This window comes from Actinomadura sp. NPDC000929 (assembly GCF_040492065.1).
Taxonomy (GTDB): Bacteria; Actinomycetota; Actinomycetes; order Streptosporangiales; family Streptosporangiaceae; genus Spirillospora; species Spirillospora verrucosospora.
Genome location: NZ_JBEUPA010000064.1, coordinates 1 through 40,946, shown reverse-complemented (window position 1 = coordinate 40,946; position 40,946 = coordinate 1). Strand labels below are relative to the sequence as shown.

32 protein-coding genes and 1 pseudogene are annotated in these 40,946 nt (G+C 70.2%); 19 read left to right on the top strand and 14 right to left on the bottom strand.

Features of this window, described 5'->3' with window-relative positions; genetic code table 11:
- Positions 1 to 225 precede the first annotated feature (225 nt).
- The 3 genes from ABWI04_RS22350 to ABWI04_RS22340 all read right to left on the bottom strand — a co-directional run bounded on the left by ABWI04_RS22350 (position 226) and on the right by ABWI04_RS22340 (position 3,501).
- Positions 226 to 1,482 (bottom strand): ABC transporter substrate-binding protein, encoded by a 1,257-nt coding sequence (locus tag ABWI04_RS22350; RefSeq protein WP_353833657.1) that lies wholly within the window; start codon positions 1,480 to 1,482, stop codon positions 226 to 228.
- 493 nt (positions 1,483 to 1,975) lie between these two features.
- A complete protein-coding gene (locus ABWI04_RS22345; RefSeq protein WP_353833656.1) occupies positions 1,976 to 2,761 on the bottom strand; it encodes an amidohydrolase family protein in 786 nt (261 codons plus the stop codon).
- The gene (locus ABWI04_RS22340; RefSeq protein WP_353833655.1) at positions 2,758 to 3,501 is read right to left on the bottom strand and encodes an amidohydrolase family protein; all 744 of its coding nucleotides are present in this window, start codon (positions 3,499 to 3,501) and stop codon (positions 2,758 to 2,760) included. Before ABWI04_RS22340 ends, ABWI04_RS22345 begins: the two co-directional genes overlap by 4 nt.
- Before the next feature lie 157 nt (positions 3,502 to 3,658).
- Between ABWI04_RS22340 and ABWI04_RS22335 the strand changes: the two genes are divergently transcribed.
- Positions 3,659 to 5,668 (top strand): hypothetical protein, encoded by a 2,010-nt coding sequence (locus tag ABWI04_RS22335; protein ID WP_353833654.1) that lies wholly within the window; start codon positions 3,659 to 3,661, stop codon positions 5,666 to 5,668.
- Here the strand turns inward: ABWI04_RS22335 and ABWI04_RS22330 are convergent.
- Together ABWI04_RS22330 and ABWI04_RS22325 are read right to left on the bottom strand one after the other, a co-directional pair.
- Positions 5,658 to 7,601 (bottom strand): twin-arginine translocation signal domain-containing protein, encoded by a 1,944-nt coding sequence (locus tag ABWI04_RS22330; RefSeq protein WP_353833653.1) that lies wholly within the window; start codon positions 7,599 to 7,601, stop codon positions 5,658 to 5,660. The genes ABWI04_RS22335 and ABWI04_RS22330 overlap by 11 nt on opposite strands.
- Positions 7,602 to 7,855: 254 nt before the next feature.
- Complete coding sequence (locus ABWI04_RS22325) at positions 7,856 to 8,782, bottom strand: LysR family transcriptional regulator (protein WP_353833652.1); 927 nt, start codon at positions 8,780 to 8,782, stop codon at positions 7,856 to 7,858.
- Between the two features lie 84 nt (positions 8,783 to 8,866).
- Between ABWI04_RS22325 and ABWI04_RS22320 the strand changes: the two genes are divergently transcribed.
- Positions 8,867 to 9,421, top strand: coding sequence for a NuoB/complex I 20 kDa subunit family protein (locus tag ABWI04_RS22320; protein ID WP_353833650.1), 555 nt, complete (start codon positions 8,867 to 8,869; stop codon positions 9,419 to 9,421).
- Between the two features lie 231 nt (positions 9,422 to 9,652).
- On the opposite strand, the gene ABWI04_RS22315 is transcribed toward ABWI04_RS22320, so the two are convergent.
- Positions 9,653 to 11,098, bottom strand: coding sequence for an FUSC family protein (locus ABWI04_RS22315; protein ID WP_353833649.1), 1,446 nt, complete (start codon positions 11,096 to 11,098; stop codon positions 9,653 to 9,655).
- Between the two features lie 38 nt (positions 11,099 to 11,136).
- Here ABWI04_RS22315 and ABWI04_RS22310 point away from each other — a divergent pair, with 38 nt between their 5' ends.
- Positions 11,137 to 11,559: a MarR family winged helix-turn-helix transcriptional regulator gene (locus ABWI04_RS22310; RefSeq protein WP_353833648.1), complete on the top strand. Its 423-nt coding sequence runs from the start codon at positions 11,137 to 11,139 to the stop codon at positions 11,557 to 11,559.
- A gap of 136 nt (positions 11,560 to 11,695) precedes the next feature.
- Here the strand turns inward: ABWI04_RS22310 and ABWI04_RS22305 are convergent, their stop codons facing one another.
- From ABWI04_RS22305 to ABWI04_RS22285, 5 genes are read right to left on the bottom strand one after another with little or no spacing between them, the layout of a single operon-like run.
- Positions 11,696 to 12,541, bottom strand: coding sequence for a carbohydrate ABC transporter permease (locus ABWI04_RS22305; RefSeq protein WP_353833647.1), 846 nt, complete (start codon positions 12,539 to 12,541; stop codon positions 11,696 to 11,698).
- Complete coding sequence (locus tag ABWI04_RS22300) at positions 12,531 to 13,496, bottom strand: carbohydrate ABC transporter permease (RefSeq protein ID WP_353833660.1); 966 nt, start codon at positions 13,494 to 13,496, stop codon at positions 12,531 to 12,533. Before ABWI04_RS22300 ends, ABWI04_RS22305 begins: the two co-directional genes overlap by 11 nt.
- Before the next feature lie 2 nt (positions 13,497 to 13,498).
- Positions 13,499 to 14,770 carry an ABC transporter substrate-binding protein gene (locus ABWI04_RS22295; protein ID WP_353833646.1) on the bottom strand — a complete coding sequence of 424 codons (1,272 nt, stop codon included), beginning with the start codon at positions 14,768 to 14,770 and terminating at the stop codon, positions 13,499 to 13,501.
- 48 nt (positions 14,771 to 14,818) lie between these two features.
- The gene (locus ABWI04_RS22290; RefSeq protein WP_353833645.1) at positions 14,819 to 16,417 is read right to left on the bottom strand and encodes an FAD-dependent oxidoreductase; all 1,599 of its coding nucleotides are present in this window, start codon (positions 16,415 to 16,417) and stop codon (positions 14,819 to 14,821) included.
- Positions 16,414 to 17,682: a LacI family DNA-binding transcriptional regulator gene (locus tag ABWI04_RS22285; protein WP_353833644.1), complete on the bottom strand. Its 1,269-nt coding sequence runs from the start codon at positions 17,680 to 17,682 to the stop codon at positions 16,414 to 16,416. The genes ABWI04_RS22290 and ABWI04_RS22285 overlap by 4 nt, the downstream gene beginning before the upstream one ends.
- Between ABWI04_RS22285 and ABWI04_RS22280 the strand changes: the two genes are divergently transcribed.
- Together ABWI04_RS22280 and ABWI04_RS22275 are read left to right on the top strand one after the other, a co-directional pair.
- The gene (locus ABWI04_RS22280; protein ID WP_353833643.1) at positions 17,654 to 19,996 is read left to right on the top strand and encodes a hypothetical protein; all 2,343 of its coding nucleotides are present in this window, start codon (positions 17,654 to 17,656) and stop codon (positions 19,994 to 19,996) included. The genes ABWI04_RS22285 and ABWI04_RS22280 overlap by 29 nt on opposite strands.
- Positions 19,997 to 20,017: 21 nt before the next feature.
- The gene (locus ABWI04_RS22275; protein WP_353833642.1) at positions 20,018 to 21,667 is read left to right on the top strand and encodes a glycoside hydrolase family 13 protein; all 1,650 of its coding nucleotides are present in this window, start codon (positions 20,018 to 20,020) and stop codon (positions 21,665 to 21,667) included.
- Positions 21,668 to 21,828: 161 nt separating this feature from the next.
- Here ABWI04_RS22275 and ABWI04_RS22270 read toward each other — a convergent pair whose 3' ends face one another.
- Positions 21,829 to 22,986, bottom strand: a complete 1,158-nt coding sequence (locus ABWI04_RS22270; RefSeq protein ID WP_345174073.1) for a serine/threonine-protein kinase — start codon at positions 22,984 to 22,986, stop codon at positions 21,829 to 21,831.
- A 724-nt stretch (positions 22,987 to 23,710) separates the two neighbouring features.
- Here ABWI04_RS22270 and ABWI04_RS22265 point away from each other — a divergent pair.
- On the top strand, positions 23,711 to 24,235 hold the full coding sequence (locus ABWI04_RS22265; protein WP_353833641.1) for a hypothetical protein: 525 nt from the start codon (positions 23,711 to 23,713) through the stop codon (positions 24,233 to 24,235).
- A 323-nt stretch (positions 24,236 to 24,558) separates the two neighbouring features.
- Here ABWI04_RS22265 and ABWI04_RS22260 read toward each other — a convergent pair whose 3' ends face one another.
- Positions 24,559 to 24,951 (bottom strand): tautomerase family protein, encoded by a 393-nt coding sequence (locus ABWI04_RS22260; protein ID WP_353833640.1) that lies wholly within the window; start codon positions 24,949 to 24,951, stop codon positions 24,559 to 24,561.
- 95 nt (positions 24,952 to 25,046) lie between these two features.
- Here ABWI04_RS22260 and ABWI04_RS22255 point away from each other — a divergent pair, with 95 nt between their 5' ends.
- Together ABWI04_RS22255 and ABWI04_RS22250 are read left to right on the top strand one after the other, a co-directional pair.
- Complete coding sequence (locus ABWI04_RS22255) at positions 25,047 to 25,919, top strand: LysR family transcriptional regulator (RefSeq protein ID WP_345174068.1); 873 nt, start codon at positions 25,047 to 25,049, stop codon at positions 25,917 to 25,919.
- A 265-nt stretch (positions 25,920 to 26,184) separates the two neighbouring features.
- Complete coding sequence (locus tag ABWI04_RS22250) at positions 26,185 to 27,546, top strand: hypothetical protein (protein WP_353833639.1); 1,362 nt, start codon at positions 26,185 to 26,187, stop codon at positions 27,544 to 27,546.
- A gap of 369 nt (positions 27,547 to 27,915) precedes the next feature.
- On the opposite strand, the gene ABWI04_RS22245 is transcribed toward ABWI04_RS22250, so the two are convergent.
- Positions 27,916 to 29,427: an aminotransferase-like domain-containing protein gene (locus ABWI04_RS22245; RefSeq protein ID WP_353833658.1), complete on the bottom strand. Its 1,512-nt coding sequence runs from the start codon at positions 29,425 to 29,427 to the stop codon at positions 27,916 to 27,918.
- Positions 29,428 to 29,784: 357 nt separating this feature from the next.
- Here ABWI04_RS22245 and ABWI04_RS22240 point away from each other — a divergent pair, with 357 nt between their 5' ends.
- The 11 genes and pseudogenes from ABWI04_RS22240 to ABWI04_RS22190 form a co-directional block, all read left to right on the top strand.
- A complete protein-coding gene (locus ABWI04_RS22240; RefSeq protein ID WP_353833638.1) occupies positions 29,785 to 30,843 on the top strand; it encodes a CapA family protein in 1,059 nt (352 codons plus the stop codon).
- A gap of 212 nt (positions 30,844 to 31,055) precedes the next feature.
- Positions 31,056 to 32,087 (top strand): BMP family ABC transporter substrate-binding protein, encoded by a 1,032-nt coding sequence (locus ABWI04_RS22235; RefSeq protein WP_353833637.1) that lies wholly within the window; start codon positions 31,056 to 31,058, stop codon positions 32,085 to 32,087.
- Positions 32,088 to 32,094: 7 nt separating this feature from the next.
- Positions 32,095 to 33,660, top strand: coding sequence for an ATP-binding cassette domain-containing protein (locus tag ABWI04_RS22230; RefSeq protein ID WP_353833636.1), 1,566 nt, complete (start codon positions 32,095 to 32,097; stop codon positions 33,658 to 33,660).
- On the top strand, positions 33,657 to 34,760 hold the full coding sequence (locus tag ABWI04_RS22225; protein ID WP_345174060.1) for an ABC transporter permease: 1,104 nt from the start codon (positions 33,657 to 33,659) through the stop codon (positions 34,758 to 34,760). Before ABWI04_RS22230 ends, ABWI04_RS22225 begins: the two co-directional genes overlap by 4 nt.
- Positions 34,753 to 35,649 carry an ABC transporter permease gene (locus ABWI04_RS22220; protein WP_353833635.1) on the top strand — a complete coding sequence of 299 codons (897 nt, stop codon included), beginning with the start codon at positions 34,753 to 34,755 and terminating at the stop codon, positions 35,647 to 35,649. The genes ABWI04_RS22225 and ABWI04_RS22220 overlap by 8 nt, the downstream gene beginning before the upstream one ends.
- Positions 35,646 to 36,780 (top strand): annotated as a pseudogene (locus tag ABWI04_RS22215) (Tm-1-like ATP-binding domain-containing protein); the annotation flags it as partial. The gene ABWI04_RS22220 and the pseudogene ABWI04_RS22215, both read left to right, overlap by 4 nt.
- A gap of 172 nt (positions 36,781 to 36,952) precedes the next feature.
- Positions 36,953 to 38,551 (top strand): GMC family oxidoreductase, encoded by a 1,599-nt coding sequence (locus ABWI04_RS22210; protein ID WP_353833634.1) that lies wholly within the window; start codon positions 36,953 to 36,955, stop codon positions 38,549 to 38,551.
- The gene (locus ABWI04_RS22205) at positions 38,548 to 39,021 is read left to right on the top strand and encodes a hypothetical protein (protein WP_353833633.1); all 474 of its coding nucleotides are present in this window, start codon (positions 38,548 to 38,550) and stop codon (positions 39,019 to 39,021) included. Before ABWI04_RS22210 ends, ABWI04_RS22205 begins: the two co-directional genes overlap by 4 nt.
- Positions 39,022 to 39,068: 47 nt before the next feature.
- Positions 39,069 to 39,932, top strand: coding sequence for a phosphoenolpyruvate hydrolase family protein (locus tag ABWI04_RS22200; RefSeq protein WP_345174052.1), 864 nt, complete (start codon positions 39,069 to 39,071; stop codon positions 39,930 to 39,932).
- Complete coding sequence (locus tag ABWI04_RS22195; protein ID WP_345174050.1) at positions 39,929 to 40,297, top strand: cupin domain-containing protein; 369 nt, start codon at positions 39,929 to 39,931, stop codon at positions 40,295 to 40,297. The genes ABWI04_RS22200 and ABWI04_RS22195 overlap by 4 nt, the downstream gene beginning before the upstream one ends.
- On the top strand, positions 40,294 to 40,946 hold a 653-nt coding region (locus ABWI04_RS22190; RefSeq protein WP_353833632.1), incomplete at its 3' end, for an MmgE/PrpD family protein. The genes ABWI04_RS22195 and ABWI04_RS22190, both read left to right, overlap by 4 nt.

Here is a 40,946-nt window from a genome sequence, read left to right as displayed (position 1 = left end):
CGGGCATGGCTGGCCAAGGAGGCCGACCCGGCGGGCGCGGCGGCCCGCCCGGCTCCGCCCGGCGGCGACGTGCCGCTCGCCGCCGTGGCCCTCCCGGCGTCGCCGCCTCGGGGAGGGGCGACGGGAGCCGCGCTGGACATGGGCACAGACGCCTCCACGAGTCCGTGGTCCGGGCCGCCGCGGCCGCCCGGACCTGGCCGTTCGTTCGCGTTCATCTCCGGTCGGCTACCGCTGCCTCGCCAGCAGGTCGTCCGCCTGCTTCGCGGCGTCCTCCAGGGCCTGCTTCGGCGTCTTCTTGCCGGTGAGCGCGGCCTGGATCTCGGTGCGCAGCAGCGCCATGACCTGCCGGGCGGCCGGGTTGGCGTCCCCCGGGTAGGTGTACTGCAGGGCCTCGGCGAACTTGGCGGCGCGCGGGTTGGGCGGCGGGACCTTCACGTCGGTGCGCGGGGACAGGAAGCCCGACGCGGTGCCGAGGCTGGTGATCTGCTTCGGGTCGATCATGAACTTGAGGAACTTCTCGGCCGCCGCGGTGTGCTTGGACCTGGCGTTGACGGCCAGGCCGCCGGGGATGCCGAAGCCGACGCGCTTCCTGCCCTCCAGCGGCAGGCCGACGACGACGTTCTCCTGACCCCAGGTCTTCGCGGCGATCTCGGCGTCGGCCGGCACGTTCATCAGACCGGCGGCGACCTGCTGCCTGCCGAGCGCCTGGTCGGCGACCACGTTCTTGTTGGTGAGCGCGCTCTTCGGTATCGCGCCCTCCTTGTAGAGGTCGGTGAGGAACGTGAGCGCCTCCAGTCCCTCCGGGCTGTTGAAAGCGGCCTTCTCGCCGTCCGGGGTGAAGACGCTGCCGCCCGCCTGCCACAGCAGCGGGTAGAAGTTCATGTTGAGCGAGGCCTCGGAGGACGCCGAGTAGTCGAGGGTGGCGTAGCCCTTGGCCTTCAGCTTCGGCGCGGCCTCCCTGATCTCGTCCCACGTCTGCGGCGGCGAGGTGATGCCCGCCTTCGCCAGCAGCTTCTTGTTGAAGATCATGCTGGTCACGGTGTGGTAGATGGGGACGGCGTAGAGCTTGCCGTCCACGCTGAGCGCGCTGAGCGCGTTGGGCAGGAAGGCGCTCTTGGTGGCGGCCACCGCGTCGTCGACCGGCTTGAGCGTGCCGTTGGCGACGTACTGGGGGACCTGGTCGGGGCCGAGCAGGACGACGTCGGGGCCCTTGCCGCCGGACAGCGCGGTGGCGACCTTGGTGTCGCGCCCGTCCCACGGCTGGAGCTCGATCTTGAGGTCGGTGCCGGAGTGGGCGGCCTCGAAGTCCGTTTCGATCTTCTTCCAGTACGCGTTGTTCGCCTGGACGTCGGTGATGACCGGATACATCCAGAGGGTCAGCGACTTGTCGGAGCCTCCGGAGCCGCCGCAGGCGGCGGTGAGCCCGGTGGCCAGCGTGAGCAGGGTGATCGACGCGGTGAGGCGGCTGCGACTGATCTTCATCGAGACGGGACCCCTTAGTTCGAGGTGACGCGGGGGCAGGGGGCGAGCGAGGCAATAACGGTCTAGGCCGAAAGTAGCCGTGCAGGATTTCGGGTGTCAATGCCTGCGAGTGATCCGGAACATCTCCGCGCCGCCACCGGAATCCGGTGGTCCGCCGCCGCACGTCGGACACCGCGGTTCGGATGAGCCACCGGGCGCGCCGATCCGGGCGTGACCGGGGCGAGCTCGCAGATCTCGCCGCCGGCCAGGCGCGCGGACGCAACCGCGCGCGCGGGTGCGGCGATGCCGGGTGCCGGGGGGTCCTTCCGGCGTCCGGATCGAGGGCGTGCGGGCTCGTGTCGGCGACTTCACCGCTTTCGGTCAGGGCCGATGACGACCGAGCCGCTCGCGGCACCATGCCGCACATGCCCTTCAGGCGCCCGACGGTGCGCGGCGTGCCCGAGAGGGCGCGGCGGCATCCGGCACGGCGTTCATAGGGAGCCGCGGCGAAGCCCTAGGAGAGGCGTGGGGAAAGGTCTTCCGGATCGTCCAGGACGCCGTCCGCGTTCCGAGAGCGGGGTGACGGCAGGCCGAACAGCTCGGCGGCGTTGCGCCAGGCGACCCGTTCGGCCACCTCGTCGGAGAGGTCGGCGGCCGCGACCGCGCCGAACGCCGAGGCCGGGTCGATGAGAGTCGAGTCGGTGCCGAAGAGAAGCTGCCGGGGAGCGACGGCCGCCGCCACCTCGGCGAACCGCCCGGCCGGAGCCTGCGACCAGCACGGTTCGAGGTAGACCCGGTCGCAGCCGTTCGCCGCCTCGATCGCGTGGCGGTACCCGTCCGCGCCCATGTGGCCCGCGATCACCTTCAGGCCCGGGGTGTGCGCGCAGAGCGCGGCGAGGTCGAGCACCGACGTCCCCCACGTGTGCACGAGCGCCGGGCAGTCGAGCGAGGCGACCAGGGCGAGGGCGTCGCGCATCTGCGGCGAGGTCACCGGCGACCCGGTGTAGTCGGTGTGGATCTTCGCGCCGACGAACCGCCCGGTGGGCAGGTAGGCGGTGAGGTCCTTCTCGGCGTCGGCGAGCCGCCGCGGGTTGACCGTCACGTACCCGTAGAGCCGGTCGGTCGTCTCCAGCACCTCCGCCAGCGCGCGGTTGCCGCGCGGCGCGTCGTAGATGACGGCCTCGGTCGCCGACACGATCGCCATGTCGATGCCGTAGCGGTCCATGACCCGCAGGCTCAGGCCGGTCACGTCCATGGTGAAGAACCACGGGCCCCAGTGGGCGTGCACGTCGATGATCACGAGGCGGCTCCGGGGGCGAGTCCGAGGAGGCGGCGCGCGGTGCCGCCCGCGACGGCGGCGATTCCGGCGGCGTCGAGGCCGCCGGTCGCCAGGCGCAGCAGCGGCACGGTCGTCTCGGTGTGCGGCGTGCGCGAGCCGAACACCAGCCGGTCCGCGCCGAGGTGGGCGGCCACGGTCTCCAGTGCGTCGGGGGAGTTGAGGAGGCGGGTGGAGGTGTGGAAGCCGGGCTCGTCGGCCGCCGCCACCAGGAAGTCGCCCAGGTGGTAGAAGTGCGTGTCGAGGAAGACGACGGTGGCCCCGAGGCCGCCGAACGGCCGCCAGAACCGCCGCACGTCCCCGCCAGTGAGAATGACGAGCCCGTGCGCGGCGGCGCGCTCGGCGACGTGCCGGACGGACGGGAATCCGGCCTCGACGTTCTGCTCGTCGGGGAACAGCCGCACCGCCCGTACCGACAGGGCGGCCAGCCGGTCGATCTCCGCCGCGGCGCCGATCGGGTCGCGCAGGTCGAGGGCACCGACCGGCACCACCTCGGGACGCTCGGCCGCCAGGGCGAGGACCTCGTCGTTGCCCGAGGCCATGTCGAACAGCGCGGCGCGCAGGCTCGCCACCGCCGCGCCCGTGACCCGGTGCGCGGCCAGCGTGCCGAGGACCTCCTCGGGCGCGCCGGACGGGCCGTCCCGATCCGGATGGGCACCGACGAGGACGTCGAGATCGAGCGTGACGGTGAGCTCACCGATCAAGCGATCCGTCGAGAATGCCGTCATCGAACCACCAGCTTTCCGATATCGGTCATGACCCTAAGCGGGGGTCTTCCTGGGAGCAAGGGCGAGAAACCGTTGACGAGCATCGACACCTCTGTTTACGGTCCAGGCCATAAGTCTATTGAGGAGGTACGGCATGCCTTCCAGCCGTTCCCACCGCCGGGCCCGGGCCGTGATCGTCTCTGCCCTCCTGGCCGCAACCGCGATCCCCCCTGCCCCCGGGGCCCTCGCGGCGACCGCCTCGCCGGCGTCCTGCTCGGCGCCGGGCTACACGACGTTCGGCCCCGCGTCACTGACCGGCGCGATCGTCGGGGCCACGGTGCACGACGGCAGGGCGTACGTCGTCACCCGCGGCCTGAAGCCGCCGCTGCTCGCCGAGATCGACCTCGCCACCAGGAAGGTGATCCGCGAGGTCCGGCTGCCCGACGCGCCCGCCGCCGGGGAGGCCGAGGGGGCCTGGGCCACCACCGTGTCCGGCGGCAAGATCTACATCGGCACCTACCCGGTGCCCGACCTCTACAGCTTCGACCCGGCGACGGGCGAGGTGAAGCACCTGCGCTCGTTCGGCCGCAACGGCGGCTTCGTCTGGAGCCTGGCCACCGCGCCCGACGGCACGATCTACGCGGGCACCTACCCCGACGGCAGGGTCTGGGAGTACGCGCCCGCGACCGGCGCCGTGCGCGACTTCGGCGTGCTCGCCGCAGGCGAACGCTACGTCCGGGCCGTCACGGCGGACGCCGACAATGTCTACGCGGGGCTGCTCGACAAGGGCAAGCTCGTCGCCATTGGCCGCTCGGACGGCTCCGTGCGCGAGCTGGCGCAGGGCACCACCGGGATCGGCGCGGTGGCCGAGCACGGCGACCGCGTGCTCGCCGGGAGCGGCACGACGCTCCTCGACGTGCGCAAGGACGGTACCGATCCGCGCTCGGTCGACCTCGGCGGCGTCACCCTCGACACCATCGCCTTCGGCGCCGACGGCACGGCCTACCTGGCGTCCCGGCCCAACGGCACCGTCTACCGCTACCGCACCGGCGACGCCTCGCCGACCGAGCTCGGCACGCCGCGGCTCGGTGAGGAGACGCGCAGGCTGGTACCGGACGGCGACCGGCTCACCGGATTCGCCGGCAGCGGCGGCATGTGGACGATGGACCTGACCACGAAGGCCGTCACCTACACCGACCTCATCGAGGCCGGCCTGACGACCGGCTCGGAACGGCCCCAGTCGATCCTGCTCGACCCGGGCCGCCGTGAGCTCTACGTCGGCGGGCACTACTCGGTGACCGTACGCGACCTGCGCACGGGCGGGCAGCGGAGGCTGTGGGTGCCGGGCGAGCCGAAGGCGATGGTCCGGCGCGGCGGCAAGGTGTACGCCGCGATCTATCCGAGCGGGCAGATCATCGAACTGGACCCGGGAACCGGCCGGATCCGGAGCCTCGGCTACCTCGGGCAGGGGCAGCAGCGCCCGTGGGATCTGGAGTACGACCCCCGCACCGACAAGCTGCTCGTCGCGACGGCGCCGCTCGGCGCCAACCTCAAGGGCGCGCTGTCGGTGGTCGATCCGGACACCGGCGACAAGCAGGTGTACGTGGACGTCATCCCCGACCAGGCTCTGATGAGCCTCTCCCTCGACTCCGCCAACGGTGTCGTCTACCTGGGGGGCGACGTGCTCGGCGGGGGAGGAACGCCCCCTACCAGGACGTCCGCGTCGGTCGCCGCGTTCGACCTCGCCACCCGCAAGGTCCTCTGGCAGGTCGACCCCGTTCCCGGCTACCGGACGTTCCAGGACGTCAAGGTGCACGACGGCGTCCTGTACGGGGTCTACAAGCGCACCGCGAGCTGGTTCGCGATGGACCTCGCCACCCGGACGATCACGCACCGGGGCCCGCTGCCCGGGTACGGCGAGATCGAAGTGCATCGCGGACGGGTGTTCACCTCGACCTACTTCGGCGGGGGCAACGTCCACGTACTGGGCACCGAGGCCAAGCTCGTCGCGACCGGCCTCGGCGACGAGTGGTACACCGACCCGCAACTGGCCTTCGAGCCCGGCTCGTGGGACGCCTGGGCCCTGATCGGCCGCGACCTGGCCCGGATCAGGCTCGATCCCCGGTGCCCTGCACTGACGGTCCCCGCCAGGGTCACTCCGTGATCGCGATGCGGACCAGATCGCGGCCCTTCACCCCGTAGAGCGCGCGGCGCGAGGGGTCGAGTGCGAGCTTGGGCTCGCCGCCGAACCACTCGCCGGCCAGTCCGCCGGCGATGGCCCTGACGGTGAGGGCGGCCAGGTCGATCTTGTAGACGGCCTGGCCGTCCGTCGTGTACGCGCTGCGGCCCACGATGTGGAGGTCGGAACCCCGCGCGCCGACCTTCACCGTGCGGGTCACCTTCCTGCGGCGCAGGTCGAACTCGAAGAGCACCCCGGTGTCGGTGACGCCGTAGACGGCCCGGTCGGTGTGCGCGACACCGGGGACGACCTTCGCCCCGGGCACCGGCTCCACCTGCCACAGCAGCCTGCGGCGCCGCAGGTCGTACGCGGCGAGCCGCGCGGTCGTCGTCACGGGCGCCAGGCCGAGCCCCTCCTGGATGTTGGTGCCGATGTAGGCGACGCCCCGCCGGCACGTCACCGCGTAGAGGCTCTGCCGTTCGACCACCGGGCGGTGCGTCTCGAACCGTCCGGTGCGCGGCGAGTAGAGCGACAGCGCGCCGTTGACGTGCCCCGGCTCCGGCTGCGTCGTCATCGCGATCAGGCCCGTCGCCGGGTCGTACGCCAGATCGCGCGGCCGGTCCTGCTGGTTCCCCGTCTTGGCGAGCAGGGTCGCCTCGGCGTCGCCCGGCCGGTGCGAGTAGAGCAGCCCCTGGGTGTAGACACCGAGGTAGGTGCGGTCGCGCACGGTCAGCGCGGTCTTGGGCTCTCCGGGGATGCCGAGACGCGTGCGGGTGCCGGCGGTGAGGTCGTGGACGTCGGCACCGCCCTTGCCTCCCACATAGACGCGCCTGCCGTCGGAATGGACCGACATGGGCTGCTCCGGCGCGGCTCTGAACCCGCGCTGGACGAGGTTGACGTAGTCGAGCGCCTTGGTGGCCGGGTCGAACACCAGGACCGCGCCGTCCTGCACCCCGTACACCTTCCCCTCGTGCGCGAGCAGCCGGTGCGTGGCGGCCTCCGGTTGCGCGATGCCGAGCGCTTCCACCTCGCCGCCGTCGTGTGCGCAGCGGTAGAGCATGCCCGAGGGGCGTCCGGTGAAGTAGACGAAGCCGTCGTGGAGGAGCACCGACGGGACGTACTTCTCGGACGTGGTGATGATGCGGTGGTCGGCGGGGTCGCCCTTGGACATCACCAGGACCTCCCCGTTGGACGAGATGCCGCCCGCGATGTGCGTGCCGGAGACGTCGAGGCTTGCCACGAAGTCGCGTCCCGCGAGCGCGGCAGGGAGGATGTCGCGCTTGGCGCCGGTGGCGCGGTCGATCGTCACGAGGTGGGCGTGCGCGCCGACGCCCGCGTAGATCGTGGTCTCGTCGGCGGCGATGCTGCGAACGTACGCCTCGCCCTCGACCGTGACGCCGAGGTCGCGGCTCTCACCGCTGGCCGGGTCGTACTCCACCACGCGGCCCGGCTCGGAGATGGACAGGAAGACCTTGCCGTCGGGAGACGCGGCGAGGTTCCAGATGAAGTGGTAGGAGTACGCGCCCACCTTGGACGCCGATCCGGTCAGCGTGTCGAGGCGGTAGAGGTCGGACTGGCTGTGCGTGCCCACGTAGACGTCCGTGCCGACCTTGCACATGGCCCAGACGCCGATGCCGGTCGGGATGTCGACGTGGGCGGTGACGGAGTCCTCGGCCAGGTCGTACGCGCCGACGACGTTGGGGGACAGGCCGCGGGTGCCGGCGTACAGCACCCCGTTCACGAACTCGCCGTTGCCGAGCGGGGTGGTGACGCTGGCCGGGCCGAGGTCGGTGACGGTCCCCTCCACCTCGTTCGGGGGCCGTTCCGAGGCGCTTGCGAGCCGGGGGGACAAGAGGGGCGTACCGCCCGCGACGGCGGCCGTCGCGGCCGTCTGGAGGAACTGGCGACGCTGGATCACGAGAAGAACCTTTCGGTCAGGACCGGAAGTCTCTCTTCACACTAGCGCTCCCCTGTCTTTCGGTCAGGGCCCAAATTCCTGGAAGTGCCGGAGGATGGATCGCGGTGTTCCCCTGGATCTCGCCATCACCGTCTGGGAAGGCGCCGAGATGAGCGAACCCAGCGTTCCGCCAAGACAGGCTCACCCCGAGGGCGCAAATTTCCCGGCGCCCGCACCGCGATGGCCCGCCCGCCCACTGAAGTCGGCAGACGGGCTTACTCCGATCGAGCCGTGCGCCCTCGCGAGTTCGATCGGAGCCTGCTCGCCCCCGAGATCTGCGCGAAGTCGCGGACCATGGTGCTGTCGGTACCGGTCGGCCAGAAGGGCGCACAGATCATTGGTGGCATGCCCGACACCGGCACTGTGACGACGTGAGGGTTGTCCGGACGCACCCCACCTACCGTCAGGTGGATCACATCGCCCTTGGCGACCAGGACGATCGCCTCTTCGAGCGACCCGGACCTGTGCCGAGGTACCCGGCGCAGTGGGACACCGCCAGGAGTGGCGCGGGGGATCCACAGATCGGCGAGTTGCTGCCGCATGCCGCTCGGATACAGGATCTCGTGACCGGCCAGTTCCTCGGCGTCGATGACGGCGCGTCGCCCCAGCGGGTGCCCGGCCGGCACCAGCGCGGCCCGCTCTCGGAGGAGCCACGCCGGACCGACGGCGAGGCCCATGGCCTCCACTTCCGCGGTGTCGGCGGGCAGCCAGCCGACGAAGACGTCCACCGGCCAGTCCTTCCCCCAGCGCGACGGGTCGGTGTTGGGATGCGCGGAACGCACCACGGCGCAGTGCGGCCGGGCCCGTTCGAACGCCTGGATCGGCCCGTCGACCACGGCGCTGAGCAGGCTGGTCGCAACACCGACACGCAGTACCTGGGTACTCGTACTCTCTCGTGCCTCGTCCAGCGCCCGTTTCATCCGTTCGTACGCGGGCCGCAGTTCGGCGCTCAGACGTTCGCCCAGTGGCGTCAGCCGGACCTGCCGGCTCGTCCGCTCGAACAGCGGAGCGCCGACCCGGCGTTCCAGCGCGCGCACCGCCTGGCTCACGCGCGAGGTGGACACGCCCAGTCGCCCGGCCGCGCGAGTGAAATGCAGCTCCCCGGCGACCTGCAAGAACGCCTCGATCTCACGCATCTCCATGTGCTCATTGTGTCGTCCCACTTAACGATCGTGCCGCGATCCGTCCTTGATCGTCTCCTCCGGCAGAGCCAGCCTGGAAGGACTATGGGACTCGAAGAACACCTTCCCAGCGGCTTCCTGCTCACGACCGTCGAGACGATGGCCGGCTGGGCGCGTAAGTCGTCGATGTGGCCGATGACCTTCGGCCTCGCTTGCTGCGGCATGGAACTCATGGCCGTCGGCGACCCGCGCCACGACTTCTCGCGGTTCGGCATGGAACGCGCCTCGGCAACACCCCGCCAGGCCGACCTGATGATCGTCGCGGGCCGGGTGAGCCAGAAGATGGCGCCGGTGCTGCGGCAGCTGTACGACCAGATGACCGAGCCGAAGTGGGTCATCGCGATGGGCGTGTGCGCCTCGTCCGGCGGAATGTTCAACAACTACGCCGTCGTGCAGGGCGTCGATCACATCGTCCCTGTGGACGTCTACCTGCCCGGCTGCCCACCTCGCCCGGAGATGCTGCTCGACGCCATCGTCAAGCTGCACGACAAGGTGGAGAACAGCAAGCTGGGCGCGCACCGCCGCGCCGAGGTACAGATGGAGGAACGAGCCGTCCTCACAGGACTTCCGCTGGTCAACGAGCGCTCCGCCGCAGAGTGAACAGCGGGCCGCCGCTTCGGGGCCTGGTATTCCAATGACCGCATCCTTGGCGGCGACAGGTTCTTCGCGGGAACCGGCGGCGAATACCCGGGTGCACGGGACGGAGTGCGACGGCGGCGCCGGGTCGGCCGGGCAGAGGTCAAGCCAGATCTGGCCGAGGGAACGTCGTGTTCCCTGATCGCGGCGGCGGATATGTGGGGAGCGTGCGGCCGGTCGATGAGGGGCACCGGCTCATCGAGGCGCGGGGGCGCGCCCGGACCTCGGCTCACCGGTATCCGGGATGCCCCCGCCGCCGTCTTCCGCCGATCGGCAGTCCATCTGGCGCCGGGCTGACCATGGCGCTTTCCAGCGCCGAGCGTCCGGGCGGACTGCACCCGGAGATTGTGGCGAGCGCGTAGCCGGTGCATAGAGCTCGCGTATACCGGCCACCGCGGTGTCGATCTTCTCGCGGGCGGTGCCGTCGGTGGGCAGGGCGCGGAGGTGATCCAGGATTTCGCGCAGGTGGTCGACCGCGTCGGCCTCGTGCGGGCGCTGCCGGGTGATGGCCCGATGCGCTCGTAGCGGTGGGTAGAGCTTGTCCACGTCAGCGACGGACCGCTCGAACCCTTCCATCGCCCCTGGGTCACCCTGGAGGGCCCGGGGCAAGAAGGCGAGTGCCGCAGTTGAGCGGCGCCGCAGGACGTCTCCGGAACGAAACGGCAGCACGAACCAGGCGGACGCGACACCGATGAACGCTCCGGCGACGACGGCCGCCATCCGGGTCCAGAGCAGGGACATCGCGGACTGCCCGAAGTACCCGTACAGCAGGGCCAGGGCCGCCGTGATCCCACCGGCCCAGTACGCGTAGCTCTTGGGACGCGACCAGACGGCGACACCCAGCACGACGAAGATGAGCGCGACGGACCACCGGTTCCCCGGACCGAACACCCCTGCCAAGAGGGTGGCCAGAAGGGTGCCACCGGCTGCTCCGATCGTGCGCAGAAAGCCTCTGTACAACGCGTCTCCCTGTCCGCGGGCGCCGTTGCACACGATGAACGCGGTAAGGACGGCCCAAGACCAGTGGCCGGGGAAGAGCACGTGGCTTGCGGTGAACGCGGCGGCCAGGGCGACCGCCATCTGGGCGGCCATCCGTCCACTGACCGGGCTCCGTCGCGCCGGTCCCTTCGTGCTGGCAGGTCCGGTCGTGGCCACGCGGTCGGCGATCAGTTGGAACGCCGTCACCCAGAGCCACGCGATCAGTGCCATGACCGGCACCCACACGACGTCTCCCGCTGTTTGCATGTGCGGGACGACGAGAAGGGCCACGGCCGGGAGCGTCATCAGCGTGCCCGCGCGCGCGAAATGGCGCCCGAACCTGCGGATCCAGATGGCGGACGTGACGAGCAGCACGAAGGCGGCGTCGCCCACCACGCGGTGGTCGGACATGAGCGTCCCCACCAAGGTCGCGGCAAGGGAGACGAGGGGCATGACGACGCAGGCGGTGAGCCTGTCAGCCAGGGACATGCCCTGCTGGGCTCCCGCGAGCATCAGGGACAGCACGACCGCCTGTATGACGACGTTGGCCCCTAGGTGGGCAGGCTGTTCCAGTGCAAGCGCCGAACCGAAGGCGGCGAGCACAGCCGCCATGGTGACGACGACCGGCGGAACCGACCGGACCCGCGCTCGGACGAAAGCCACGATCGCCTCCTCCTACTACTAAGTGATAGCTTAGCAATATGGAGCGGGTACCAACGGAGGTCGTGACGGAGATCCGGCACGGGATCATGCGGGTGTCGCGCCGGATGCGCACGGCCAGGGCCCCCGAAGCGCTGAGCTCGAACAAACTCACCGTGCTCGGCCACCTGCACCGGAACGGTCCCAGTACGGCGGGCGAGGTCGCCGGGGCGGAAGGGCAGCGCCCGCAGTCCCTGACGCGTGTGTTCGCCGAACTGGAGGCCGAGGGACTGATCTCCCGAGCCCGCGCCGACCGGGACAGGCGCCAGATCGTGCTGGCCATCACCGAGCAGGGTGTCGACGCGTTGCGGCGCGACGTCGCCGAGCGCGACGCCTGGCTGGCGGGAGCCCTCGCCGGCCTGTCGGAGACCGAACTCGATCTCCTGCGGGTCGCCGCCCGCCTCATGGAACGTCTGGGGGAATAGTTCGCGCTTACGTAATGATTTCCAGGTAGGGAGACGCGCATGCGCTGGCCCGATCACGCCAACGGCCGCGTGGGGGTAGCGAGCGGACCCGGCGACGGTGTCCGGGCCCGCTGCGCGAGCGGTGGGCCTTCCGGCCTTATTTGAGGCCCGAGTGGGCCAGGCCCTCGACGAACTGGCGCTGGGCGATGACGAAGACGGCCAGGACCGGCAGCACGGTCATGGTGGCGGCGGCCAGTTGGGTGTTCCACATCTCGGCCCCGTAGGAGTCGGTGAACCGGGTGAGCGCCTGCGGGAGTGTGAACAGGTCCGGCGAGGTGAGGTAGACGGTGGGTTCCAGGTACAGGTTCCAGGAGGTGAGGAAGGTCAGGATCGCGACCGCGGACAACGCCGGTCTGGCCAGCGGCAGGAAGATCCGCCACCAGAGCGCGAGGCGGCCGAGGCCGTCCAGCCGGCCCGCCTCCTCCAGTTCGGCCGGAAGGGCGATGAAGAACTGCCGCATCATGAAGGTGGCCAGGACGCACGGTCCGGCCAGCGCGGTGACCAGGATCAGCGGCCAGTGCGTGTTGATCATCCCGGCGCGTTTGAACATCTGGAACAGCGGCACGATCGTCACCTCACTGGGCACCAGCAGGCCGACCAGGACCACCAGGAACAGGGCGTTCGCGCCGGGGAAGCGGATCCGGGCGAACGCGTATCCCGCGAGGCTGGAGACCAGCAGGGTGATCAGGGTGACCAGGACGGCGATGTAGACGCTGTTCAGGTACTGCCGGGCGAACGGCTGGAAACCGAACGCCTCGGAGTACGCGGACAGGGTCGGGTCGCTGGTCCACAGTGACGGCGGGGATTTGAAGATCTCGGGCAGCGGCTTCACCGAGGCCGCCACCATCCAGACCGTCGGCACCACGAACGGAATGGCCAGGACACCGAGCGCGGTCAGCAGGGCCACCCGCCTCAGGACGCGGGAGGGCGGCTTACTCCTCATGGAACACCCACTTACGACGCAACTGCCACTGCACCAGCGTCAGCAGCATGACGAAGGACAGCAGCAGCAGTGCCAGCGTTGAACCGTAACCGATGTGGTTGAACTCGAAGGCCTGCTGGAAGACGTAGTAGACGAGCACCGTCGTGCTCAACTCCGGGCCGCCGCTGGTCAGTACGGCGATCTGCGCGAACGACTGCAATGCCCCGACGATGGTGATGATCGCGGTCAGCAGCACCATGGGGGAGATGAGCGGCAGGGTGATCCGGGTGAAGATCACCCTGTTTCCCGCGCCGTCGAGGCGGGCGGCTTCGTACAGTTGCGCCGGCACGCCCTGCAGGGCGGCCAGGAAGAGCACCATGTTGACGCCGACGCTGCGGACCACCTGGGTGACGATCACCGACACCATCGCGGTGTCGCCGCGCTGGAGCCAATTCGGGCCGTCGATGCCGACCACGCCGAGAACCCCGTTGATACCCCCGTTGTCCTGGAGCAGGAAACCCCAGACCAGCGTCCAGGCGACCACGGAGACGACGACCGGGGAGAAGAACAGGGTGCGAAAGAAGGTCGCGCCGCGGAACCGCCGGTTCAGCAGTACGGCGAGCAGCAGGCCCAGGCCGATGTTCAGGACCACGACCCCGCCGCCGAAGACGGCGGTCGCCCGCAGTGTCGTGGGGAGTTGCGGATCGTCGGCCAGGGCCTTGTAGTTGTCGAGTCCGACGAAGGTCTGCTCGCCGGAGAAGACGTTCCAGTCGTTCAGGCTGTACCAGATCGCCAGCCCGACAGGGATCAGCACGAACAGCACGACCCCGACGAGCTGCGGAGTGATGAACAGGTAGCCCGCGAGCACGTCTCGGCGCCGGCTCGTCCAGAACGGCGCCTTGGAGGTGTTCCGGGCCGTGGCCGGCGTCCGGGAGGCGTCCGGTGCCCTCGCTCTGGTCTTCGTGAGGCCGACCATGGTCACTTGGCCAGGAGCGGTTGGATCGCGGAGCAGACCGACTTCAGTACGGCGGGGACGTCCGCGTCGGCCTTCCACATCGCGTCCAGCGAGGTCTTGCCTTTCTGGGCGATCTCGGCCGGGTTGGTGTGGTTGGGCAGGGTGACGGCGTTCGGCAGCTGGTCGACCACGGCCTCCTGGAGCTGCGTGGCGGTCAGGAACTTGTTGCCGGCGGCGAGCTTCGCGCCGGTGAGCATCGACTTGCGCGGCGGCGGGAAGAACTGCGCCAGCTTCTCGGAGTTCGTCGGGTTCGTCAGGTAGGCGAGGAAGTCGGTTGCCTGGGTCTTGTGCTTGCCCGCGGCGAGAACCCCCATGCCGGCCTGGCCGATGACGGAGTACTTACCGGCCGGGCCTGCCGGCAGCGGGTACAGCGTGTACTTGAACTTGCCGGTGAGCAGCGAGGAGCGGGAGACCTGGGCCACGGTGAAGGCGGAGTCACCGGCGAAGAAGTCGGCCGTCGTCCCGGGGCCGGGCATGGCCTGGGTCTTGAACACGGCGTCGTGCAGGAAGGTGAACGCCTTCTGCATCTGGGGGCTGGTGAAGGTGCAGGTCTTGCCGTCCGGGCTCCAGGCGGACGCGCCGAAGCCGGTCCACACGGTGGCCAGCATGTTCCACGACTTGTAGTCGAAGTCCCGGATGACGAAACCGGCCTTGCCGGTGTCCGCGCGGACGGCCGCGCCGGCGGCGGCGACCCGGTCCCAGGTCAGGTTCTTCGGGTCGATCTTCTGGTCGGCCTTCGCCAGCAGGTCGGTGTTGACGTACAGCGCGTACGGAGAGGTGGAGAACGGGTAGGCGTACAGCGTGCCGTCCCGGCTGAACTCCTTGGTCGCGCTGGCCTCCAGGTCGTCGTACCGCCAGCCGGGGGTCGCCTTCAGCTTGCCGGTCAGGCCGACCAGCGCGTCGGATGCCATCAGGTCCCTCGACAGGTCGCCCATCCAGGCCAGGTCGGGAGCGTTGCCGCCGGCGATCTGGGTGGTGAGGGTGGTGTTGTAGTCCTCGAAGGGCAGGCTCTCGAAGGTGATCGAGGAGACCTCGGGGTGCTCGGCCCGGTAGGCGTCGGCGATCGAGCCGAACAGCTTGAGCTGGTCCTGGTTCGAGGTCCAGACCGTCATCCTCAGCTTGACGTTCCTGGCGTCGGAACCCCCGGACCCATCGGTGGGCGAGCCGCAGGCCGCCGTCAGTGTCAGGGCGCTCGTCAGCGCGAGAGCGCCGACGAGCCTTCTCGTTCTGTTCATGGTGTGCGTCTTCCGTGGTCTCGGCGCGTGCTGCGCCTGCGGGGTGGGCTAGTAGCCGGCGATCTGCGGCCAGTGGAGTTCGATCCCGACCGCGGTCAACCTGCCCTGGAGCCGGTCGACGAGGTGATCGTCGGTCGCGATCTGCCGTGGGCTCAGGCCGAGTTCGAGGCAGTACGCGACCAGCTCCCCGGCCGATTCACCGACGTTCCATTCGACCGGGTGCAGCCGGTAGGCGCCGTTGGTGATGTGGGTGGTGCCGATGTTCTTGGCGGCCGGAACCAGGTTCTGGGTGGCCACCGGGACCAGTGCGCCGAGCGGTATCTCGAACGGTGCGCATTCGACGTCGATGTAGTTGTCGCCGCCGGTGGAGGGATGCAGGTCGATCCGGTACATCCCGACGCCGACCGAGCCGTCGAACCGGGCTGGTCCGGCGTCGCCGCGGGCCTTGACCGAGATGTCCTGCTCGCGCACGGTGGTGAGGGCCCTGATCCGGCGGGACTCGCGGATGTACGGGGCCTGTGCGAACCCGTCGGCGGTGCCGACCAGGTCGCCGCGCAGCCGCAGTCCGGGCCAGCCGCGGCCGCCGTCGGGGCGGGGCGCCTCGGTCTGCAGCCAGTGCACGTAGGCACGGGACTGTGCCTTCGCCGCGTCCAGGTGAAGCCGCCGGTCGTCGGTGTCGATGATCGAGCCGCCCACGTAGTCCAGCTGCGGCCAGTTGGCCAGCACGATGTCGCTGTCGTAGAAGCCGTCGGCGAAGTTCTGGCGGGCGGCGATTCGCCGGAACTGCCACAGATCCCGGTCTCCGGCGTCGAACCGGGGGTCCCCGGTGGCGTCGGCGGCCGGGTTGACGTTCATCGTGCGGTCCTCCGGCACGAGGGTCCGGGGGTTCGGCGCGGTGAAGGACAGCATCGGCGCGCCCCAGAAGGGCAGCTCGAAGGAGCGCCAGTGGTCGTAGTCGTCCGGCCGGGCGATGGTGTGGTCGCCGGCGACGTGGTCGAAGACGAAGCACCACGCGATCGACTGCACGTTGCCCGGGTCGGCGGCCTCGGGGGCGCTCGGCTCACCGGTGTCGGACCGTGCCTCGGCGCCGACGACGTACTCGGTCCCGGTCAGCGGCAGCAGGTCGCCGGTCTCGGTCCCGTCCAGGACGTACTCGGCGGTGATCACGGTCTCGGCCCGGGTCCGCGGGTCCGCGACGGTGACGGTACGGACCACCGCGTCGCGCACCTCGGCCTCGACGGGCACCGCGGGCTGCAGGACGGTGAGCCGCCCCGCCGACCGGTACGGCGCGAGCAGGGCGGTGAGCACCGCGTGGGCCACCCTCGGTTCGTGACACAGCCTGCTCACCCGGCCACGGCCCGGATTGAGCGCCGGGTCGGCGCGCGCGGCGGCCGTCAGCGGATAGTGGTCACGGTAGTAGCGGCGGATGTCCTCGCGCACCGCGCGGTAGCGCGCGGTGACGCCGAACTGCTCCACCCAGATGTGCTCGTCGGGCGGCACGGCCTGCGAGGTGAGCTGTCCGCCGAGCCAGGCGTACTCCTCGGTCAGCACCACGCGGCGGCCCCGTTGCAGCAGCGCCAGGGCGGCGGCGACTGAGCCGAGGCCACCGCCGATGATCGCCACCTCGGTCGTGATCCGGCCGGTCATGACGGCGTGTCCGTTCGTGCGACGATCGTGTCCCCCGGCTCGACCTCGGCCACCAGCAACCGCTCACGGTCCAGACCGGCCCACTTCTGCGGGGCCGTGTTGATCAGGAGCTGGAGGAGATCGAGGGCCTCGGCCGCCAGCTGTGGTCTGGGCACGTGGAAGCCGGCCAGCGCCCGGCCCTCCACGCGGTGGCCGCGCACTTCACCGAGCGCGGCGAGCGAGACCTCGTCCGGTACGGCGACCCCGGCACCGGACAGCGCGTGCGCGACGTCCTCCGCCAGGAACGCGTCCTCCGCGATGATCAAGGTCGCGCCGGTCGCGCGCGCCAGTCGGGGCAGGTCGGCGATCCTCTCCTCACCGACCAGCAGGAAGGCCAGCCGGCCCGCCGCGGAGGCGCCCTCGACGGCATCGCGCCGGTCCCGCGCGGTCGGCGTGTCCCGGCCACGGTGGACATACAGCGCCTGCTGGTGCCCGCCGGCCGCCGCCTGATCGATCAGCACCGTGGTCGGAGTGGTGTAGTCGATGGCCACGTACGGCACCTTGGCGGCGGTCTCGTCCCGGCGGCCGATCGCGACGAACGGGAACTGCTCGGCGACCAGCCGCTCCAGCTCGGACGCGACCATCTGCTGACCGAGCAGGACGCAGCCGTCGGTCAGCCGCAACCGGGTCTTGCGGTGGAAGAGGCGGCGCGTGCCGTTCTCCACCGGAGAGGAGGTGAAGAACAGCAGGTCCCACCCGATCTGCTCGGCCGCCCGCTCGATCCCGTTCAGCAGCGGACCGTAGAAGTCCATGCTCTCGGGGGACAACGCGGCCTCGTACGTGAAGACGCCGATGATCTGGTTGTCCAAGCCGGCGAGCCGGCGGGCCGCGGGGTCCGCGACGTAGGAGAGCTGCTCGATGGCCTGCCTGACCCGCGCCCGGGTGGCCTCGGGGACCCGCACGTTCGAGCCGTCGCGGTCGTTCAACACCACCGACACCGTGGTCTGACTGACGCCCGCAAGCTCCGCGATCTCGCGTTGCGTGACACGGCGAGGTCTCGGCGACATCGCTCCTCCATCGTGAGTGACCATCCTGATAATGCCTACCTTCAGCTCTGGGTGATGACCGTATTTCACGAGGATCGCCAGGGCAAGTACCTGTTGACACCAAAGTAGCGGCCTGGAAACGTGTCGTTCACCGAGCTGCAGATAGGCATTATCAGGGTCGGCGTCACCGAACGCCGGACAGGAGCAGACGATGACCTCCGAAGCCTTCTCCCGACCCACGCTCAACCGCCGCACCTTCCTCGGCGCGGCTCTCGCCGCCGGTGTCGTCCTCGTCGCCGAGTCGACCCCGCTCGCCGCTCACGCCGCGGCCGGCGACGTCTCCCTGACCGGCGGCGGCATCAGCCTGCTGGCCAGTGCGGGCGGCAGGCTCGCCATCCGTGACGGCGCCGGCGTCACGCGGTCCGCCGGGTCGAAGTTCCAGGTCAAAGACAGCGTCACCGGAATCCATGTGTCCACCGGCGGCACCCCGACCCTGAGCGCGCTCCCGGACGGAACGTCGGCGATCCGCATGGACTACACCTTCGACGCCGCCGCCGGACCGACCGCCGTCACCGGCTGGTTCAGCGTCGGCACCTCCCACGCCGTGCTGGAGTGGCGCGTCACCGGAGCGGACACGCTGGTCCCGGACGGCTTCCTGTTCAGCAGGGCGATCCAGGCACCGGCCGCGCTCGACGACTACGTCCCGATCACCGAATGGGTCCGTGACGCGGGCGGCGGCATCCCCTACGAGGACACCCTCTGCGTCGCCCACACCTCCACCTGGTCGGCCTCCCTGCACGGCCTGTTCCTGCTCGACCGGTCCCGCCAGGCCTGGACGAACGCGACCTGGGTCCACGCGCCGGGCGTGGCCGACGCGGGCGGCGGCTGGACCAGCCGGGCCGACTTCTTCTTCTCTGAGACCCGGCCGTCCGCCACCGCCACCATCGGCCGGGGCCGTGAACTCGGCCTCGAACTCACCACGAACCGCGACTTCAACCTGTACGAGTCGGCCGGTGAACAGATGGAACTCACCGCTCTGGTGGCCAACGGCGGCAGCGTGGCCTCATCAGTCGACCTGAAGCTGTGGGTGCGCGACTTCGACGGGGCGCAGCTGGCCGCCACGACCGTCACCGGCAGCGTCGACGCGGCCGGCACCTGGCAGCACACCTTCACCCTGGCCGCGCCGACGGGCGGGATCGCCCTGGCCGAAGTGGTCGTCAGCTCCGGTGACGACCAGGCGTTCGCCCGCACCAACCTCGCGGTACTGCCGCCCTACGACTACCAGGCGGGCACGGCCGGCATGTTCGGCGTCGCCAACTACCCCTGGCTGCAACGGCCGAGCGCCACCGCCCTCCTGGACTTGTGGCAGAGGGCAGGCATCGGCCTGGTCCGGATCGCCTACGACGGCGGCCCCGGACTGCCGCCCGCCGACTTCGACGCCCGCGGCATGCGCCACAACATCGAACTCCAGCCGTCTCTGGAGGCGACCGACACCGAAGCCGCCACCTGGGCCGCGGACAAACTGGCGGTGGCGGTCGCCGCCGGGGCCGAGTACTTCGAGATCGGAAACGAGCTCAACAGACCGTTCAACACGGGCGACGCCGCGCAGGCCTACCTGGACAAGGCACTGCGGCCGGTCTTCGACCGGCGGGCAGCCACCGGCGGCACCGTCAAACTGATGAACAACGGATTGGCCGGCATGGACAAGCCATGGGTGGAGAACTTCATCGCGGCCGGCGGCTGGGACCTGATCGACGCCTTCGCCTACCATCCGGGACGCGGCAACTTCACCCCGGACTACATACCGCCGGGCGACGACTGGACCACCGACGGCGACGGAACCTACTGGAACTTCTACGGCGGCCTGCGGCAGTTGAAGGCGCTGATGGCCGAGCACGGCGAGAAGGAGATCTGGCTGACCGAGGCATACGCGCCGACCAAGCCCAACAGCTGGTGGCACGACACCTACCGGCACGCCGCGGAGAACGTGCTCCTCACCCTCGCCCTGGCCAAGGCCGAGGGGATCCGGGGCGTGTGCTGGTACCAGTTCCACGACAGCGTGCTCGGCATGCCCCAGATCGCCGACCCGGACAACGTCGAGTACCACTACGGCCTGATGAACCGCGACCTCAGCCCGAAGCCCTCACTCCTGGCCTATGCGACCGCGGCCCGCACGCTCGACCAGGCCACCTTCCGTGACTGGCTGACCTTTGCCGACCCACAGACCTTCGGCCTGTGGTTCGACACACCCGACGGCCCCGCGGTCATCCTGTGGAACCGCGCCGACGGCTACCTGCTGAACACAGCCGGCCCACGCACCGACTGGCACTTCCCAGCCCCCGAGATGTGGACCGACCCCTGGCCGACCAAGACCCCGCTCGCGGTCGCCGCCACGACCGCCGTACGGCAGGTGAACGCGATCGGACGGGTCACCCAGATCCCGGTCACCAACGGCAGCGCGACGCTGACGCTCGACGGCGCGCCCCGGATCTACTACGGCCTCCTCCCGCACAGCGACAACGCGGGCCACCACAGCCTGCCGGCGCCCGCCTGAGACACCAGGTCCGAGCCTGACATGAAACGACCAAGGAGCAGCAACACCGTGCCCGCCCCCACCGCCACCACTCCCTGGTGGCGCACTGCCGTCATCTACCAGGTCTACATCCGCAGCTTCGCCGACGGCGACGGCGACGGCGTCGGTGACATCGCCGGCATCCGCTCCCGCCTGCCGTACCTCGAGTCCCTCGGCGTGGACGCCCTCTGGATCAACCCGTGGTACAAGTCGCCGATGGCCGACCATGGTTACGACGTGGCCGACTACCGCGAGATCGACCCGCTGTTCGGCACGGTCGCCGAGGCGGAGCGACTCATCGAGGAGGCGCACGCGCATGGGATCCGCATCATCGCGGACATCGTCCCCAACCACTCCTCCGACCGACACGCCTGGTTCCAGGACGCGCTGGACGCAGGCCCCGGCAGCCCCGAACGCGCGCGCTACATCTTCCGCCCCGGCCTCGGCCCCGAGGGCGCCCTGCCGCCCAACGACTGGGAGTCCCGCTTCGGCGGCCCGGCCTGGACCCGGGTGCCCGACGGCGAGTGGTACCTGCACCTCTTCACCCCCCAGCAGCCGGACCTCAACTGGCAACACCCCGACGTCCACACCGAGTTCGAGTCCGTCTTGCGCTTCTGGTTCGACCGCGGAGTGGACGGCTTCCGCGTCGACGTGGCCCACGGTCTCGTCAAGGACCCCGAGCTGCCGGACCTGGCCGACCGCGAAGGCGGCGTGCACCCCTTCTGGGACCGCGACGAGGTCCACGACATCTACCGCGCCTGGCGCAAGGTGGCCGACGAGTACCCCGGCGACCGCTGCTTCGTCGCCGAGGCATGGACGGACACCCCGGAACGGCTCGCCGCCTACGTCCGTGAGGACGGCCTGCACACCGCCTTCAACTTCGACTTCCTCATGACCGAGTGGGACGCGAAGGACCTGCGCACCGTCCTCGATGACACCCTCACGACACTCGGCGCGGTCGGCGCCCCGGCCACCTGGGTCATGTCCAACCACGACGTCATGCGCCACGCCAGCCGCTACGGCCGCGTGGCCGCGAAGAAGTGGGTGGCCAACGAGTCCTACGTCCCCGCCGGCCCCGCCGACCTCGAACTGGGCACCCGGCGTGCCCGCGCAGCAGCCCTGCTCACTCTCGCCCTGCCCGGCGGCGCCTACATCTACCAGGGCGAGGAACTGGGCCTGCCCGAGGTGGAGGACCTGCCCGAACACGTCCTCCAGGACCCCGTCTGGGAACGCTCCGGCCACACCGAGCGCGGCCGCGACGGCTGCCGAGTTCCGATCCCCTGGTCCGGACGGACCTCACCGTACGGGTTCAGCCCACAGGCCACCACCGCGCCCTGGCTGCCACAACCCGCCGACTGGGCGCCGCGCACCGTGGAAGCCCAGAGCGGCGACCCGGACTCCGTACTGGAGCTCTACCGCGCCGCCCTCTGCCTGCGCCGCGACCATCCCGCCCTCGGAGACTCCACCTTGACCTGGCTGGACGACACTCCCGCCGGAGTTCTCGCCTTCCACCGCAAACCCGGCTTCATCTGCGTCGTCAACCTCTCGACCGAGCCGTACCACCTGCCGGAACACACCTCGATCCTGCTGGCCAGCGGCCCCGTCGAAGCCAGCCGACTGGCCCCGGACCAGGCGGTCTGGCTTACCGTGTAGCAGGCCACACCCGAGAACCCCAGGGCCTGTCCCGTCTCACGCCCCGCTATCCGGACAGGCCCTGGAGCGCCCTGATGCTGGGCATGCGCCTCGCCGCCGCCGGAGGCGCGCTACTGCTGGTCATGATGCGGTCAAGAGACCCTCCAGCCAAACGGCGTGGTTCACTTGTGCCTACCTTTCTTGTGTTTGGGTGCCCTCTTAGCTGGTTTCAATGTCCTTTTCGGGGGCGGTTCTTGGCGCTCGACGGCTGACTTCTTCTCCGTGGGCGTTCCCGGAGGCGCGCCGCCTGCCGGAGGCGCCGATGTGGATGCCGTCGGGACCGGGGCAGGTTCGCCCCCAGCAGAGGCGACCGCCAATCCGATCGCTCCCGCGATCACGACCGCAGTGGCCGAGGCTCCTGCGGCGATCCCGTAGAACTTCAAGGAACGGGTTCTCGACACGGGGGACGGCAGGTCGACGACAGGCAGCCGGGCCGTGGAGGTGACGGCCGCGTCCGGTGCGGGGCGGTCTGCACGCCAGGACTGTTCAGCGAACCAGGCGGCTACCTCGGCGGCCGTGGGACGCTGTTCGGGCCGCTTGCTCAGCAGCCGCATCAGATAGTCCTCGAACGGGCCTGGCAGTCCCGGACACCAGTTCCGGGGCGGCACGGGTGCGGCGTCCACGTGCTGGAACACGACGGCGGCGGCGTTATCACCTTGGAACGGCGGCCGCCCGGTCAGCAACTCGTACAGAACACAGCCGAGAGAGTACACATCGGAGGCGGCGCAGGCCGGCCGGCCCAGGCCCCGCTCGGGCGCCAGGTAGGTACTGGTGCCGATCACCTGACCGGTCATGGTGAGAGACGCCGAAGCCTCGCCGGTGAACCGCGCGATGCCGAAGTCGGCGATCTTCACGGTGCCGTCGGCGGCCAGCAGCAGGTTTCCCGGCTTGATGTCGCGGTGCACGACGCCCTGCCGATGCGCGGCGGAAAGCCCCGCCGCCGCCTGCGCGGCGATGTCGGCGACACGCGACGGCGTCATGGCACCACGCAGGGGCCCTGCGTGGGCGAGGCTGTGTCCCTGGACGTGCTCCATCACCAGGAAGAGCCGGCCCTCATGGGTGCCGAAGTCGTACACCGCCACAACGTGCGGATCACTGAGGCGGGCCGCGGTCTGCGCCTCCAACAGGAACCGCTCGCGTGCCTGTGAGTCCGGCGCGGCCGTCAGCAGCAGCTTGACCGCGACCGTCCGATCCAGGTTCTGGTCGGTGGCGCGCCAGACCTCGCCCATCCCTCCCTGGCCGATCGGCTCGTCCAGTCGATATCGACCCGCTACCAGCACTCGTCCTCGATCCCTTGTCCCCGATGGCCACGCCCGTTGAAATGCGCAACTATCAAAGAACAGCGCTCAATCCAAGCGGAACATCACATCAAGCCCCCGTCCCTGCGTGGAGTCGATCCCAGCCCGCAGCATGAGGAGCCGTTGATGGAGGTGCAGGCGCCTGTGTGGAACGGTCGAAGTCCGCCGCGATCACCGTATACGCGAGGCGCGTCCTCTCCCAGGAGTCGCACCGCGTGTGCGCTGAGCGGGATGTCCGGCGTCCCCGGTCCCTACCGGGGACGGCGCTCAATCCCGAGTTCGCCCTGATGCGCTGGCGCTTTCCCACTGTTCGCACCGCTGTGGTGCCGATGGTGGTGCCGAGAGCGTAAGCCAGTCCACGCACCGTCGCGAAAAGAGCGGTGCGTGCGAGCCGGTGGCGCGTGCCGCGCTCTGGCCTTCGACCCTCGACGCTGGCTCGGTGGTCGGCGCGATGGATCGACGGCGCGGGCGGGGCAAAGGTCGACCTGCCTTCCTCGACGGCGTAATCCACTTCTCCCTGGCCCGGGAGGTGGCGGCTGCCCGGTGTGCGCTGTGCGGACGGTCGGCGCCGAACAGTGGACGGATCCTAAAGCAGTGTGCACTCACCAGATAGATGTCCTATGGCGCCTCATTCAAAATTCAAAGGACGAACTCGCTATCCCAGAGTGGCGCGACACGCGCGCTCATCGCGAACCAGGAGGGCCACATGATCATGCGAGCGGCGCGAATGCCGAAGAGAAGGTTCGCCGCGGTCACCGTCGCGGCATTGGCGATGTTGCTGTCGACGATCGCCGTCGCGCCGAGCGCGTCCGCCGACCCCTACATCGGCCCCGGGGGAGAGCCGAAGGTCGACGGCATCGAGGGTCCTTGGAGGTGGATGGACCGGCCGCGCGGCGAGGAGTCGAGGGACTACCTGCCCTCATGCGCCAAGTTCTACGTCTGCCTGTACGTGCTCTCGAACCAGACGAGCACGAGAAACTACTGGTACGTCTTCCGGCTGTACGACGAGAAGTCCTACGGCGTCCACAACTTCAACTACGACAGCAAGTACCAGTGGATCATCAACAACCAGACGGGCGGCGTGGACGCGCTGACGTTCGACGGGGGTGCGGTCGGGAGCATTATCGCGTGTTACCCGGCTCCCGCCTCGGCGCCCGACCTCTCGCGGAATTTCAAATCCGCCAACTGGTACCCCGTCTGGTCCGTGGATACGAGCTACAAGTATTGCTAGCTCCCTGACCAGATGCAGGAATTGCGCGATGGTGCGGTGGTCCGCCGAGCGGGCCACCGCGCCCTGCGTTCCGCCACCAGGTCGACAGAGCCGTGGTCTACGTGGGCATGACCACGATCGCCGCGGCACTGATCGGCCTGCTGGCGTTCGGTGGCATGCTCGCACTGCCCTCCACGAGAACCACGGCACTGGCCCGTGGCTGCGGCTGCGGAGGACGGCATTTGTAGCCGGCGGGCTGTCCTCTGACCGGACACCGGAGGGCCGCCGGCGAGCTGTGCGGCCCACCCGCGGGCTTCTTGTCGCTGCGGCTCACACCGTTCCCCTCAGCCCTGCTGCACCGCGTACTGCGCGATGCCATTGCCGAACGACCAGTTCTCCGGCAGTACCTCCACAAGATTGATGAACACGTCTTCGGGGCGCACGCCGGGGTTCGCCTGCAAGAGGTCGACGATGCGCAGGTAGAGCGCCTTCTTCTGGGCGAGGCCGCGCGTGTTGTTGGCGGTGATCCGGATGATGACCACCTCGTCGCTCCGTTCGACACCGTAGTAGGTGGGGCTGACGCTGAAGGTGCTGCTGTCGTGCTCGGTGATCGTCATGAAGCGGTCGTCTTCCGGCACGTCGAAGGTCTCACGCATGGCGTGGTAGACGCCTTCGAAGAGTGCTTGGTGGTACTCGGCGGACTTGCCGCGCCGCAACGACACCTGGACCAAGGGCATGGTCTGACTCCGTTCCTCGGGATGGTTCGCAGCGTAGCCAGCACTTGATCATTCAAAAAAGTCATCTTAGGATATTTCAGTCATTAAATATTCCAATGATCGGCGTGACGATGAAGATGCTCGCCCTGGACGCTGTGCAGGCCTTCGTGCTGACCGCCGAGATGAAGAGCTTCACGCGCGCGGCGGAGGCGATGGACTCCACGCAGTCCGCCGTGAGCTTGAAGATCAAGCGGCTGGAGGACGCCTTGGGCCGCCGCCTGCTGGACCGTACGCCCCGCCTGGTCCGCCTGTCGCAAGACGGCGCCGCCTTCCTCGGCCCCGCACGTGAACTGCTGGCCGCCCACGCGGGCGCGCTGGGCTCGTTCGGCGTCCAGCGGCAACGCCTGTCGATCGGCATGAGCCACCACGTCGTCGGCGCCGAACTGCCCCACCTCCTGCGCCAGATGGGGCGAGCAGAGCCAGACCTGACGCTGGAGGTGAGAATCGCCAGCTCATGGGAGCTCCTTGACCTGTTCGACAGCGGTGCGCTGGACGCGGCCATCGTGCTGCGCCACGAGGGCCGTCGCACCGACGGTGAAGTCCTGATGGAGGAGCCCTTTGGCTGGATGGCCTCTTCCGACTTCGAACACCGCTCCGGCGAGCCTCTGCGCCTCGCCCTGCAGGCCGAGTCATGCCATGTGCACGAGATGGCGGTGACCGCGCTGAACGAAGCGGGCATCGCCTGGCAAGAGGTGTTCGTGGGCGGCGGCATCGCGGCCATCGGTGCGGCCGCGGCAGCAGGCTTGGCCGTGGCGGCGCTGAGCCCGCGCGTGGCCCCACCCGGCACCATGGACATGGGCGAATCACTCGGCCTCCCGCCGTTGCCCGCCCGCAGCGTCGTCCTGCAATCACGCCCGTCCGAGCCGGCCGCTCGCAGGGCGCTGCGCGCCTTCGCCTCCGCCCTGCGCGCCCAGCGGCACTCTTTTTGATCTACAATGTAAAGGTATCGGCTGGGTGAGCAGCTTCGCCTCCGAAGGAAACTGTCATCCTCGGCGCCCCAGATTGCTAACCGAATCAGCTTCCGCGATTTCCTCGTGGTGGCTGCGATGGCCGGCGCCGGGCTGGGCGGCCCCGCGCTTCTGCCATTGCGTCCACCGGGGGAGTGCCTTCCGGGCCACGCTTACCTGACACCGCTGGTGCCCTCTAGGGATCGATGAAAGGACTGGCACGCAACGGCCCGACTAGGTTGAGCGCATGACAAGCCTGGATCATCCCCAACTCTCCGGGTTGGGGCGGAACCCGTCCTCTCCTCATGATGTCCTGGTACGTCTGGCTGCACACAGGGCTGGCCGACACGGGATATCGCAGCGCCGTGGGCGGCTGGAGGACGCCGTTGTCGATGCTCTGCTGAAGCACGACGACGGCGACACCGCGGTTGGCCTTCACGGGGACCGGATCTCCCCGGAGATGCGCCGAAGGATTGCCGAGCATCCCGATCCGGCGATCCGCAACGCGTTCACAGACTTTGTCCGCCACATGGTTGACCGCAAGGTGCCGATTGGCATCGACGACCTTGAGGAAGCCTATGGCCAGCCTCGGACGATGCTTGCCAGTGCGCCGAGTCCGAGCCTGCGTGCCGCAGTCGCACGAGCCTGGTACGACCGGCCTCTCGTTGTGCAAGTGGAACTGCTCGCTGACCCAGATCCACAGGTCCGTGCAGCGGCCACCGAGCGCAAAATTCCGGGTGTCCCGCCTGAGTGGAGGGAGCGTTGCCTAGCCGACCCTGCAGTGCGCATTAACGTGGCGCGCTACGTCCCACTTACATCAGAGCAGTTTGCGCAGCTCATGCGGCAGGAGGAGGCGGAGCTCCATCAAGCTGTCGCCTGTAATCCCCATCTATCGGCAGAGATGGTCGCCCAGCTCCTGGGCGTCGATGACCCGCTCGTGCGGGTCGCGGCTGCGCAGAGTCGGCATGTGGACGCCGAAACCCGGGACCGACTGTATGCGCTTGTAGAAGCCGAACGCGCGGACGGAAGCATCGAGGCGAAAGTAGCTCTTAGCTGGAACTTCGTCGAACCGGACTGGCTGCGCGAAGCGCCTCTCGATGAGCGGATGACCTACCTGGACTGCCAGCACACAACATTTCGGCGCGTTCTGGCCTCCTGTCACGACCTACCTGAAGAGGCATGGCGTCGGCTGGACAACGACCCGGAACTCGCAGTCCGCCGTGCTGCCGCCCGTCGGCCGGGCACGCCACCAGAGGTCCTGGAAAGACTGGTCCGCGCCCACGGCGACGTATTGCACATCCGACCGCTACTCGTCGACCACCCCAACTTCCCTCGTGAGGTGCTGCGCACGTTCGTCGACGAGCCAAGCCCGGACGTGCGCTACCTCGCCTTGCAAGACCCGGAACTACCCCTGCCATGCCTTCAGCAGCTCGCCGGCGCTTCCGAGCCCTTCCTGCGCCGGGGGGTCGCCCGTCACCACAACATCACTGACGTGTTGCTGGAGCATTTGCTCGGCGACCCAGACCCTGAGGTAGCCGACGACGCCGCTGCCAACTCTGCGCTACGGCCGACCCAGATGTATCGGATCCTTACCGCTGCCGGCTTGTGACCTCCGAGAAGTTCGGGCTGAACTGCGGAAACGTCGATCGGGCAACCGGGCAGAATTGGATCGTCCCGTACGGTCAGCGCCTCACGTAGTGATCTGCCGATCGATCATGATCACAGGAAAGACCGATGGCCGGCACACGGGTATGGGCCGGTCATGGCAGCCGATATGGAAATCCCACTAGGGCCTGGGGCCGCCGCGCACCAGCTCATCTACTGCCAGCTCAACACCACGCTGAACGCCGCCGGATACACCCTTGGGCCGAGCCCGGCGGTCAGGGCCGCGTCTCCCGCTACGGGGGGAGCCGGTGGCCGCGGCGCACGCGCTGAACCGTGGCCGCGGGTCGGCGGCATGGTCCGGTCGGTTGCCGAGTCAGGGCGTGAGTAGGGCGGTGGGCTGGCCCATCAGGGTGACGACGGCCTCGCCGATCGCCGCGGCGAGCTGCGGGGCGTGCTCGGCGGGAAGTGCGCCCGCGTTGATCCGCAGGTGGCGTTGGTGGCCGGGGGACAGGAAGAAGGGCTGCCCGGCTGCCAGTAGGAACCCTCGCTGCGCCGTGGCTTCGACCACCCGGTCGGCGTCACAACCGTCTGGGAGCGTGACCCAGACGTGCAAACCGTCAGTGTCGTACTCGGGGACGAACAGGCCGATCTGCTGGGAGGCGCTGGCCTGCCGGAGGGCCTCGCGGACGGCGGCCCGGCGGTGCGCGTACTCGGTGCGCGCCTCCGTGAGAAGTTCGTCGAGGCGGGGGTCGGTGAGCGTCGCCGCGAGTACGCGCTGGGACGTCCGGGACGTCCATCCGTCGGCGAAGGACTTGGCCAGCGTGAGCGGATGGCGGATCGGCTGCTTGGCGAGGGCCACCGCCAGCCGCATGTCAGGGGCGATGGACTTGGAGAATGAGCGAAGGTACACGACGCGGTCCCGTAGCCGGGGATCGGTGTACAGCGACCCTGGTCGCAGGGTCGCGGCCTCGGCGAACTGGTCGTCCTCGATGATCCAGACGTCGGGATGTGGCGCGAGGGCGTCTGCCAGCGCGCGTCGGCGTTGCGCCGTCCAGCAGCAGCCGGTCGGGCTCTGGGCGCGGGGGGTGAACAGCACGGCCGAGACACCCGCGTCGACGGCACCGAGCAGCCCCTCGACGGTGACCCCCGCCTCGTCCAGCGGCATGGGGACGAGCCCCAGTCCTTGGAATTCGAGGGTGTCCATGGCGGTCTGGTAACCGGGCTCCTCGACGCCCACAAGGACGGTCTCGCCGGGGGAGCGACGTTGGAGCAGCATGGCGAGCAGGGCCAGGAACTGCTGCGTGGAACTGGCGATGAGCAGGTCGTCGGCATCGGTCTCGATGCCGTCGTGGGCGAGCCGTTTGGCGAGCGCAGCGGCCAGTTCCGGCTCGGTGCTCAGCGTCGCCGGATACTCCAGGTCCCGAGCCCGCAACCGGGCGGCGACGTCCCGGTAGGCGCGCTTGACGACGGTCAGCGGAAGCAGTCGCGGGTCCGGCCCGCCGCGCGTGAGGTCGCGCGCGTCCGGATGGCTGCGCTGCAGTCGCGCCTCGGTCTGGGCGAGAACCTGGCGCCGCCATGCCCTGCCACCGCGGGCGGGCATCTGGGGTTCGCCTCCGCGGGGGGGCGGTGCCGTCCGCGGGAGGTCGGCGGCCTCGCTGACGAAGGTGCCGCGGCCGGCCTCCCCGTGCACCAGGCCGAGCTCTCCGAGCCGGGCGTAGACGCTCATGACGGTCGTGACGCTGAGGCCCAGGTCGGTGGCGAGTTGCCGGACGGACGGCAAGCGCTCGCCGGGGCCCAGTTCGCCCGTCCGGATCGCCTCGGACATCTCGTGTGCCACTCGTTCGTAGAGCGGACGCCCGTTGCCCGAGGAGTCGCGCAAGGTCATTATCCGGCGTTGCACCTCAAGCATCACGCATACATTTTACCAGTACGTCTTGCGGCGTTGGAGTGCCCCCAGAGAGCAGGTGGGCCCCTGCCTCCGCTCGGAGGCCCCTCGTGGTATGGCGTTCTGGGGCCTGCGTGCTTCTTTGGGAAGGTCTGTCGGGCACAGAGATGCGGCCGGACCGAGCACCACAGCCTCCGTCAACTGTACCCCTAACGTATTGACTGTGTTACGCGAGCGTGACACTGTGACGTCCGTCCTCAGCGCCGTACCGTCTGGTCCGGCATGGCCTGACGCGCTCGCCGTTCCGGCAGTGCGTGCCGGTACGGCGACCGTCCGCAGTACAGGAAGGCGCCGCGCGTGATCTCCCATCTGACCGCCACCGGTGACATCGTTCTCACCAGGTCCCTGGCCGAGGTGCCCGCTGATCCCGGCTTCACCGCACTTCAGGAGGTGCTCGGAGCATCGTCCTGCGTGCTGTCGAGCGTGGAACTGCCCTTCTCCGACCGGGGTCACCCTTCCGACCGGATCCTCAACTTCCGGGCGCGTCCCGAACTCGTCCACGAGCTGGCCGCCTTCAACCTGAGGGTGGCGACACTCGCCAACAACCACAGTTCTGACTACGGCTGGGACGCCCTGGACGACACCGTGCGGAGACTGCGCTCGGTGGGAGTGACGACGATCGGTGCGGGAGAGGATCTCGCGGCCGCCGAGGAGGCCGTCGTCCTGGATATCGCCGGCCGCCGCGTAGGGATCCTCGCCTGGTCCTGCCTGCTGCCGCTGGGAGCCGCGGCCGGCCCGTCCAAGCCGGGCATCTCTCCCGTGCACGTGGAGACCGAATGGGTCGTGAACGGCGAGTTCCAGCTGGAGGAACCGGGCGTGCCCCCGGTCATCCGCACTCGGGTACGCGCGGCCGACCACGAGCGGGTCATCGGCCGCGTCCGGGAACTGCGGGAGCGCGTCGACGTCGTGGTGGTCACCGTGCACTGGGGCTTCGGGTTCGGCAGCGCGCGCGCCGAGTACCAGCGGGTGTTCGGACACGCGCTCGTGGACGCGGGGGCCGACCTCGTCCTCGGCCATCATGTGCACGCCCCGCAAGGGGTGGAGGTGTACCGGGATCGGGTCATCGTGTACAGCCCGGGCAACTTCGTCGCCCAGCAGCCGAGGGAGAACATCACCCCGGAGATCGAGGAGATCTACGACGCGTTCAGCCGGGACGCCTTCATCACGGTCGTCGACCTGGCCGGCGGAGACGTCCCGCAGGTGTCACTGGTGCCGATCATGACGGCCGAGCACGGGCTCCCCGTCCTGGCGGATCCGGAGAACGCCCGCCGGTTCGCGGACCGGCTGGCCGTCGAATCGGCGGATCTCGACACCGTCGTCGCGTTCGACGGCGCTCGCGTGATCGTCACCGGCTGAATCCCGTCGGCCGTGCCCGCCGGTGCAACGCCCCGCGGGCACGGCCTCCCCATCCGCCGCGGCCAGGTGTTCCGGAGTAAGCGTACTGATTGTTATGCATACATCCTCTAGACACCAAGATGACAGCCGTGTACGTTCGCAGAACCGCCGGGCGCAGGACCCGGTGGACGAAGGACCGTGTCGGTGAACGGGCCGACAGAACGGAGCCTGTTATGCGTCTCGGAACAGGGCCGCTGAACCGCCGTCGTTTCCTCGTCGCCGCGAGCCTGGCATCGGCTCTCGCGCTCACCGGATGCGGGACCGGAGACCAGCGGGGAGGCGGAGACGAGAAGTCGGTGGCGCTCGTCACCCCGCAGAAGGCCGGGGACGGAGGGCCGACCGACAACCTGATCGCCGGTCTGAACACGCTGAAGGCGGCCGGCTACACCACCCGCCACGTGGCCGCGCCCGACCCCTCCTCGCACGAGTCGACGCTGCGCAGCCTGGCCCAGTCGGGGACGCCGGTGATCGTCGTGTCGTTCTCGGACTTCACGCAGGTACTCAAGACCGTGGCGCCCGACTTCCCCAAGACCAGGTTCGTGCACATCTACTCCGACCCGTACAAGCCCGAGCTGCCGAACGTCCAGACGGTCTCGTTCGACACGCAGGGCCCCTCGTACCTGGCCGGCGTGCTGGCCGCCACCGTGTCGAAGACGGGCGTCGTGGGGTTCATCGGCGGAACCGCGATCCCCTCGCTGAACGCCGACTACCACGCCTTCGAGGCGGGGGCGAAGGCCACCCGCGCCGGCATCGCCGTCAAGAGCGCGTTCGTCGGGTCGTTCGGCGACCCGGTGAAGGGCCAGCAGATCGCCCAGACCATGTTCAACAACAAGGTCGACGTGGTCCTCGCCTACGCGGGCGGCTCCTCGGTCGGCGTCGTGAAGGCCGCCGACCAGGCCAAGACCTTCGTCATCTACGACAACGCGGAGAGCGCCCAGACCGCTACCAGCGTGATCGCGGTCGCGTCGCAGCACTACGGCGCGACCATGGCCAAGCGGGTGCTCACCATCGCCGACGGGACCTGGAAGCCCGGTGGCAGCGAAGCGGGCCTCGCCGACGACGGCACCTTCCTGGAACGCGCCAAGATGTTCCGGCCCGGCGCCGGGGCCCCGGACCTGGACTCGGCGTTCCAGAAGGTCGGCGAGACCAAGCAGAAGATCGTCGACGGTTCCGTCGACGTGCCCGTCAACACCGGCAACGTGTGAGCGGGCCATGCGAGCCCGACCACACGAGAGAACCGGACCCGCCGCGGCGGGCGGTCCGCAACGCGCCGGAGCACCCGTCACCTGCCAGGGCGTCTCGGTACTTTTCGGTGACTTCTGTGCCCTCGACGGAGTCAGCGGGACCTTCGCACCGGGCAAGGTGCACGCCATCGTCGGCCAGAACGGCGCCGGCAAGACCACCTTCGCGCGGGTGCTGGCCGGGCTGGTCGAACCCTCCGGCGGCACCGTCCGGGTGGGAGAGCACCTGCTCGCCGGAGGGAACGTCGCCGAGTCACGCAGACAGGGCGTGGAGCTGGTTCACCAGCACTTCGCGCTGCCCTCGGACTTCACCGTCGCCCAGGCACTGGAACTGTTCAACGACGAGCGCCGCCCCCTCGGCGGCTTCTCCAAGGCCGCGTTGCACCGCAGGGCGCGGACGCTCCTGGAGGACGGGGGAGCCGCCGTCGCCCCGGACGCCCTGATCGGCAGGCTGCCGATCGAGACGATGCAGGCGGTGGAGATCGCCCGCGCCCTCGCCTCCGGCCCCCGCGTCCTGGTCCTGGACGAACCCACGGCGGTTCTGCCGCCACCCGCGATGCGCGGGCTGTTCGACCGGCTGCGCGACCTGGCCGCCGCGGGCCTGTGCGTGATCGTGGTGCTGCACAAGCTGGACGAGGTGTTCGCGGTCGCCGACACCGTCACCGCGCTGCGGGCCGGCAGGCTCGTCCTGGAGCCGACGCCCATCGGCGACCTGGAGCCGTCGGACGTCTCGCGGGCCATCATCGGCGACGCCTCGGCCAGGGAGGTGCCGACCGTCGCGAAACCCGCCCCGGACGCGCCGGCGGTGCTGAGCACGACCCGGCTGACCGCGCGGTCCGGGGCGCACGACGCGGCCGCGACCGACGTGTCGCTGGAGATCCGCGCAGGAGAGATCGTGGGGATCGCCGGCGTCGAGGGCAACGGGCAGCGCAGCCTCGTCGAGGCGCTCGTCGGGATGGCGCCGCTGCGCGGCGGGACGGTGTCCCTGGCCGGCTCCGACATCTCGGGGGCCTCGGTACGGCGGCGCCGCGACCGCGGCCTGCGCATCATCCCTTTCGAACGCAACGTGGAAGGGGTCAGCCTCAGCAGCGCCCTGTGGGAGAACCACGCCGCCCCGCGGCGCGTCGGGGACGGGTTGATGCTCGATCCACGGGCCCTGCGGGAACGGTGCCGGGAGGCGCTGGACCGCTGGCGGGTCGCCTACCGGACCGAGACCCAGCCGGCCGGGAACCTGTCCGGCGGCAACGTCCAGAAGACCGTCCTGGCGCGCGAGATCACCGGTGACGTGCGGGTTCTCATCGCCGCGCACCCGACACGCGGGCTGGACATCGCCGCGGCCGGTGACGTGCGGGCGGCGCTGGTGGACGCCGCGGCGTCCGGCGCCGCCGTCCTCATCGTCAGCGCGGACCTGGAGGAGATGTTCGAGGTGTGCCATCGCGTACTGGTGATGTTCGCCGGGCGCGTGGTGGCCGAGTTCGACCGGCCGTTCGATCTGGATCGAGTGGGCGGCGCCATGGTGAGGGGTGAGGCCGCGTGAGGTTTCGGCCAAGGCCGGCCGCGGCCCGGCCCGTCGCGGTCATCGGTGTGTCCCTGCTGCTGGTCCTCGGCATCTTCGCCCTGTCCGGCTATGACGTGGAGGCGATCATCGCGGGAACGGTCGACGGCAGCGTCGGCTCGCCGGCCGCATGGACGCAGACGATCCGCTGGGCCATTCCTCTGCTCATCATCGCGCTCGGAGTCGGGCTCGCCTTCCAGGCCGGCTACTTCAACATCGGCGCCCAGGGACAGATGTACGTCGGGGCGATCGGCTCGCTCGCCCTCGGCCTGGTGTGGCGGGACGGTCCCGTGCTCGTGGTGCTCCCGTGCGCCTTCGCGGTCGGGATCGCGCTCGGGGCGCTGTGGTCGCTGGTGCCCGGGCTGCTGCGGACGCGGCTCGGCGCCGATGAGGTCGTCACCAGCCTGATGATGAACTTCATCGCCGTGCTGGTCCTGGAGTGGGTCTGCACCGGCCCGCTGAAGAGCCGCGACGGCACGGGCCAGGCGGCCACGACCGATCAGCTGCCGGGGGCCTTCCGGCTCAGCGACGGCAGCGGAGTCTCGCCCGCCCTGCTGATCCTGTGCGGCCTCCTCATGGCGGGCGCCGTGGTCCTGACCGGCCGCACGCGGCTGGGCCTGGAGATCCGCCTCGTGGGACGCAACCCGGTGATGGCGCAGTGGATGGGAATCCGTGCCTCCCGGGTCGGCCTGGTGGTCTTCGCGCTGAGCGGTGCGGCGGCCGGGCTCGCGGGCGCCGTCGAGGCCTACGGCCCGTCGGGCAGCCTGCGGGTCGGGTTCTCGCCGATGGTCGGCTTCATGGCCGTCATCGTGGCGCTGGTCGGGACGTTCGGTCCGCTCCGCACGCTGCTGGCCGCGGTGTTCTTCGGTGCGCTGCGCGCCGCCACGATCTACCTGCCGGTCGTGAGCGACCTGCCGCAGGCGGGTCTCGACATGCTCAACGGGATGGTCGCCCTGTGGATCACGGTCTCCACGGTGCCCGCCCTGCTGAGACGCCGGCGAACGCGGGCCGCGGCCCAGGCCGGTGATCCGCCGGGTGGGCCCGCCCACCGCGATCCGGAGGTGGTGAACTCCCGTGGTTGACTTCCTGGTGACCTGCCTGCAGGCCGCCACGCCCATCTGGCTGGCGGCGCTCGCCGGACTGTTCGCCCAGCGCAGCGGCATCCTGCACCTCGGGTTGGAGGGGCTGATGCTCAGCGGCGCGTTCGTCGCGACCGCCACTGCCATCCGCACCGGGTCGGTTCTCGCGGCCGTGGGCGCCGCCATCGCCGTGAACCTGCTGCTGTCGCTGCTGTTCTGGGTGCTGGTCACGCATTTCAAGGCGAACGTGCTCATCGTCGGGCTCGGCCTGTCGATGACCGCCGCCGGTGCGACGGGCTACGCCCTGGTGGCCTTCTTCGACACCGAGGCTGCCATCGAGTCGCCCGTCGGACTGCCGCGGCCGCTCGGCGCGGTCGGCGGGCCGCTCGGCGGCCTGTCGGTGCTGACCTTCGCGGCGTTCGGGCTGACCTGGCTGTCGTGGTGGACGATCCGGCGGACCCGGGCCGGGCTGAAGCTCAGCGCCTGCGGCAGCGACCCGTTCGCGGCGCGCAGCGCCGGCGTCCCGGTGGACCTCTACCGGATGGCGGCGCTGCAGGTCGCCGGGTTGCTGTGCGCGCTGGCCGGTACAGAGCTGTCGCTGGCCCAGGTGCGGTCCTTCTCCGACAACATCGCGCAGGGCCGCGGTTACCTCGCCTTCGCGGCGGTCCTGCTCGGAGGGGTGGCCCCGGTCGGGGTGTCGGTGGCGGCAGTGTTCTTCGGATCCGCGCTGGCCTTCGGCATCCAGTCGCAGCTGGACTTCAACGGGGTCCTGCCGCCGCAGTTCGTGCTCATGCTGCCCTACGCGGCGACCATCGCCGCCATCTCGGCCACGGTCGTGATCAAGCGGCGCCGGGGAGAGCAGCCGGAAGTGATCATGGAGCGAACGCTGTGAGCCGGGTCGTCCTCGTCGGGGCGCTCGACACCAAGGGCGTCGAGTACGCCTACGTCCGGGACCTGCTGGCGGACGCCGGCCTGAGGCCGTTGCTGGTCGACGCGGGTGTTCGCGGGGAGCCGCGGATCCGGCCCGACGTGACCCGTTCGGAGGTGGCGCGGGCCGCGGGCCGTGACCACCGCGAGATCGCCGCGCTCGCCACCCGGGCGGAGGCCCTGGCCGCCATGGCCGAGGGGGTGGCCGCCCTGCTGGGGTCCCTACGAGAGGCCGGCGAGGTGGACGCCGCCTTCGGCATGGGCGGTTCGGGAGCGCTGAGCGTGCTGGCACCGGGCTTCCGGTCCCTGCCGCTGGGCGTGCCCAAGATGATCGTCACCACGATGGCCTCCGGTGACACCCGTCCCCACGTGGGAGCCAGCGATCTGCTGCTGGTCCCTTCCATCGTGGACATCGCCGGGCTCAACACGGTGAGCCGCTTCGTCCTCGAACGGTCGGTGGCGATGCTGGCGGCCCAGTTGGGACGGCCGGTGCCGTCGGCGACGGGCGGCGACGGGAAGCCGATGGTGGCCGCCAGCATGTTCGGGGTGACGACCGCCGGCGTGTCGCGCGCCTGCCGGGTGCTGGAGTCACGAGACCTGGACGTCCTGGTCTTCCACGCCAACGGGCTCGGCGGCAGGACGCTGGAGTCGCTGGCCGAGGACGGATGGCTGTCAGGGGTGCTCGATCTGACGACGACGGAGCTGGCCGACGACCTCGCCGGCGGCGTGGCGAGTGCGGGGCCCGGCCGCCTGGTCGCCGCCGGCCGGCGGGGGACCCCGCAGGTCGTGTCGACCGGAGCGCTGGACGTCGTCAACTTCGGGGCGCCCGAGACCGTGCCGGAACCGTACCGGGGGCGGCGGCTCTACTCGCACAACGCGACGGCGACGCTGATGCGCACCGATCCGCGGGAGGCCGCCGTCCTCGGCGCGCCTCGGCGCGAAGCTGTCGGCTGCGCGCGGACCGGTCGCGCTGCTGCTGCCCACCGGCGGGACGTCCGCCCTGTCGGAGCCGGGAGGCCCGTTCTACTGGCCTGAGGCGGACGCCGCCCTCGAACAAGCGCTGCTGGAGTCGTTGGCGCCCCACGTCACCGTGGAGCGTTCCCCGGTGGCACTGAACACCCCGGCGTTCGGCGAGCAGGCGGCGCGACTGCTGCTGGCCCGGCTCGCCGGGAAGCCGGCGGCGGGGAGCCGCGAACCGTGATGGACATCTCGCCCGGACGACGCGGTGCGGGCGGCCCGTGGAGAAGATCGAAGGAAAGGACGGGGATGTGCGCGAAGACTGCGACGTCCTGATCGTCGGCGCCGGCCCCTCGGGCGCGGTCGCCGCCCAGGAGTTCGCCCGCGCCGGAATGCGGGTCACGTGCCTGGAACAGGGGGACTGGCCCGACTACGAGAAGGCGCGCGCGGGCTATGCCGACTTCGAACTCGTGTCCCGCAAGCACTGGAACTGGGATCCGAACCAGCGCCGCGCCGGCGGCGACTATCCCATCGACGACGCCGAGTCGGACGTCACCGCCCTCATGTACAACGGTGTCGGCGGCAGCACCGTCCTCTACGCGGCGCACTGGGAACGCTTCCTGCCCTCGGACTTCCGCACCCGCACCATGGACGGTGTCGGCGACGACTGGCCGATCGGGTACTGGGATCTGGAGCCCTACTACGACGAGGTCGAGCGGCAGTTCGCCGTCAGCGGCCTCGAGGGTGATCCGGCGCTTCCCCCGAGCACGCCGCCGCCGCTGCCGCCCGTGCCGCTCAACAAGCTCGGCCGGCGGGGCGCGGAGGCGCTGAACAAGCTCGGCTGGCACTGGTGGCCCGGCAGCAACGCCATCGCCACCGCCGAGTACGGCCCCCTGCACGCGTGCGCGCAGCGGACCGCCTGTCCCTTCGGCTGCCCCACCGGAGCCAAGGCGTCCGCGGACCGCACCCACTGGCAGTCCCTCGCCAAGGACCAGGTGCGCCTGACGGTGCGGGCGACGGTCGAGCAGGTACTCCTGGACGACCGGGGCCGCGCCGCCGGCGTCACCTACCTTGACGCCGACGGAGTCCGCCATGAGGTTCGCGCCGGCGTGGTGGTGCTGTGCGCCAACGCGATCGGCACGCCCCGCATCATGCTCGCGTCGGCCGACGGGTCCGGGGTCGCCAACTCCAGCGGCCTGGTCGGCAGGCGCCTCATGATGCACCCGTTCGGCAACGCGATCGGAATCTTCGACGAGGACCTGGAGTCCTGGCGCGGGCCGCTCGGCCAGTACCTGCACTCCCTGGAGTTCTACGAGACCGACCGGTCCCGCGGCTTCGTGCGCGGCGCGAAGTGGAACCTGATCCCCTCCGGCGCGCCGCTGTCGTTCATGCTCCCGGGCACCTGGGGGGACGAACCGGTGTGGGGCCCGAACTTCACCCGGCTGCTGCGCGAACGGCTCGGCCACTCGGCGATCTGGGGCGTCATCTGCGAGGACCTGCCCGACCCGGCGAACCGGGTGCTGCTGGACGACGGCGCCGCCGCGGGCGGCGTCCCCGGCGTGCGGATCCAGTACCGCACGTCCGACAACACGCGGGCCATGATGGCCTGGCACTTGGAGCGCCTCTCCGAGGTGCTCGACGCCATGGGGGCCACGAAGAAGATCCTCAACTCGGGTCTGCGCGGCACCGGATGGCACCTGATGGGGACGACCGTGATGGGCGATGACCCGGGCTCGTCCGTGGTCGACGCGCACGGCCAGTGCCACGACGTGCCCAACCTGTACGTCTTCGACGGCTCGGTGTTCCCGACGTCGTCCGGCGTCAACCCCACCGCGACCATCGCGGCCAACGCGCTGCGCTGCGCCCGGTCCCTGGTCGCTCGCCGCCGCGATGTGGAGGTGACCTCATGACCACCGCGGAGACCGGGGAGACGCGGGACACGCCCGTGCCGCCGGAGGCCCGCCGGCGGCTCGGGCAGGTCGCGGACGCGCTGATCGAGGCCGGCGCCGGGCTCCCGTCCGGGTCGCAGGCCGGTGTGCACACCGATCTGCTCGACCAGGTGGTCAAGGCGCGTCCCGACCTCGTCCCGCCGCTGCTGCGGGCGCTGGACGAGCTGGGGCCCGCCCTCGACCTCGCGGCGGTCGAGCGACTGGCCGAACGGCGACCGGAACTGCACGAGGTGCTCACGCTGGTCGTCGCCGGCGGCTACCTGATGTCGCCGCGTGTCGCCGCGCTGCTGAAGTACCCCTTCCAGGAAGCCAAGATCGTCGATCCGCGGGAGATCACGGTCGTCGTCGGGGAGGGCCTGCTCGACCTGGTCGCCGAACGCCCGCCCCTCTACCGGCTGCCCCCGGACTCCCCGCCGGAGCACCGCCCGTGACCGGGCGGGGAGGCAGCCCGTCTCACATCCACTTGGAGGTAACGGCAATGAGCCGCCAGCACTACGTCCCCCTGTTCCACGAGCGGGTCCGGTCGGGCCGCGCCCTGATCGGCGCGGGTGCCGGCACCGGCCTGTCCGCCAAGTGCGCGGAGGAGGCCGGCGTCGACTTCATCGTCATCTACAACGCGGGCAGGTTCCGTATGGCCGGGCGCGGCTCGATGGCCGGGATGATGCCCTACGGCAACGCCAACGACATCGTCGTGGAGATGTCCGCAGAGGTCCTCCCGGTGGTGCGCAGGACACCGGTGCTCGCCGGCGTCTGCGCCACGGACCCGTTCAAGAACATCCCGTTGTTCCTGGGGCAGCTCAAGGAACTCGGATTCGCCGGGGTGCAGAACTTCCCGTCGGTCTGCCTCCTGGACGGCAGTGTGCGGGCGGACCTGGAGGCCACGGGCTACGGCTTCGACAAGGAGGTCGAGATGGTCCGCACCGCCCGCGAGATGGACCTGATCACGGCCGCCTACGTGCGCACCGAACAGGAGGCCTATGACATGGCCGCCGCGGGCGCCGACATCGTCGTGGCGCACGTCGGGCTGACGACCGCCGGGATGATCGGCGCAAGGGCCCCCATGTCGCTCGCCGACGCGGCGGCGCGCACGCGGGAGATCCGCGACCAGGCCGAGTCCGCGCGCGAGGACGTGCTGGTCGTGTGCCACGGAGGACCGATCGCCACGCCCGACGACGCCCAGGAAGTGCTGCGGATGGTCCCGGGCGCGGCCGGTTTCCTGGGCGCGTCCAGCATGGAGCGGCTGCCCGCGGAGACCGCCCTCGTCGACACCATGCGGCGCTTCACCGAGGTCTCCGTCGAACCCGCCGCCGATGGCCCGCACGAGAAGGAGGTCATGGCGTGAAGCTCTTCCGTACCGCGGACCTGCTGAAGGACCCCACGCCGGTCCCCGAACCGGAACGCTTCACCGGCGCCGCGTTCAGCTCCCCGGTCCAGGGGTGTCCTACCAGCAAGGCGACCACCGCGCTGATCCGACTGGACCCGGGCGTGCGCGGCCACTGGCACAGCCACGCCGACGGCCAGGTGATCCACATCGTGGCGGGTTCCGGCTTCGTCGGGCGCCGCGGCCGTGAACCGTTGGAGGTGACCGGGGGCGACATCGTGTGGATCGAGCCGGGAGAGGAGCACTGGCACGGGGCCTCCGCTGCCGGGCTGGCCCAGCTGGCCTTCTCCTTCGGCGCCATCACCTGGCTGGAGCCGAGCACATGACCACCGGTGACGCACCCTCCTACGAGGAGCTCGCCGAGGCGGTGCTCGACTGCGCCTCCCGGCCGCTCCCCGGAGAGGTGGCGAAGGCCGCGAGCCGGACGCTCTTCAACGTCCTGGCAGTGGCCCTGGGAGCGTCCGGCTCCCCCCAGGTCGGCAGGCTTGCGGCCGCGCTGGCCGCACCGACCGGGGTCCCCGCGGCTCCCGGGGTGCGCGGGAAGGCGAGCCCGGTCGGCGCGGCGCTGCTCACGGGCTTCGCCGCACACCTGGACGATTTCGACGACACCCACCTGGAGACGGTCATCCACCCCGGGGCGAGCGTCCTCGGTGCGGCGTGGGCGGCCGGATGGCCCGCCGGCGCACCCGGACGGGACCTGCTGGCGGCCTTCGCCCTCGGCTGCGAGGTGCAGCTGCGGCTCGGCCTGGCGGTCAGTCCGGAGCACTACGACCGGGGCTGGCACATCACCGGCACCTGCGGGGTCGCCGGGGCCGCGGTCACCGCGGGACTGATCGGCGAGCCCGGCCGCGACCGAATGGCGGCCGCGCTCCGGCTGGCGTCCCTGCAGACGCTCGGGCACCGGGAGGCGTTCGGTACCGAGGTCAAGCCCTTCCACGCCGGGAAGGCCGCCGCGGCCGGGGTGCTGGCCGCGGC

Excerpts from the sequence above, each read along its gene's own strand:
- ABWI04_RS22310 (WP_353833648.1), top strand. The coding sequence starts at position 11,137 with ATGGAGCGGGTACCAACGGAGGTCGTGACGGAGATCCGGCACGGGATC.
- ABWI04_RS22260 (WP_353833640.1), bottom strand. The coding sequence starts at position 24,951 with ATGCCCTTGGTCCAGGTGTCGTTGCGGCGCGGCAAGTCCGCCGAGTAC.
- ABWI04_RS22245 (WP_353833658.1), bottom strand. The coding sequence starts at position 29,427 with ATGACCTTGCGCGACTCCTCGGGCAACGGGCGTCCGCTCTACGAACGA.
- ABWI04_RS22235 (WP_353833637.1), top strand. The coding sequence starts at position 31,056 with ATGCGTCTCGGAACAGGGCCGCTGAACCGCCGTCGTTTCCTCGTCGCC.
- ABWI04_RS22230 (WP_353833636.1), top strand. The coding sequence starts at position 32,095 with ATGCGAGCCCGACCACACGAGAGAACCGGACCCGCCGCGGCGGGCGGT.
- ABWI04_RS22325 (WP_353833652.1), bottom strand. The coding sequence starts at position 8,782 with ATGGAGATGCGTGAGATCGAGGCGTTCTTGCAGGTCGCCGGGGAGCTG.
- ABWI04_RS22300 (WP_353833660.1), bottom strand. The coding sequence starts at position 13,496 with ATGGTCGGCCTCACGAAGACCAGAGCGAGGGCACCGGACGCCTCCCGG.
- ABWI04_RS22290 (WP_353833645.1), bottom strand. The coding sequence starts at position 16,417 with ATGACCGGCCGGATCACGACCGAGGTGGCGATCATCGGCGGTGGCCTC.
- ABWI04_RS22250 (WP_353833639.1), top strand. The coding sequence starts at position 26,185 with ATGACAAGCCTGGATCATCCCCAACTCTCCGGGTTGGGGCGGAACCCG.
- ABWI04_RS22275 (WP_353833642.1), top strand. The coding sequence starts at position 20,018 with ATGAAACGACCAAGGAGCAGCAACACCGTGCCCGCCCCCACCGCCACC.
- ABWI04_RS22295 (WP_353833646.1), bottom strand. The coding sequence starts at position 14,770 with ATGAACAGAACGAGAAGGCTCGTCGGCGCTCTCGCGCTGACGAGCGCC.
- ABWI04_RS22205 (WP_353833633.1), top strand. The coding sequence starts at position 38,548 with ATGACCACCGCGGAGACCGGGGAGACGCGGGACACGCCCGTGCCGCCG.
- ABWI04_RS22335 (WP_353833654.1), top strand. The coding sequence starts at position 3,659 with ATGCCTTCCAGCCGTTCCCACCGCCGGGCCCGGGCCGTGATCGTCTCT.
- ABWI04_RS22320 (WP_353833650.1), top strand. The coding sequence starts at position 8,867 with ATGGGACTCGAAGAACACCTTCCCAGCGGCTTCCTGCTCACGACCGTC.
- ABWI04_RS22200 (WP_345174052.1), top strand. The coding sequence starts at position 39,069 with ATGAGCCGCCAGCACTACGTCCCCCTGTTCCACGAGCGGGTCCGGTCG.
- ABWI04_RS22255 (WP_345174068.1), top strand. The coding sequence starts at position 25,047 with ATGATCGGCGTGACGATGAAGATGCTCGCCCTGGACGCTGTGCAGGCC.
- ABWI04_RS22305 (WP_353833647.1), bottom strand. The coding sequence starts at position 12,541 with ATGAGGAGTAAGCCGCCCTCCCGCGTCCTGAGGCGGGTGGCCCTGCTG.
- ABWI04_RS22280 (WP_353833643.1), top strand. The coding sequence starts at position 17,654 with ATGACCTCCGAAGCCTTCTCCCGACCCACGCTCAACCGCCGCACCTTC.
- ABWI04_RS22265 (WP_353833641.1), top strand. The coding sequence starts at position 23,711 with ATGATCATGCGAGCGGCGCGAATGCCGAAGAGAAGGTTCGCCGCGGTC.
- ABWI04_RS22350 (WP_353833657.1), bottom strand. The coding sequence starts at position 1,482 with ATGAAGATCAGTCGCAGCCGCCTCACCGCGTCGATCACCCTGCTCACG.